Source organism: Croceibacterium mercuriale, from assembly GCF_000802385.1.
In the GTDB taxonomy this organism is placed as follows: Bacteria; Pseudomonadota; Alphaproteobacteria; order Sphingomonadales; family Sphingomonadaceae; genus Croceibacterium; species Croceibacterium mercuriale.
Genome location: NZ_JTDN01000002.1, coordinates 959,340 through 1,017,010 on the forward strand (window position 1 = coordinate 959,340; position 57,671 = coordinate 1,017,010).

The 57,671-nt window shown below is 67.9% G+C and carries 45 protein-coding genes and 1 pseudogene (1 of these 46 only partly in view); 29 read left to right on the forward strand and 17 right to left on the reverse strand.

All coding sequences use genetic code 11. The features are described from left to right. From PK98_RS13940 to PK98_RS13950, 3 genes are all read right to left on the reverse strand, one after another. Positions 1–381 carry the 5' portion of a carbonic anhydrase gene (locus PK98_RS13940; RefSeq protein WP_039097745.1) on the reverse strand. The gene continues 303 nt to the left of window position 1, outside the view, so the window shows 381 of its 684 coding nt (coding positions 1–381); the start codon lies at positions 379–381; its stop codon lies beyond the left edge, outside the window. A 122-nt stretch (positions 382–503) separates the two neighbouring features. Then, a complete protein-coding gene (locus tag PK98_RS13945; RefSeq protein WP_039097418.1) occupies positions 504–1,853 on the reverse strand; it encodes an ATP-binding protein in 1,350 nt (449 codons plus the stop codon). A gap of 36 nt (positions 1,854–1,889) precedes the next feature. Further along, positions 1,890–2,594, reverse strand: a complete 705-nt coding sequence (locus PK98_RS13950) for a response regulator (RefSeq protein ID WP_039097419.1) — start codon at positions 2,592–2,594, stop codon at positions 1,890–1,892. 208 nt (positions 2,595–2,802) lie between these two features. Here PK98_RS13950 and PK98_RS13955 point away from each other — a divergent pair, with 208 nt between their 5' ends. Both PK98_RS13955 and PK98_RS13960 read left to right on the forward strand, forming a co-directional pair. Next, entirely contained in the window at positions 2,803–5,202 is a 2,400-nt protein-coding gene (locus PK98_RS13955) for a TonB-dependent receptor (protein WP_039097420.1), read from the forward strand. A 59-nt stretch (positions 5,203–5,261) separates the two neighbouring features. Further along, positions 5,262–6,941: a GH35 family beta-galactosidase gene (locus PK98_RS13960; RefSeq protein ID WP_039097421.1), complete on the forward strand. Its 1,680-nt coding sequence runs from the start codon at positions 5,262–5,264 to the stop codon at positions 6,939–6,941. Positions 6,942–7,024: 83 nt separating this feature from the next. Here the strand turns inward: PK98_RS13960 and PK98_RS13965 are convergent, their stop codons facing one another. From PK98_RS13965 to PK98_RS13985, 5 genes are read right to left on the reverse strand one after another with little or no spacing between them, the layout of a single operon-like run. Further along, entirely contained in the window at positions 7,025–7,897 is an 873-nt protein-coding gene (locus tag PK98_RS13965; RefSeq protein WP_039097422.1) for an NAD(P)-dependent oxidoreductase, read from the reverse strand. After that, positions 7,894–9,072: an L-rhamnonate dehydratase gene (locus PK98_RS13970; RefSeq protein ID WP_039097423.1), complete on the reverse strand. Its 1,179-nt coding sequence runs from the start codon at positions 9,070–9,072 to the stop codon at positions 7,894–7,896. The genes PK98_RS13965 and PK98_RS13970 overlap by 4 nt, the downstream gene beginning before the upstream one ends. Continuing rightward, entirely contained in the window at positions 9,069–10,331 is a 1,263-nt protein-coding gene (locus PK98_RS13975) for an MFS transporter (protein ID WP_052208724.1), read from the reverse strand. The genes PK98_RS13970 and PK98_RS13975 overlap by 4 nt, the downstream gene beginning before the upstream one ends. Next, a complete protein-coding gene (locus PK98_RS13980) occupies positions 10,321–12,030 on the reverse strand; it encodes a GH39 family glycosyl hydrolase (RefSeq protein WP_039097424.1) in 1,710 nt (569 codons plus the stop codon). Before PK98_RS13980 ends, PK98_RS13975 begins: the two co-directional genes overlap by 11 nt. Before the next feature lie 26 nt (positions 12,031–12,056). Next, complete coding sequence (locus PK98_RS13985; protein ID WP_235425521.1) at positions 12,057–14,783, reverse strand: TonB-dependent receptor; 2,727 nt, start codon at positions 14,781–14,783, stop codon at positions 12,057–12,059. 90 nt (positions 14,784–14,873) lie between these two features. On the opposite strand from PK98_RS13985, the gene PK98_RS13990 reads away from it, so the two are divergent. The 6 genes from PK98_RS13990 to PK98_RS14015 all read left to right on the forward strand — a co-directional run bounded on the left by PK98_RS13990 (position 14,874) and on the right by PK98_RS14015 (position 24,821). Beyond that, entirely contained in the window at positions 14,874–15,704 is an 831-nt protein-coding gene (locus PK98_RS13990) for a FadR/GntR family transcriptional regulator (RefSeq protein WP_326998668.1), read from the forward strand. Between the two features lie 156 nt (positions 15,705–15,860). Continuing rightward, entirely contained in the window at positions 15,861–18,710 is a 2,850-nt protein-coding gene (locus PK98_RS13995) for a TonB-dependent receptor (RefSeq protein ID WP_052208728.1), read from the forward strand. Beyond that, entirely contained in the window at positions 18,710–20,155 is a 1,446-nt protein-coding gene (locus tag PK98_RS14000; protein ID WP_052208730.1) for a glycoside hydrolase family 28 protein, read from the forward strand. Before PK98_RS13995 ends, PK98_RS14000 begins: the two co-directional genes overlap by 1 nt. An 11-nt stretch (positions 20,156–20,166) precedes the next feature. Further along, positions 20,167–22,209 carry an alpha/beta hydrolase gene (locus PK98_RS14005; RefSeq protein WP_052208732.1) on the forward strand — a complete coding sequence of 681 codons (2,043 nt, stop codon included), beginning with the start codon at positions 20,167–20,169 and terminating at the stop codon, positions 22,207–22,209. Between the two features lie 6 nt (positions 22,210–22,215). Continuing rightward, positions 22,216–23,637 carry a glycoside hydrolase family 28 protein gene (locus PK98_RS14010; RefSeq protein ID WP_052208734.1) on the forward strand — a complete coding sequence of 474 codons (1,422 nt, stop codon included), beginning with the start codon at positions 22,216–22,218 and terminating at the stop codon, positions 23,635–23,637. 125 nt (positions 23,638–23,762) lie between these two features. Then, positions 23,763–24,821, forward strand: a complete 1,059-nt coding sequence (locus PK98_RS14015; protein ID WP_039097427.1) for a LacI family DNA-binding transcriptional regulator — start codon at positions 23,763–23,765, stop codon at positions 24,819–24,821. A 47-nt stretch (positions 24,822–24,868) separates the two neighbouring features. On the opposite strand, the gene PK98_RS14020 is transcribed toward PK98_RS14015, so the two are convergent. The 5 genes from PK98_RS14020 to PK98_RS14040 all read right to left on the reverse strand — a co-directional run bounded on the left by PK98_RS14020 (position 24,869) and on the right by PK98_RS14040 (position 31,288). Beyond that, on the reverse strand, positions 24,869–26,017 hold the full coding sequence (locus PK98_RS14020) for a DUF1501 domain-containing protein (RefSeq protein WP_039097429.1): 1,149 nt from the start codon (positions 26,015–26,017) through the stop codon (positions 24,869–24,871). A 3-nt stretch (positions 26,018–26,020) separates the two neighbouring features. Further along, positions 26,021–27,472, reverse strand: coding sequence for a DUF1800 domain-containing protein (locus PK98_RS14025; RefSeq protein WP_039097430.1), 1,452 nt, complete (start codon positions 27,470–27,472; stop codon positions 26,021–26,023). A gap of 258 nt (positions 27,473–27,730) precedes the next feature. Next, the gene (locus PK98_RS14030; protein ID WP_052208736.1) at positions 27,731–28,102 is read right to left on the reverse strand and encodes a DUF4168 domain-containing protein; all 372 of its coding nucleotides are present in this window, start codon (positions 28,100–28,102) and stop codon (positions 27,731–27,733) included. 163 nt (positions 28,103–28,265) lie between these two features. After that, positions 28,266–30,677, reverse strand: coding sequence for a DNA translocase FtsK (locus PK98_RS14035; protein ID WP_039097431.1), 2,412 nt, complete (start codon positions 30,675–30,677; stop codon positions 28,266–28,268). A 65-nt stretch (positions 30,678–30,742) separates the two neighbouring features. After that, positions 30,743–31,288: a thiamine phosphate synthase gene (locus tag PK98_RS14040; protein ID WP_039097432.1), complete on the reverse strand. Its 546-nt coding sequence runs from the start codon at positions 31,286–31,288 to the stop codon at positions 30,743–30,745. Between PK98_RS14040 and PK98_RS14045 the strand changes: the two genes are divergently transcribed. Next, a complete protein-coding gene (locus PK98_RS14045; RefSeq protein WP_039097433.1) occupies positions 31,287–31,949 on the forward strand; it encodes a YggS family pyridoxal phosphate-dependent enzyme in 663 nt (220 codons plus the stop codon). The two genes, PK98_RS14040 and PK98_RS14045, sit on opposite strands and share 2 nt — an antisense overlap. On the opposite strand, the gene PK98_RS14050 is transcribed toward PK98_RS14045, so the two are convergent. Next, positions 31,946–34,690 carry a [protein-PII] uridylyltransferase gene (locus PK98_RS14050; protein ID WP_039097434.1) on the reverse strand — a complete coding sequence of 915 codons (2,745 nt, stop codon included), beginning with the start codon at positions 34,688–34,690 and terminating at the stop codon, positions 31,946–31,948. The genes PK98_RS14045 and PK98_RS14050 overlap by 4 nt on opposite strands. A 118-nt stretch (positions 34,691–34,808) precedes the next feature. On the opposite strand from PK98_RS14050, the gene lgt reads away from it, so the two are divergent. The 7 genes from lgt (at position 34,809) to PK98_RS14085 (ending at position 44,663) form a co-directional block, all read left to right on the forward strand. Next, positions 34,809–35,693: a prolipoprotein diacylglyceryl transferase gene (gene lgt / locus PK98_RS14055; RefSeq protein ID WP_200885040.1), complete on the forward strand. Its 885-nt coding sequence runs from the start codon at positions 34,809–34,811 to the stop codon at positions 35,691–35,693. Continuing rightward, complete coding sequence (locus tag PK98_RS14060; protein WP_039097435.1) at positions 35,690–36,745, forward strand: class I SAM-dependent methyltransferase; 1,056 nt, start codon at positions 35,690–35,692, stop codon at positions 36,743–36,745. Before lgt ends, PK98_RS14060 begins: the two co-directional genes overlap by 4 nt. A gap of 87 nt (positions 36,746–36,832) precedes the next feature. After that, on the forward strand, positions 36,833–37,468 hold the full coding sequence (locus PK98_RS14065) for a hypothetical protein (protein ID WP_039097436.1): 636 nt from the start codon (positions 36,833–36,835) through the stop codon (positions 37,466–37,468). Between the two features lie 26 nt (positions 37,469–37,494). After that, positions 37,495–37,764, forward strand: a complete 270-nt coding sequence (locus PK98_RS14070) for a DUF2171 domain-containing protein (RefSeq protein ID WP_039097437.1) — start codon at positions 37,495–37,497, stop codon at positions 37,762–37,764. A gap of 285 nt (positions 37,765–38,049) precedes the next feature. Then, a complete protein-coding gene (locus tag PK98_RS14075) occupies positions 38,050–38,799 on the forward strand; it encodes an ImuA family protein (protein ID WP_039097438.1) in 750 nt (249 codons plus the stop codon). Beyond that, a complete protein-coding gene (locus tag PK98_RS17415) occupies positions 38,714–41,320 on the forward strand; it encodes a DNA polymerase Y family protein (RefSeq protein WP_235425522.1) in 2,607 nt (868 codons plus the stop codon). The genes PK98_RS14075 and PK98_RS17415 overlap by 86 nt, the downstream gene beginning before the upstream one ends. A 4-nt stretch (positions 41,321–41,324) precedes the next feature. Then, positions 41,325–44,663: an error-prone DNA polymerase gene (locus PK98_RS14085; protein WP_039097439.1), complete on the forward strand. Its 3,339-nt coding sequence runs from the start codon at positions 41,325–41,327 to the stop codon at positions 44,661–44,663. 2 nt (positions 44,664–44,665) lie between these two features. On the opposite strand, the gene PK98_RS14090 is transcribed toward PK98_RS14085, so the two are convergent. Then, positions 44,666–46,042, reverse strand: a complete 1,377-nt coding sequence (locus PK98_RS14090; RefSeq protein WP_052208738.1) for a glycoside hydrolase family 27 protein — start codon at positions 46,040–46,042, stop codon at positions 44,666–44,668. 317 nt (positions 46,043–46,359) lie between these two features. Between PK98_RS14090 and PK98_RS14095 the strand changes: the two genes are divergently transcribed. Both PK98_RS14095 and PK98_RS14100 read left to right on the forward strand, forming a co-directional pair. Continuing rightward, on the forward strand, positions 46,360–47,919 hold the full coding sequence (locus PK98_RS14095; protein WP_235425523.1) for a SulP family inorganic anion transporter: 1,560 nt from the start codon (positions 46,360–46,362) through the stop codon (positions 47,917–47,919). Next, a complete protein-coding gene (locus PK98_RS14100; RefSeq protein WP_052208740.1) occupies positions 47,916–48,596 on the forward strand; it encodes a carbonic anhydrase in 681 nt (226 codons plus the stop codon). The genes PK98_RS14095 and PK98_RS14100 overlap by 4 nt, the downstream gene beginning before the upstream one ends. 19 nt (positions 48,597–48,615) lie before the next feature. Here PK98_RS14100 and PK98_RS14105 read toward each other — a convergent pair whose 3' ends face one another. After that, on the reverse strand, positions 48,616–49,059 hold the full coding sequence (locus tag PK98_RS14105; protein WP_039097441.1) for a c-type cytochrome: 444 nt from the start codon (positions 49,057–49,059) through the stop codon (positions 48,616–48,618). Positions 49,060–49,207: 148 nt separating this feature from the next. Between PK98_RS14105 and PK98_RS14110 the strand changes: the two genes are divergently transcribed. From PK98_RS14110 to PK98_RS14120, 3 genes are read left to right on the forward strand one after another with little or no spacing between them, the layout of a single operon-like run. Next, positions 49,208–49,528 (forward strand): DMT family transporter, encoded by a 321-nt coding sequence (locus PK98_RS14110; RefSeq protein WP_039097757.1) that lies wholly within the window; start codon positions 49,208–49,210, stop codon positions 49,526–49,528. Between the two features lie 39 nt (positions 49,529–49,567). After that, a complete protein-coding gene (locus PK98_RS14115; protein ID WP_039097442.1) occupies positions 49,568–49,924 on the forward strand; it encodes a hypothetical protein in 357 nt (118 codons plus the stop codon). 46 nt (positions 49,925–49,970) lie between these two features. Then, positions 49,971–50,723, forward strand: coding sequence for a sulfite exporter TauE/SafE family protein (locus PK98_RS14120; protein WP_039097443.1), 753 nt, complete (start codon positions 49,971–49,973; stop codon positions 50,721–50,723). A gap of 133 nt (positions 50,724–50,856) precedes the next feature. Here PK98_RS14120 and PK98_RS14125 read toward each other — a convergent pair whose 3' ends face one another. Then, entirely contained in the window at positions 50,857–51,306 is a 450-nt protein-coding gene (locus PK98_RS14125; protein ID WP_039097444.1) for a hypothetical protein, read from the reverse strand. 305 nt (positions 51,307–51,611) lie between these two features. Between PK98_RS14125 and PK98_RS14130 the strand changes: the two genes are divergently transcribed. The 8 genes and pseudogenes from PK98_RS14130 to PK98_RS14155 all read left to right on the forward strand — a co-directional run bounded on the left by PK98_RS14130 (position 51,612) and on the right by PK98_RS14155 (position 57,475). Continuing rightward, positions 51,612–52,859 carry a tyrosine-type recombinase/integrase gene (locus PK98_RS14130; protein WP_039097446.1) on the forward strand — a complete coding sequence of 416 codons (1,248 nt, stop codon included), beginning with the start codon at positions 51,612–51,614 and terminating at the stop codon, positions 52,857–52,859. Positions 52,860–52,918: 59 nt separating this feature from the next. Next, a pseudogene (locus tag PK98_RS17560) lies at positions 52,919–53,080 on the forward strand (J domain-containing protein); the annotation flags it as partial. Positions 53,081–53,272: 192 nt separating this feature from the next. Then, on the forward strand, positions 53,273–53,821 hold the full coding sequence (locus tag PK98_RS17420; RefSeq protein ID WP_235425524.1) for a hypothetical protein: 549 nt from the start codon (positions 53,273–53,275) through the stop codon (positions 53,819–53,821). A 169-nt stretch (positions 53,822–53,990) separates the two neighbouring features. Continuing rightward, positions 53,991–54,515, forward strand: a complete 525-nt coding sequence (locus PK98_RS16780; RefSeq protein WP_152608674.1) for a hypothetical protein — start codon at positions 53,991–53,993, stop codon at positions 54,513–54,515. Between the two features lie 55 nt (positions 54,516–54,570). After that, positions 54,571–54,759, forward strand: coding sequence for a helix-turn-helix domain-containing protein (locus PK98_RS17565; RefSeq protein ID WP_407637634.1), 189 nt, complete (start codon positions 54,571–54,573; stop codon positions 54,757–54,759). A gap of 184 nt (positions 54,760–54,943) precedes the next feature. Then, on the forward strand, positions 54,944–55,255 hold the full coding sequence (locus PK98_RS14145; RefSeq protein ID WP_039097449.1) for a hypothetical protein: 312 nt from the start codon (positions 54,944–54,946) through the stop codon (positions 55,253–55,255). Then, positions 55,252–56,187 (forward strand): toprim domain-containing protein, encoded by a 936-nt coding sequence (locus PK98_RS16110; RefSeq protein WP_152608675.1) that lies wholly within the window; start codon positions 55,252–55,254, stop codon positions 56,185–56,187. The genes PK98_RS14145 and PK98_RS16110 overlap by 4 nt, the downstream gene beginning before the upstream one ends. A gap of 1 nt (position 56,188) precedes the next feature. After that, a complete protein-coding gene (locus PK98_RS14155) occupies positions 56,189–57,475 on the forward strand; it encodes an AAA family ATPase (protein WP_081996254.1) in 1,287 nt (428 codons plus the stop codon). The last annotated feature ends 196 nt before the right edge of the window (positions 57,476–57,671 follow it).

The window sequence follows — 57,671 nt, forward strand, 5'->3', positions numbered from 1 at the left end:
TTCCGCATGGGCGAGCCAAGCCTTCACGTTGGGCATGGCCTCCAGCGCGGCCGGATTGAACATGCCCTTCATGGCGCCGCAGTCGGAGTGGCCGCACACGATGATCTCGGTCACGCCCAGCGCCATTACGCCGAATTCCACAGTCGAGGACACGCCGCCATTCTTCACCGCGAAGGGCGGCACGATGTTGCCGGCATTGCGGCACACGAACAGGTCGCCCGGGTCGGCCTGCGTGATCAGTTCGGGCACCACGCGCGAATCCGCGCAGCTGATCATCAGATATTTGGGGCTCTGCCCGTCCCGCGCCAGGGTGCGGAAAAGTTCCTGCTGCTGCTTGTGGACCTGGTCCTGAAAGCGCGCGACGCCACTGCCGATTTCCATGCGATCTGCTCCGTTCATGCGGTTGCCGCCGTTGCGGTCCATTCGACGCGTGCAAATGGATGGCCGCCATTGCTGCCGTGCATCGCCGTTGTAACAAAATATTGCGTGCTGTGCGCAGGCATTCAATGCCCCAGCGGCAGGATCAGCTCCGCCAGCAATCCCGGTTCGGCGTTGGCCAGGTGCAGCCGGCCGCCATGCTGCTGCGCCACCCGCTCCACGACCGCCAAGCCCATGCCCATGCCGCTGGTGTCGCGCGCGCGCGCAACGTCGCCGCGGAAGAACGGCACGGTGACCTGCGCCAGCTGGTCGTCCGCAATGCCCGGACCGTGATCACGCACGGCAATGATCGCCTGATCGCCGGTGACCGCCAGTGACACGGCCGCGTCGCCGGCATGGCGCAGCGCGTTCTCGACCAGATTGGTCACCGCCCGGCGGATCGCGCCGGCATCCACCACGGCGTGCAGCTGCGGCCGATCCAGCTCCAGCGTGACCTCCTCCGCCCCCACGGCCCGCGCATTGTGAACCACGGAGCGGACCAGTTCGGCCAGATCGGTGCGCACCCGCTCGCCGCCTTCCGCCCCGTCCGCCAGATAGGCGAGCAGCGAATCGAGCATTGCCTGCATTTCCGCGACGTCGGCCTGCAGTTCCTGCTGGTCGCCCTCGCGCAGGCGCCCGTGCAGCCGCAGCTTCAGCCGTGACAGCGGCGTGCGCAGATCGTGGCTGACAGCCAGCAGGGCCTCCGTACGGCTGTCGATCAGCTCGCCGATGCGCGCCTGCATGGCGTTGAACGCTTCGGCCAGCTGGCGCATTTCCTGCGGGCCGCCCGGCTCGATCAGGATCGGCTGCCGCCCCACCCCGATCCGGTCGGCCGCATCGGCCAGCGCGCGCAAGGGCGCGGCCATGGTCCGCACCAGCAGCACGGCGGCCAGCAGCACGGCGCCGGCCAGGAACACCAGCGATGCCAGCCATTGCAGCGAAGCATGCCAGTGGCTGACCGGTTCGCGCAGGCGGAACAGGATCCATCCGCCATCGGCCGTGCGGATGCCGCCCTGCAGTCGCTGCGCGCCGAAGCTGCGGCCGGCCAGACCCACGCGCAGCGCATCCTCCTCCAGCGCAGGCTCCCATTGCAGCATGGCGGCGCGCGCCGCGCGGGTGATGTCGGACTGCCGCCCGGCCGCCGGCGGATTGTCGGATGCGGCGAACACGACATGGCGGGTCGACAGGCCGGGGGCGATCCGCTGCCGCATGTCGCGCGGCAGCTGGCCCAGCACCTGCTCCGCCGCGACCGCCTGCTCGGCCACGCGCTGCGCCTGCCCGGTCCGCAGCAGCAGCCGCTCGGCTTCCCCGAACACCAGCACGGTGCCGCCGAACTCCACCAGGATGGCGACCAGCAGGACCAGCGTGACCCGCCCGGTCAGGCTGGCGGGCCAGAGATGGACGCGGCTGACCGGCCAGAGATGGACCCGGCTCATGGACGGATGCGCCCGGCCTTCATCGGCGACGGCTGCTCACTGGCGCTCGATACGGGGCGTGAACATGTAGCCGACGCCGCGCACCGTCTTGATCAGCGCGTCGCCGCCATGTTCGCCCAGCTTGGAACGAAGGCGGCTGACCAGCACGTCGATGCTGCGGTCGGAGGCGCCCGACATGCGCTTGCGCGACTGTTCCAGCAGGTAGTCACGGCTGACCACCCGCTGGGCGGAGCCGACCAGCGTGATCAGCAGATCGTATTCGGCGCCGGACAGCGGCACTTCGTGACCATCGGGCGCGTGCAGCTCCCGCCGTTCCTCCACGATGGTCCAGCCCTCGAAGGTGATCTGCCGCCGGCGATTGTCCGCCGGCGGGGCAACCGCGCCGCTGGTCCGGCGCAGCACGGCACGCACGCGGGCCACCAGCTCGTCCGCGCCGAAGGGCTTGGACAGGTAGTCGTCCGCGCCCAGCTCCAGCCCCACGATCCGGTCGGTCTGTTGCCCGCGGGCACTGATGATGATGATGGGGATCGCGCTGGTCGCGCGCACCCGCCGGCAGATGTCGAGCCCGTTGGTGCCGGGCAGCATGATGTCCAGCACCAGCAGGTCGAAACCGTCGCTGTCCAGCAGCGGCTGCATCTCCGCCGCGGAACCCACGCCCACCGTCTCGAACCCGTAATCACGCAACGTCCGGCCAATCAGCAGGCGCAAGGGGCCGTCATCTTCAACAATCAGGATCTTCATCGCGCGCGCTGCTGCTGGCCTTTCCCGGTCCTGCCACCGGGCAGGGTGTGGCCGCCTTGTGCCTGTCCGGGACGAAGGCGGCAAGGGCGGCAGATACCGGCATCTGCCGCCTCATTGTTATTGTGCATACCCATCCACCGTTATATGATCTTCATCAAGCCGTCCCCCGCCATTGCGGCAGGTATGGGGTGGCATCAGGGAGAGAACAATGATGCACCCGACAGGATACGTGTATCTTCGCCACGCGCTGCTGCTGGCCGCTGCCCCGCTTGCGCTGGTCGCGTCGCCGTCCGGGGCGCAGGACGTGCCCCGTCCGGAGAGCGCGACCGGACCTGCGCCCGCCACTGCCGAGATCCTGGTGACCGCCCGCCGGCGGGAGGAGACGCTGCAGGAAACCCCAATCGCTATCTCCGCCTTCAATGCGGAACAGCTGCAGGCGCGGCAGATCACCCAGACGCAGGATCTGGAGCGGATCACGCCCAGCCTGCAGTTCAAGCCCGCCGGGCAGCTGTCGGGCAACAGCGCGGCCAGCGTGGTGTTCATCCGCGGCATCGGCCAGGTGGATCCGGGCGCGGCGGTCGACCCCGGCGTCGGCATCTATATCGACGAGGTCTATGTCGGGCGTTCCGTCGGCGGCACGATCGAGTTCGGCGACATCGCATCGGTGGAGGTGCTGCGCGGACCGCAGGGCACGCTGTTCGGGCGCAACACGATCGGCGGCGCGATCCTGGTCCGCACGCGGATGCCGGAACTTGGCGAGACCAGCCTGAGCGGGCGGCTGCGCGTGGGATCGTACGATCTGCGCGAAGGCTTTGCCGTGGCCAACGTGCCGCTGGGCGACAATGCCGCGATGCGCGTGTCGGGCGGCTTCCGCGATCGCGACGGCTATGTGCTGCGGCTGGTGGACGGCCTCGACCTGGGCAATGACAATGTCCATACCTTCAGCGGATCGCTGCGCTGGGACGTGGCGCCCGGCCTCGATCTGGCGATCCGCGCCGACTACACCAAGCGGGAGGAGAACGGCGCACCGTTCACCTTTGCCGGCATCAACGAGAACGCGCCCGTGCCCGCCATCGCCAGCGTGGTGGCAGGTTGCCCCGGCGCGACCATCCCGTTTGCTCCGCTGGTGCCTGGCGACCGGCGGTTCGGTGCGCCCTTCGTGCCCAACATCGACGATCCGCGTTGCGCCAACGACTTCCAGGCAACGGAGCCATACCGCAATGGCGGCACTGCCGACGTCAGCAGCATGTCGGAGGTATGGGGCGTCTCGGGCACGGCCAGCTACGACCTGACCGACCAGCTGACGCTGAAGAGCATCACAGCGTTCCGGTCCACGCAGTCGCGCGGCATCCGCGATGCGGACAACACGCCGTTCCTGATCCTGACCACCGATGTTGGCGGCCGGGCCGAACAGTTCAGCCAGGAACTGCAGCTGCAATATGCCGGCGACGGGATCAGCGGCATCGTCGGCGGCTACTATTTCGACGAGGACACCAACGAGCGGTCGTCCATCCCGCTGTCCTTCCCGCCATCGCCGCCGGTGATCGCGCGGCTGCTGGCGGGCGGGCCGGGCACGCGCGACCTGCAGGTGGCGGAGCTGGAAACCCGCTCCCTCGCTGCCTTCGGCGAGGTGTCGGTCGAGGTGACGGACAGCGTGGAGCTGACCGGCGGGCTGCGCTACACCTCCGACCGCAAGAGCTTCACCGGCGTGGCCCTGTCGATCAACCCGCTGACCCTGCCCGACCCCGATCCGCTGCCGACCCTGTCGATCCCCGAAGGCGGCCCGTCGCTGATCTACACCGATCTGAACCGGCAGACCTTCTCCGCCCTGACCGGCTCCGCCACCGCGGCGTGGGAGGCGACGGACTGGCTCAACCTGTATGCCTCCTACGCCCGCTCCTTCAAGTCGGGCGGCTTCAACACCCGCTACAATGCGGCGCCTCCTGGCAACCGGCCGATCCCGTTCGACGAGGAAACGGTCGACAGCTACGAACTGGGCGCGAAGGCGGACTGGGGCGACCTCAGGCTGAACCTCGCCGCGTTCCAAGCCAGCTATACCGACATACAGCTGGTGTTCCGCCAGGGACCGGTGCCGCTGCTGTTCAATGCCGGCGAGGCGCGCATCCGCGGCTTCGAGGCGGAGGCGAACTGGCGGCACGACAGCGGGCTGACGGTGGATGCGGGGATGAGCCTGCTGGATGACGACATCCTGTCCGTAACCGCGATCCCGGGCGCCACCGCCACCGTGCAGCCGGGTGACGACCTGCCGCTGACCCCGTCCTTCCAGGGCAACGTCTCGGTCGCCTACGAATTCCCGCTAGGGCCGAACTACGCGCTGACACCCCGGTTCGACGGCAGCTACACGGCCAAGACCGTGTTCATCACCGGCAGCGTGCCGGAGATCGAGGAGAACGGATATTTCGTCGGCAGCGCGTCCCTGCGGCTGGTGAACGAGGACATGGGCTGGAACGTCACCGCCGGTGTCTCCAACCTGTTCGACGAACGCTATCTGATCCAGGGCAATGCCTCGCTGGCGACGCTGGGCTATGCCGAGCGGATCTTTGCCCGGCCGCGGGAATGGTTCGTGCAGCTGGGTTTCGCCTTCTGACGATTGCGTAACCCGCGCGGGCACGGCAGACTGTTACCGATAACAAAGGACGGAACAGGATGCGGAACCGGATCGGCATGGCGTTGGCGGGGCTTGCGCTCGCGCTGGGCATCAGCGGCACGGGCAGGGCGCAGGACCTGCCCCGGCTGGAGCAGCGCGGCGCGGCGACGCAGCTGATCGTCGATGGCGCGCCGTTCCTGATCCTGGGCGGGGAGACCGCCAATTCCAGCACCAGCGATGCCGCCTACATGGAACCGGTCTGGCCGCGGCTGAAGGCGATGCACCTCAACACCGTGCTGGTGCCGGTCGCGTGGGAGACGGTCGAGCCGGAGGAGAGCCGGTTCGACTGGCGCAACCTGGACGGCATGCTGGAACAGGCGCGGGCGCATGACATGCGGCTGGTGCTGCTATGGTTCGGATCGTGGAAGAACACCTTCTCCAGCTATGTGCCCAGTTGGGTCAAGCGGGACCAGGAGCGGTTTGCCCGGGTCGAGCTGAGCGACGGACGCGGGACGGAACGGCTGACCCCGTTCAGCACCGCGGCGCGCGATGCCGATGCGCGCACCTTTGCCGAGCTGATGCGCCATCTGCGCTCAGTGGATGGCGAGCGGCAGACCGTGCTGATGGTGCAGGTGGAGAACGAGGTCGGCACCATCCCGCAGTCGCGTGACCATTCGCCCGCGGCGGAGGCGGCCTTCGCCGGCCCGGTCCCGTCCGCACTGATGCAGCACCTGGCGGCCAACCGCCCCCGGCTGAACCGCGACCTGCGCGCCGCGTGGGAGGATGCCGGCGGCCTGACGGAAGGAAGCTGGCAACAGGTGTTCGGCAGCGGATCGATGACCGACAGCCTGTTCATGGCCTGGCATTATGCCACCTTCCTGGAAGGGGTGACTGCGGCGGGGAAGGCACAATATGCGCTGCCGATGTTCACCAATGCCGCGCTGATCCGGCCGAACTACGAACCCGGGCAGTACAATTCCGGCGGGCCCCTGCCGCACGCGCTGGACATCTGGCGCGCAGGGGCGCCGAGCCTCGATTTCTTCTCGCCCGACATCTACTTCGACGATTTCGGCGGATGGGCGGCGCAATATGCGGTGCCGGGCAACCCGCTGTTCGTGCCGGAGGCGCGCGGCGGGCCGGAAGGTGCGGCCAATGCGCTGTATGCCTATGGCTCGTTGCGGGCGATCGGCTTCTCGCCCTTCGGCATCGATGGCGCCGCCGCACCGCCGGCGGCGGGCGATGCGAGCATCGGGGTGGGCACCGGCAGTGCGGACGATACAGCGATCGCCGGCCTCTATGCGCGGCTGGCACCCCTGGCACCCCTGCTGCTGCAGAAGCAGGCAGAGGGTCAGGCCAGCACGATCATCATGGAAGGCGCCGCGCAGCGCGCCGGGCGCTTGCGGGTCGGCGAATACACCGTGAACATGGTGCGGGCCGAAGGGCCGGACGGTCGCGTCGACACGAGCAGCCGGGTGGCGGCCATGTTCCTGCAGACCGCCCCGGATGCCTTCACGGTGGTGGGCAGCGGCGATGCCGTCATCACCTTCACCGCCGATACGCCGGGCCCCGGGATCGTGGGGCTGGACAGTATCGACGAACTGGTGCTGCGCGATGGCCGGCTGGTGCGCGGGCGCCGGCTGAACGGCGACGAGAACGGGCAGGGGCAGGTGCTGCGCCTCCATACCAAGGACGCCGCCGAGGGACGGGTGCACGAGGTCAAGCTGTACCGCTACCGGTGAGCAGGCCGGCTCACGCCGAGCGAGGTGGACCGGCCTTTGTGCCAGCGAGCCCGCGAGCCCAGGCAGCAGTCTTGTGAGGCTTATCAGGAGGACCGGACGGGTTCGATGACGGCGGCCATGTCGTCGTCCTGCCAGCCTGCCGCCGCGGCCGTTTCGAACCGGCGTCGCGCCACGCCGGCACTGGCAAGTTCGATACCCTCGGCGGCGAAGGCTTCCTGGGCGTAGGCCAGATCCTTGGCCATCAGCGGCAGGAAGAAGTTGGGGGTGTAGTCCCGTTCCAGCATGCGCCGCGACACCATCTTCAGCAACGGACTGCCCGGCGCGCCATCCGCCAGCAGCGCCACGGCGCGGCCGGCATCCAGGCCGCTGCGCTCCAGCATCGTCACCGCTTCTGCCAGGCTCGCCACCTGGACGCCGCAGAGGAAGTTGTTCACCAGCTTGAACAGGGCGCCGCTGCCGGCCGGTCCCAGATGCGCCGTATCCGTCCCCATCGCGGCGAGTACCGGGCCGGCGCGTTCCAGCACGGCAGCCTCTCCGCCGACCAGGAATCGCAGGCTGCCCTCCTGTGCCTGCAAGCGGCTGCCGGTCACCGGCGCGTCCAGCCAGGCAAGGCCGCGCGTTGCCGCCTCTGCCGCCAGCGTCTTCACCCATGCATGTGTAAGCGTGCTGCATTCGATGGCGATCGCGCCCGGCTGCATCGCCGACAGCGCACCGTCCGCACCCAGCCAGGCGCTGCGGGACGCGTCATCATCGGCCAGCATGGCGATCACCACCTCGGCAGTGCCGGCGGCCTCCGCCGGGCTCGCGGCGCGGCGCGCACCGGCAGCGACCAGCGGCTCCGCCCGGTCGGGCGAGCGGTTCCACACCGTCACATCGAAGCCGGCAGCGATCAGTTGCGCTGCCATGCCGGCGCCCATCGTGCCCAGACCCAGCACAGTCACCCGGAGAACCGTCATTCCGTCACCTCGAATTGCGTGATCGCCGCCTCGTCGATCTCCAGCCCCAGCCCCGGCACATCGTCGGACAGGCTGACATGGCCGTCCTCTGCCACCGGCTCGCCCTTGAAGATGTACCAGAACAGCTCGTTGCCGACCTCGACGGCCACCTTGGGGAAGTATTCCGCCATTGGCGAGTTCAGGCTGGCCATCACCACATGGTAATTGTGCATCTGACCGGCATGCGGGACCACCGGGATGGAATATGCCTCTGCCAGCGCCTGGATCTTGCGGGCCGCGGTGATCCCGCCGACACGGTTGGTATCGAACTGGATGTAGTCCAGCGCGCGCGCCTCGATCAGCTGGCGGAAGCCGTAGCTGGTGAACTCGTGCTCGCCCGCCGCGATCGGCGTGGTCCCGAACCGCCGCAGCTCGTGATAGCCATGGATGTCGTCGGGGACGATGGCCTCTTCCAGCCAGCGCAGGTTGAACGGCTCGATCAGCCGCATCATCCGCTTCGCGTAATCGAGGGTCCAGCCCATGTAGGCGTCGGCCATCACGTCGATCTCGTCACCCACCGCCGCGCGGACCGTGCGGAGCAGTTCGACATTGCGGGCCATGCCGGCGGCGCCGTCATCCGGGCCCCAGCCGAAGCGCAGCTTCACCGCCCGGAAGCCTTCCGCCTTGTAGCGGGACGCTTCGGCCGCAAGCTCCTCCAGCGGAACCGAATAAAGCCGGCTGGCATAGACCGGGATGCGCGGGCGGGTGCGACCGCCCAGCAGGCGGAAACATGGCTGCCGCGCATCCTTGCCCATCGCGTCCCACAGGGCGATGTCGATCGCGGAGATGGCCGCCATCGCCAGTCCCTTGCGCCCGAACGCCATCGTCTTGCGGTACATGTGCTGCCACAGGAACTCGGTATCCCATGGATCCTGCCCGATCAGCAGCGGCGCCAGGTGATGGTCGATCAGGTGCTTCACGGTGAGCGGGGCCAGCGCGGCATTGCCGATGCCGACGATCCCCTTGTCCGTGAACACCTCCACGATCAGCCAGCCATGGAAGGCGAAGCTGCCCATCGTCTCGGGCGACAGCATCGGTGACACCAGGTCCATCGGATTGGTGCAGAAATGCGGCGGCAGCGGCTGGGTGGCACCCTTCCACTGGACGACGCGCGTACGGACTTCGGTGATCTTCAAGGTCGGCCTCCGCTGAGATCGAGTTGCTGTATTCTTGGAACCGCGATGCAGATCAGCCCGAAGGCGAGGACGTGGAGCGAGGCGGCCACCACCAGCACCGGGCTGTAGCCATATCCCGCATCCAGCGCCCAGCCGGCGGCCTGGCCCATCAGGATGCCGCCAAACGCGCCACCCATCCCCACCAGGCCGGCGAGGCGGCCCAGCGCCGCGCGCGGGATCATGTCGGTGGGCAAGGTCATCACCAGCGTCGACCAGCCCTGCTGGCCGAAGAAGGCGAGGCTGAACAGGGCGAGCACCAGGCCGACGGACTGCGCCTGCGGCACGAACATCACCCACGGCATGCATGCCGCGCAGGCACCCAGCGCGATCTTGCGCGCGGCGTTCACGCTCATCCCCCGCGCCAGCAGCCGGCCGGATAGCCAGCCCGCCGCAACGCTGCCGACCCCGGCCGCGGCATAGGGGATCCAGCCCAGCGTGGCCGCCTGCTTCAGGTCGAAGGAATGTGCCTCGAACAGATACTTGGGCAGCCAGAACAGGTAGAAGTACCATGCCCCGTCGCTCAGGAACTTGGCGCCCACGATGCCCTGCACCTCACGCCGTGCCAGCAGCGCGCGCAATGTCGCGCCACCGCCGTCCGCCGTCACCGTGTCTGCGGGGGGCGGATCGCGGTACAGCAGCGCCCACCAGACGGCCCAGGCCAGCCCTACCGCACCGGTGACGAAGAACACCCAGCGCCAGCTCGCCAGACCGAACCAGTCGGCGTGCGTCAGGAGCAGCGCGATCAGCGGCGGCGCGATCACCGCACCGACGGAGGTGCCGGCATTGACGATCCCCATCGCCGTGGCACGGCTGGCGGGGGCGAACCGTTCGGCGATGGCGCGGGTGGCGGCCGGGAAGCCGCCGCCCTCGCCGACGCCCAGCAGCAGGCGGCTGACGATCAGGGCCGCCACGCCGCCGGCCAGACCATGGCTGGCACAGGCGAGCGACCAGAAGGCCATGATCGCGACAAACCCGCGGCGGGTGCCGATCCGGTCCAGCAGCCAGCCGCCACCCAGATACATCAGGCCGTATGTCGCCAGGAACGCCGAATCGAGCAGCGCCTTGGTCTGGTTGCCGATCGGTATGTCCTGCTGGATATTGGCGATCGCCCAGGGCAATGTCTGCCGGTCGAGATAGCTGATCGCGATCGCCACCGCGACGATGAAGGCGATGCCCCAGCCGCGGCCCGCGCCACCAGCAGGGACGGCGTCAGCGCGCATCCAGCACGACCAGCGCCACGCCCTGCCGCGGCAGGTCCAGCGTTGCCGTTGCCGTGCCGCCGGCGCCGGGCACGACCGCCAGGGTGCCAGGCTGCATCACGGATGCCTGTTCCATCTGGGCGTACTGTTCGGAGTCGGGCGCCTGCGGCGAACCCATCTTCTGCCAGGCGGTGAAGGCGTTGGCATTGTCCCCGTCCACCCGCCACAGCGCCGCGCTGGTCGGGGCCGGGCCGGTCAGGCCGTCGAAGGTGACGCTGACCCGTGCATGGGGGCCGGGCACGTCGTCATCATGGTAATGCCACACCAGCATGGCCAGCTTGCCGTCGGCAGTGCGGGTGGCGATCGTCCCCACATCCGCCTGCCCGCGCACACCATCGGCGATGATCGTGTCGAGCGGCACCTGCGCGTCACTGGTGGCGGCAAGCCGTTCCGTCCCCAGCTGCGCGAACAGGCGGAAGACGTTCAGCACCGGCAGGTCGACGCCGTTGGTGGACAGCTGGCGATAGCCGGCGAACCAGGGCTGGTCCTCGAACTCGAATGACCAGGACAGCACGCCTTCCAGGTTCACGTTGCGGCGCCTGGCGAGGTCCCAGATGCGCGCGAAGCTGGCAGCCGTGTAGCTGGAGTACATGGTGCCGTTGCGATACGCGTTCTGCGGCCCGGGGCATGCGGCGCAGCCTTCCGGATCGCTTTCACCGATGATCACGGGCTTGTCGGCCAGCGCCGGAATGGAGGTCGTCTTGACGAAGCCGCGGTCGACTTCGCGCAGATGCGTGTTGATCCCCATCCGCACATGACCGTCGACGAAGGTCGGTTGCCCCTTGGCATGGAAGGCCAGGAAATCCGTGGGCGTGCCGGTCTCTCCGGTGGCGTAGTTCGTCCCCGTCGTCACATGGCGCAGGAACCCGTCCATGAACGCGCCGCCGGCACCCGCGGAATCCGGACCGCCGACCCTGGCACTGGGCAGAGCCCGGCGTACACCGTCGATGGCGTAGTCATGCGTCTTGTAGAATTCTTCAGGCGTGGCTTCCCAATAGGCGCCGTTCGCCTCGTTCCAGACCTCGAAGTACCAGCGCTCGACCTCCTCGCGGCCGTAGCGTTCGATGTTGTGGCGGGTCCACTGGTAGTTCAGTTCGCGCCACTTGTCGTAATCCTTGGGCGGGTAGGCCCAGCCGGTGATGATGTGGTCGTAGTCGAAGCCTGGTCGCCAGCTGTGCTGGTAGGGGGTGCCCGCGGGCGCGCTCGACATCGCTTCCGGCATAAAGCCAAGTTGCAGGTAAGGGCGCACACCGCGTGCCAGATAGGTGTCGATGATCCGGTCCACGACGGTCCAGTCGTAGACCGGCTGCCCATCCGGCGTCTCCGTGTAGATGTTGGTGCTGCCCCACTTGAATGAGGCGGTGCCGTCGCCGGTGTTGAGCAGGTTGTGCGCGCGGAAGAACACCTCGCCCGGCTTCAGTTCGCCAAGTTCGGTCAGCAGCTTGCGCCCGTCCTTCATGGTTGCGTAGTTCGGCTCGTCCGCGCCGAAGAAGCGCCAGACCGGCGGCAGCGCGCCGTCGCTGCGATCGGCGTGCACCTCGATCGATACCGGGCGCGGGGCTGCCTGCGCGGCGGCCGGATCGACTTGCTGCGCCAAGCTGGCGCCAGCTGTGCCGATCGCAAGGCTTGCCGCGGCGAATATGGCCGGAAAGCGGTTCATGGGCAGGTCCTTTTCTGCGGGAAGTGTCAAAGCCGGGCGCGGAAGCCGAGGGCGAAGGTACGCGTGAAAAGCAGGGTGTCACGCGGGTACAGGTACTCGTCGCCGAAGTAGGTCCGGATGATGCTGTTGGTGAGGTTGGCGGCGTCGAACACCACGGTGAGGTCGGGATTGATGTCGTAGGCGATCGACAGGTCCAGGTTCTGCACCGCGCTCCGGCGGAAATCGTTCGGATTGACCCCGGTGAAATGCAGCCCCGTGCTGTAGCCGTCGCGCCAGACATACGAGGCTCGCGCCGACAGCCCGTCCTTTTCGTAGATGAGCGTGCCGCTGGCCGAGTATTTCGAAACGTTGGCGAAGGGCAGCGTGAGGTATCCGGTGACGCCCGGCAGCGGCGCAAGGGCCCGGTTCTCGCCATCTATGAAGGTGCCGTTGGCGCTGACCCCGAACCCATCCAGGAACTCCGGGAAGTAGGTGAAGCCGCCTTCGATGCCCGTCAGCTTGCCGGTGCCCGAATTTTCCGGGCGCGAGATCTGGTAGGTGCCGTTGTCGGGCCCGAGATAGTCGATCTGGAAATTGCTGGTGACCGACTGGATGAAGCCGGTCACATCCCGGTGGAAGACGGTCGCCGTGATCGAGCTGGACGCATCGATGTACCATTCCAGTGCCAGATCGTAATTGGTGGATTCGACCGGCTGCAGCTCGGCATTGCCGCTCGATCCGCGGCCGAATGGCTGCTGGCCGGGCACCGGCGGCGTCAGCGTCAGGGCAGGGTTCAGTTGCGCAAAGCTGGGCCGCGTGATCGTCTTGCTGGCAGCTGCCCGCAGGAACAGCCCGTCGGCCAGGCGATAGCGCAGGGCGATGTTGGGCAGCACATCCGTGCTGCTGCTGGCGATCCGCACCGGTTCGACCGCGGTTCCCAGCGCCCTGAACGCGTTGGAAACCGTGTCGACCTGCACGATCCGGATACCGGCCTGCCCGTCCAGGGCGCCCAGTTCGTAACTCGCCTGGGCGTAGCCGGCATAGCTTTTCTCCGTGATGTCGAAGAAGCGGCGATCCTCGAATTGCGGGTCGCCGGATGGCAGGCCGAAGCGTTCGCGCAGCACATCGATGTTGTCGAGCAGGTAGTCGGTCGACGGGGACACCCACGACTGGATGAACGGGCGCCGGTCTTCGAAGAAGCCGCCCGGTTTGCGCAGCAGCAGGCCGGGAATGCTGTCGGCCCGGACGGTCAGGCAAGGGACGGCCCCGGTGGCCGAGCAGTTCACGTTCTGCACGAAGGAACGCGACGTTGCGTCCCGCTGGTTCACGCGGGCGCCGATCGCCAGTTCGGTGAAGATCCACAGCGGGTCGCTGTAGGTCACGTCCCCGCGCCAGGTATATTCCTGACCCAGCGCCTCCGTCTCCGTCAGGTTCAGGCGTGCAAGATTGTACCTAGAGAAATCCGCCGGATCGTCGAACGGCAGCACGAATGTCGGGGTGCCGTTCGAACGGTCGAAGACGCCGTCGGTCCGCCGGGCGAGGAAATCGATGTCGAGGATGTAGTCGCGGTCGGCCGCTTCGGAGCGGGTGTACGAGACCTCCGACGCGATCGACAGGCCGCCATCCTCCCACGCTCCGCCCAGCGCGCCCTGCAGCCGGTCGGCATGATTGTGGTAGGTGATGCCATAGTTCGCCACCCGGTTGTTGAGCAGGCTGATCCGCTCCACCAGCTTCGTGTCGTCCACGAAGGTCAGCGGCTCGGCCAGCCGGCCGTTCATCGACGTGAAGTTCTGGTCGCCGTTCCCCTTGTCCCGGAACCCGTAGAACAGGCCATCGAAGAACAGGGTCAGGCGGTCGTCGGGGGCCCATTGCAACGATGTGTTCACGGCCGGCCGCTCGCGCCGGCCGATCGCATCCACGCCGCCGATCACGTCGCTGTGGAAGACCCGCGGTTCGGCGGCACTGGTACCGCGCGGGTCCAGCGGAACGCCGGGCGTATAGGGTGCCCGGCTGTTGTCGGGATTGTACCCGAAATAGCCACCATTGAAGATCGTCTGGTCGCGATAGTCGGTCCGCTGGTACGACAGCGCCACCAGTGCGCCAATGTCGCCGATGCCCGTTGACCAGCGGTCCGACAGCAGCGCGCTGACGTAGGGATTGAACGAATCCGACTGCTCCGCATAGACGCCGCGCGCGGACACGGCGAAGCGCGCGCCTTCGAAGTCGAAGGGGCGGCGGGTGCGAACGTTGATGAGCCCGGCGATGCCGCCTTCGATCTGGTCGGCCGAGCGCGACTTGTAGACGTCCACCCCGGCGACGAGATCGGCCGGCACGTCGGCCAGCGACAGCGAGCGGCCGGTGGTGCTGAAGATGTTGCGGCCGTTGATGACCGTCAGCACATCGGGCAGGCCGCGGACCAGCACCGTGCTGGATTCTCCGCGGAACCTTGGTGCCACCTGCACGCCGGGTACGCGCTGCAGCGCCTCCACCACATTGTTGTCCGGCAGCTTGCCGATGTCCTCAGCCACCACCGAGTCCACGATCTGCCGCGCGTTGCGCTTGATGGCCTGGGCGGAAGAAAGGCTGGCCCGGACGCCGGTCACGACGATCTCGGCAGCAGCGGAGGCCGACGTCGCGCCTGGACTCTCCGGCGCAGCCGGAGTGCCGGCAGCAACCGTGCCATCGCCCGCCCGCTGCGCCATCGTGGCTGGTGCCAGGGAAAAGCCGATGGCTAGTGCAGACACGCTGCCCAGCGTTCGATGAAGCCTGCTCATCTTCCTGTCCTCTCCTGTCCACGGCTTTGCCGCATGTTGTTGCAGTCTGCTAATCTGGTAGGACCAGAATGGCAAGAGCCTGTCTGCGAGATGAGCTTTACCTGTTCATTAGCCAGCATCTGGTACGACAGGATCATGCTGCGCCCGCATGGCCGCTTGACCTTTGCCGAGCTTGTCGAGCATTGTGCGGCGATGACGGCGGACGAAGCCCATCCCAGCAGCAAGCGGCCGGCCGACATCCGCGGCAGGGTCACGCATGACCTGGGTGTGGCGATCGTGACGGGTCGGCTGGCGCCGGGCGCCGCGCTGATGAGCGAGGAGCGGTTCAGCGCGGAGAATGGCATCTCCCGCGGCGCCTATCGCGAGGCACTGAAGATCCTTGCCGCGAAGGGCCTGGTGCATCAGCGGGTCAAGAGCGCCACGCGCGTGAACGAGCGCATCAGGTGGAGCATGCTTGACCTGGATGTACTGGGATGGATGTTCGAGGGCGGTGCCAGCCGGGACTTCATCAACGGCATCTTCGAACTGCGCCGGATCGTCGAGCCATCCGCGGCCGCGCTGGCCGCGCGGCGACGCGACGATCGCCAGCTTGCCCGTATGGGGCATGCGCTGGAAGAGATGGAGCGCAACGGCCTTCACGCCAGCGCCGGGCGGCAGGCCGACCAGGCCTTCCACCTCGCCATTCTGGAAGCGACGCGCAACGAGCCGCTGATGACGCTGTCGAACTCGATCGCGGCCGCAGTGGAGTGGACCACCCGCTTCGCCCGTGACCAGCGCGGGCAGAAACGCGACCCCATGCCCGATCATCACGCGGTCTATTCCGCGATCGTCGCGGGCGATCACCAGGGCGCGCGCGCAGCGATGGAGACGCTGATCGACAACGCCTTGCACGATGCCGACATGGTCCTCGCCAGCGGCTAGTCCGCCGACAGGTTCTTCTGTTTGACAGGACGATCCGGCGGAGTCACAACCATTGACGGGACACCGGTGTCCGGATGCATCCGGACTCAGAAGCCGGGACCATGGGAGGTTGTTGAAATGCGCATTGCTCGTTCGCGGCTGCGGGCCGCGTCTGCCTTGCTGTCCGGAACCCTGACAGCCGCGCTGCCCCTTGCTGCCGCCGCGCAGGTGGCACCCGGGGCCGATCCGGCGGTACAGCTCCCCGATCCGGTGGAGCCGTCGATCGCGGACGAGGGCGCTGGCGAGATCGTCGTGACCGGTTTTCGTGGAAGCCTGGCGCGTGCGCTGGAGATCAAGCGCGAAAGCAACGCCGTGGTCGACTCCATCGTGGCGGAGGACATCGCCAAGTTCCCGGACAACAACCTGGCCGAATCCATCCAGCGCGTGCCCGGCGTGACCATTACCCGCGACGGCGGGGAAGGGCGCAACATCTCCGTCCGCGGGCTTGGCCCGGATTTCACCCGCGTGCGGATCAACGGGATCGAGGCGCAGGCGACCACCGGCTCCAATCGCGGCCGCGGCTTCGACTTCAACGTTTTCGCCTCGGAGCTGTTCAACCAGATCGACGTACGCAAGACGCCCTCCGCCAATGTGGAGGAAGGATCCCTGGGCGCGACGGTCGACCTGCATACCGGCCGGCCGTTCGACACCGCCGGTTCGGTGCTCGCCGCATCGGCGCAGGCCGGGTACAACGATCTGGCGGAAGCGGCCGATCCGCGCTTCGCCGTCCTGGGCAGCACGCGGTGGGATACCGGCATCGGCGAGCTCGGTGTCTCCGCCTCCGTCGCCTATTCCGAGAAGACGACGCTGCAGAACGGCGTGTCCACGGTGGGCTGGCAGCAGGGCAATGCCGATGGCGGGTTCTGCAATCCGGCAACCAACGCCGCACTGTGCGCCGGCACGAACCCGAGCGCCTACCAGCTCGCCAGCCAGCCGACGACCCGGTACCCGCGCTTCCTGCGATACCAGGACTACAATCTGGAAACACAGCGCATCGGCGTCACCGGCTCGCTGCAATGGCGTCCCCAGCCCGAAACCACCATCACCCTCGACGCGCTGTTCTCGCGTTTCGAAGGCGAGCGCAACGAACGGCAGCTGGAAGCGATCTCGCTCAGCCGTCCGGCATCGACCGGCGGCAAGCCGGAGGTGGTCGTCCGCGATATCGAGGTCGATGAGAACGGTACCGCGCTGTACATGCTGCTCGACAACATGGACATCCGGTCCGAAAACTACTTGGACCGGTACGACACCACGTTCCAGCAATATACGCTGGGCGTGGAGCACGAGTTCAGCGACCGGTTCCGGGCCAGCGTGCTTGCCGGATATGTGAACAACGATTTCAACAACGCGTACGACTACATCGCGCAAATGGATCGGCAGAACGTCGACGGCTACTCCTACGACATGCGCGAGACCGGGCAGAACTTCCCGGTGATCGACTACAATTTCGACGTCACCGACCCGAACCAGTGGTATATCGGCCCGACCCGCATCGCACCCGGCGGCGGCACCGGCCGCAGTGGGCCGGATATCCGCCTGCGCCCGAACTGGAACGAGAACACCTACAAGACCGCGCAGTTCGACGTGTCCTACGAGTTGAGCGACGCGCTGACGCTGACGGGCGGGCTGCAGTACAAGACCTACGAATTCGTCGGCGAGGGGCAGCGCTTCGCCCTGGGCGAGGGCAACATTCCCGCGCTGCCCGCCGGCACCGGCGTGGCCGACGTGACCGAGCTGTATTGCGGGTTCGAAGGGCTGGACGTGCCGGCCGGCACCGACACCTGCTGGCTGACGCCAAACCTGCAGGCGATCGCCGATGCGTATGGCGTGTTCGGCGGCAATGACCGCTTCGCCCTGTCCGGCACCACCGCCAGCGCACGGGGCGACAACCGCACGGTGGAGGAGAAGGATTTCGGCGGCTACATCCAGCTGCAGTTCAATTTCGATGCCTGGGGCGTGCCGGTCCGCGGTGATGTGGGCTACCGGCGGGTTCGCACCAGGCAGGAATCGGGCTTCTTCACCACGGTGCCCACCACGGTGAATCCGTCCGGGTTCGAATGGACGGTGGTCGGCCGGTCCTACAATGACGATCTGCCATCGCTGAACCTGGTGGTGGAGCCGGTCGATGACGTGCTGGTGCGGTTCGGCGCCGCCAAGGTGATGGCGCGCCCCGGACTGGGCAGCATCTCCGCGGCGACGAATGTGTCGGTGGCGGGTGCGTCCCGCTCCGTCTCCACCGGCAACCCGTTCCTGGAACCGTTCCGCGCCAAGACCTTCGACTTCGCGGTCGAATGGTACCCTTCGGCCGGTTCGATCCTGTCGGCCGGGTTCTTCTACAAGGACGTGTCGACTTATGTGCAGAGCGTGACGCGGGCGGCACCGTTCTCGTCCACCGGTCTGCCGGACTCGCTGCTGGCCGGCACAGGCGTGACCGCGGCGGACGAGTTCCAGATATCCAACGTGATCAACACGCCGGGCGGCCCGCTCAAGGGGCTGGAACTGAACTTCCAGCAGGCGCTGACCTTCCTGCCGGGCTTCCTGTCCAACCTGGGGCTGCTGGCGAACTACACCTATGTCGATTCCGACATCGACTACTTCGTGACCGCGCCGAACGGAACGCAGATCACCGTCAGCCAGCCGCTGCTGAACCTGTCCAAGAACGCCTTCAACGCGACGATCTACTACGAAAGCGGGCCGTTCCAGGCGCGTGTATCGGGCACTTATCGTGACGGATACCTGACGGCGGTGCCGGCGGCGTACAACACCGATGTCTCCGGCGTGGAGTCGACAACCTTTGTCGATTTCTCGCTGTCGTACCGCATCATCGAGAACCTGACGCTGAGCCTGGAAGGAATCAACCTGACCAACGAGCCGACGGTGTCGTACAACGACTCGGTGGCCCAGCGGGTCGGTGACTATCTGCAGAGCGGGCGTCAGTTCTACGCCGGCGTCCGCTACAGCTTCTGATGCGCCACTCTGCCTCCCCGACACGCCGCCAGCTGCTGGGCGGCGGCTGCGCGGCCATGATAGTCACGGCCACCGCCGGACGGGCGCAGACGCCCGATCCGGCAGACCCCTGGGCAGAGGCGGCGCAGATCCGCCAGCGGATCGTGCCACCGCGCTTCCCCCATGCGAACAGCTTCACCCCGCAGCAGTTCGGCGGCGTGCCCGATGGCAGCACGCTGGCGACCGATGCCATCGCGCAGGCGATTGCGGCGGCGTCGGCCGCGCCCGGCGGCGGGCGCGTGGTGGTGGGTGGCGGCATCTGGCTGACCGGGCCGATCCGTCTGCTGTCCGGCGTGGAGCTGCATGTGGACCGGGACAGCACCTTGCGTTTCTCGCAGGATCCCGCGCTCTACTTCCCGCCGATCCTGACGCGGATGGAGGGGAACGAGCTGATGGGCATAGCGCCCTTCATCCACGCGCTGGAGGCGGAGAACATCGCCATCACCGGCGGCGGCGTGCTGGACGGGCAGGCCGACGAACAGCATTGGTGGGACCGGGCGCGCCGGCCGGCAGATAACGGGGAAAGCGACGGGCGGCGGCTGCGCCGGCTGGCGGAGGAAGGCGTGCCGGTGGCCGAGCGGGTGTTCGGGCCAGATACCACCATCCGCCCGCAATTCATCCAGCCCTATCGCTGCCGCAACGTGCTGATCGAAGGGGTGACCATCATCCGTTCGCCCATGTGGGAGATCCACCCGGTGGAGTGCGAGAACGTGACCGTGCGGCGCGTCACCATCTCCAGCCACGGGCCGAACAATGATGGCTGCGATCCGGAAAGCTGCCGCGACGTGCTGATCGAGGATTGCCTGTTCGATACGGGCGACGATTGCATCGCCATCAAGTCGGGTCGCAACGCCGACGGGCGCCGCCTGAACCGCCCGACGGAAAACGTGATCGTGTCCGGCTGCACCATGCTGGACGGGCATGGCGGCGTGACGCTGGGGAGCGAGATCAGTGGCGGGGTGCGCAACGTCTTTGTCGAGAACTGCCGCATGGACAGCCCGCAGCTGAACACCGCGATCCGGTTCAAGAACAATGCGGTGCGCGGCGGCACGCTGGAAAACATCCATGTGCGCGACGTGACCGTAGGGCAGGTTGGCCGTGCGGCGATCACCGTGGACTACAATTACGAAGAAGGCGCGGACGGCCCCTATACACCGGTGTTCGACGGCCTGACGGTGCAACGGATGCTGGTCGGCCGGTGCGAGCGGGTGCTGGACCTGCAAGGCTTCGCCCACGCGCCGATCCGCAACGTGCTGCTGCAGGACGTGACCGTCGTACGCGCGGCAGAACCCGACATCGTCGAGCATGTCGAAGGGCTGCACTATGCCAATGTCAGCCGCAACGGCGTGGCGGTGCGCGGGCCGACGCCGGGTGGAATGCCCCGGCGTGCCGGCCGGTCGGGCTGAAGGAGGAATTCATGCGCCACCACGCCCTTGCCGCCAGCCTGGCATGCGCCGCCACGCTGCTGCTGGTGCAGCCCGCCACCGCGCAAGAGATGGCGCGGGACCGGCTGATCGCGCATCTGACCGCGCAGGCTCGCGAACAGGCGGCAGAGCGTCGCGCGGTGGTACAGGCGATCACCACGCCCGAGCAGGCGCGGCTGCGGCAGGTGCGGGTGCGCGCCATGCTGGCCGAGCTGATCGGGCCGGAGCGTGCGGCCGGGCCGGTGCGGGCGGAGGTGACCGGGCGTAGCGACGGGGATGGCTTCGGCGTGGAAAGCCTGTGGTACGAAAGCGTGCCCGGCTACCGCGTCACCGCAAATCTTTATCGTCCGGGTCGCGGCAACGGTCCGTTTCCGGCGATCATCATGCAGCCGGGGCATGGGGTGGACGGCAAGCTGGGCAACCATGCCTTTGCCGCGAACCTGGCGCGTGCCGGCTTTATCGTGCTGTCGATCGACATCGTCGGAGAAGGCGAGCGGATCCAGCACTACGATCCGGAGATCGGCGCCTCCAAGGTCGGGCGGCCGACCGGCGAACATTCGGTGGCGTTCGGCCAGGCGCTGCCGACCGGCGGGCATGTCTCGCGCTGGTTCATCCAGGATGCAATGCGCGGCGTCGATTACCTGATGAGCCTGCCGGAGGTGGATGACCGCCGGATCGGCGCCTTCGGCTGTTCGGGCGGCGGCACGATCACGGCCTATCTCGCCGCACTCGACCCGCGCATCGCAGCCACCGCGACCGCCTGCTACGTCAACGACTACGACCATCTGCTGGCACCGGGCGGGCCGGGTCCGCAGGATGCGGAACAGTCGATCCCGTTCTTCCTGGAACGCGGCCTGGACCTGCCCGACTGGATCGAGGCGGCGGCACCACGCCCCTACGCCGTGGTGTCCACCACCGGCGACATGTTCCCGATCGCGGGCGCCCGCGCCGCTCATGCGGAAGCGGCGCGGTTCTACGCGATCATGGGTGCGGCCGACCGGATCACGATGATCGAAGGACCGGGCGGGCATGGCAATCTGCAGCCGATCGCGCCGCACATCATCGGCTTTTTCAATCGCTGGCTGCGTGATGATCCGGCCCAGCCCGCCTTTGTGACCATCCCGACCGGCGATCCGGCGCACCTGCTGGCGACGCCTGCCGGGCAACTGACGACCGCCCCTGATGGCGGCGACACGTTGCGGCAGGTGATCGCACGCGAAGCCCCGGTCCCCGCCGTGGCCTCCGCCGATTCCGCCTCCTTGCGTCAGGCGATCCGGGATGTCGCGCGCGTGCATGTGCTGCCCGGCGATCCCGCACCTGCCATGCAGGAAGGCGCGCCGGTCGACACCGATGGTCTGCGCACCTTGCCGCTCAGCTTCGCGGCGGCGCCCGACCTGGCGGTGAACGCGCTCTACGCCCGGGCGAGCGGGCGCGGGCGAAGGCCGACGCTGCTGGTGCTGCAAGCCCGGCCACAGGCGATCATGGCCCGCTGGCATGCCGCCGGCTGGAACGTGCTGGCGCTGGAGCCGCGCGGCGCTGGCGGGACGGAGGAGGCGAAGTCGCCGCTGACCGGTGACTGGACGCTGCTGTCCCTGCGCGCACTGCTGGTGGGGCAGACGCCGGTCGGGATGCGCACCGACGATGCCGTGGCGGCGCTGAACTGGCTGGCCGGTCGGCCGGAGGTCGGCCGGATCGAAGTGCTGGGCACGGGCGCGCTGGCACCGGTCGCGCTGCATGTCGGCGTGCTGGACGACCGGGTGGACGGGGTGACAGCGGTAAACGGGATTCTGCGCTATCGTGACTTCGTGGAACGCCCGCTCAGCCGCGACATGGCGGAGGTGAACCTGCCGGGCGTGCTGGCGCGCTACGACCTGCCCGACCTGATCACCGCACTCGGCAAGCGTGTGGTGCTGGTGAACCCCGTCAGCAGCGTGGGCGAGCCGCTGCGTGCCGAGCAGGTCGCCGCGATCCTGCCTGCCGCACCGCGGGTCATCTTCCAGAGCCCGCGCGATCCGATCCTGCCCTCCGCAAGGTAATCATCCATGTCCCAGACCGACCGCCGTTCGTTCCTTGCTGCCACCGCCATCGGCACTGTCGCCGCCGCGCTTCCGGCGACGGCCTTCGCGCAGCCTTCCGCGGCACCGGCCGCCCCGCAACTGCCCCAGCCGATGCCGGCGCGCGACACCGGCCTCAGGATCGATCCGCGCGAATTCGGGGCGGTGGTGGACGGCACGACCAAGGATACCGCCGCCGTCCAGCAGGCGCTGGATCGCTGCGCGGTGCTGGGCGGGGGCGAGGTGGTGCTGGCCGGCGGCACGTGGCTGGTCGGGGCCATCCGCGTGGGATCGCACACCACCTTGCGCGTGGAGGAAGGCGCCACACTGCAGGGATCGCCTGACCTGGCCGACTATCCGGTGCTGCAGGTGCGCTGGGAAGGGCGCTGGGTGCCTGGCCATATCGGGCTGGTCTGGGCGCAGGAGGCGCAGAATGTCAGCCTGACGGGCAAGGGCCGCATCCTTGCCTCCGACGCGATCCCGGGCCGCGTGGCGCAATCGGGGCTGCGCCATCCGGCGCTGCTGGAATTCGTGGACGTGCGCGGCCTGTCCGTCACCGATCTCCATACGCAGCAGAACGACATGTGGTCGATCCACCCGGTCTATTGCGAGGATGCCGTGTTCCGCGGCCTGACCGTGCATGGCCGCGCCGACGGCATCGATGTCGACAGCTGCCGCCGGGTGGTGATCGATCGCTGCGACTTCGACACGGTGGACGATTGCATCTCCCTGAAATCAGGCCGGGGTATGGAGGGCAACACCATCGCCCGGCCGACAGAGGACGTGACCATCACCGACTGCGTGTTCCGCGACCAGCGCTGGGCCTGCATCGGCATCGGCAGCGAGACTTCCGCCGGCATCCGCCGCGTGCTGGTGGAACGGTGCCAGTGCCTGAAGGCGCACACCTTCGCCATCTACCTCAAGACCCGCCCCGGGCGCGGCGCCTTCATCCGGGACATCACCATGCGCGACCTGGATGTCTCCGGCGCGGGCTACGGCTTCCTGCGGCTCAACTTCCTCGACAGCGGCAAGCAGGACCAGTTCCCGGTGGGCGGGGCGGACGGGATTCCCGACGTGGGCGGCTTCATCTTCGAACGGATCCGCGTGAAGGATGTGCCCATCCTGGTGGAGGCGGTGAACATCCATCCCGACAAGCCGGTGGACGGCTTCGTGCTGCGCGATCTCAGCGGCACCTGCGGGCACGGCATCACCCTCGCCAACATGCGCGACGTGGTGGTGGAGAATGTCGACGTGAAGGTATTCTCCGGCCCGCTGCTGGCGGTCAACAACGTCACCGGGCGCGGGCTGGTGGACACCGCGGCGCCGCTGGTGCCGACGGTCCGTCCGCCAGATATCGTGGCGGCCGATCCCCCTTATCGCCTGGGAATGACGACCGGCCGCCCGAACTGACCACCTCACCTGCCGTACGACATGCATGGCGATCTGCATGGTGCAGCCATGGTGCCGCCGCCGCTGGATGGTAGCGTCCGGCGCCGCCAGCCGTTAGAGTCGGCGCGCGAGACAAGGGAGAAGGGATGGCGGCGCCATCAACCGACAGCACGGGGCCAGATCCCGGCGGCAGGCGGCCGACGATCAACGACGTCGCGCATGCCGCGCAGGTTTCCAAGAAGACCGTCTCGCGTGTCATCAACCAGGTCGCCACCGTGCATCCGGACATGCGCGCGCGCGTGGAGCGCGCGATCGCCGAACTGGGTTTCCGGCCCAACCCGCAGGCGCGCAGCCTGGCCTTCGGCCGCGCCTTCCTGCTGGGCCTGATCTACGACAATCCCAGCCCGACCTATGTGGTGAACATGCAGCATGGCCTGCTGGACGGCCTGCGCGGCACGGGCATGGAACTGGTGGTGCATCCGTGCCGGCATGCCGCGCCCACCCTGCTGGAGGAGATCCGCGAATTCGTGGAGCGGCAGAGGCTGGCCGGGGTCGTGCTGCTGCCACCCTTGTCGGAGGACGAGCGGGTGATCGCCCTGCTGCGTTCCATCGGCTGTTCCTATGTCCGGATTGCCGCGCTGGCGCTGGACGAGCCGGGATCGATGGTGACCACCAACGATCACCTGGGCGCGGCCGAGGCGGGCGATCACCTGGCCCGGCTCGGCCACCGGCGCATCGCTCTGCTGCGCGGGCCGCCCTCGTTCCGCTCCTGCACGGTGCGCGGGCACGGTTTCATCGGGGCGCTGGCCGCGCACGGGATCACGCTTGATCCGGCGCTGGACCGGGACGGGGCCTATACCTTCGAATCCGGCGTGGAGGCCGGGCACGCGTTGCTGGCGCTGGCCGACCCGCCCACCGCGATCTTCGCGCTGAACGACGACATGGCGATCGGCGTGATGCAGGCTGCGCGGGAACGCGGGCTGGAATTGCCGCGAGATCTTTCGGTCGTGGGCTTCGACGACCTGCCGATGGCAGCGCGGGTGTGGCCCAATCTCACATCCGTGCGGTTGCCGATCCGTGACATGGGGCAGATGGCGGCGGAGAAGCTGCTGGCCCGGGTCAACGGCGTCGACCCGGCCGCGCTCGATCAGCCCGCAGTGTGCCCGGCCCTGGTCTTGCGTCAATCCGCCATCGCGCTGCCATGAAAGCTGGTTGCTGCGGCTAGCGGGCCGCCGGCAGGTGGTCGCCGTCGTCAGACCAGCCCCTCCACCATCGGCCCTTCCTGCGCCTGCGGGAACAGGACCCGGCGCGTTTGTGCCGGATCGAGGGCGAAGTGTCCGGCAATCGCCCCGGCGATGAAGCTGTCCAGATCGGTGGTCGGCCGCAGGTCGCGCCCGTCGTGCAGCGATCCGGCGGCCAGACCCGGCCAGTCGGCGATGACCCGCCCGCCCTTGACTGCGCCACCCAGCAGCATCGCGCTCGCCGCCGTGCCATGGTCGGTTCCGCCGGTACCGTTGATGGCCACAGTGCGCCCGAACTCGGTTGCGACCAGCACCATCGTGTTGGCCCATTCGGCGCCCAAGCCGGTTCGGATCGCGCCGATCATCGCATCGAGCCCGCGCAACTGCCCGGCAAGCCGCTGCCGCTGCCCGGCATGCGTGTCCCAGCCGCCGGTCTCGATCATCGCGATGCGGGCGCCTTCGGCCGGGGCCATCAGCCGTGCACACAGATCCCCGGTGGCGGCGGCGTTGCGGCCATTGTCGGCCGCCAGGTCGCCGGTCAGCAGCCGCGTCGCCAGCGCCTGATCCCACAAGCCATGCAGCTGCGCATCGTCCTGGTACAGCATCGACACGCGTTCGATCAGATCGTCCGACGCCTGGGGCAGGTTCGACGGGGCGTAGCTTGCCACGTCGCGGGCGCCGCGCAGCGCCAGGGGGATCGCGGCGGCGATCGCCATCGCCCGCGCATCGTCCGGCGGCAACAGCGACAGCATCCGGTTCAGCCAGCCATCCTTGACGGTGTAGGGGCCGCTGCCCCCGCTTTCGAGCACGTTCTGCCCATCGAAGTGCGAGCGTTCGCGATAGGGCGAGGCGATGGCGTGGGCGAACAGCGCTTGGCCTGCGCCATACAACTGCCCGGTCTGCGCCAGCGCCGGATGCAGCGTGAATAGCGGATCGAGCTGCACGCCGCCCTCGGCCACGTCGGCCAGCATGCCGCGCTGGCCGGCAAAGGCGGGGTCACCCACGGGGACGACAATGCCCAGACCATCGGCGGCGCCGCGCTGGATGATGAACACGAACCGCTTGTCGGTCGGCACCGCGGCAAAGGCAATCCGGGGTACGAACAGCGTGGCCGCGGCCCCCAGCAGCCCGGTGCCGAGCAGGTTGCGTCGGTCGATCATCAGCTATCTCCGCATGAAATCGGGTGAAACCAGCAGCAGCGCCAGCCCCTGTGTCGGGCTTTCGGCGCGGGCGATCGCGGTGGCCGTCTGCGCCGTCAGCGTGCCGCCGAACAAGGCGGCGGCGACGGCGCTTGTATCGCCCATGCCCTGCGCGCGCGCCGCCAGCCGTTCGGCCACCTCGACCCGCCGCATCACGGCGTCGGGACCGGCCCAGCTGGCCGCGACATCATCGAACCCGGCGGGCGATCCCGGCCGCCACACCGCCTGCCCAAGCTGGGTGACGAAGCCCAGCACATTGGGCGTGGGGAAGGTCTCGGCACCCGTTGCCCGCAATGCCGACACGGCCCATTCCCATGGCGTCTTGAACTTGGCCGGCGTCGGCGACCATGCCTCCGGCGCATCGATCAGCGCACGGTAAAGCGTGGGCAAGTCTCCGTCTGCCTGCAGGAAGGCCTGTTCCAGGCGGCTGACGAGCGCCGGCGGCGGCGTGTCGGCGACGAAGTGGCGCGCTAGCTTTGTCGCGACATGGTGCGCGGTGGCCGCGTGGGCGGCCAGCATGTCCAGCACGGCCTGGCCCTGCTCCTCGCCACCTGCGTCGAATGTCCGGCCAAGGATGGTGCGGGTGCCGGGCTCATGCATCGCCGGCACAAAGGCGAACCCTCCCGGTGTTGCCGCAGCGGCCCGCCGGCGTGCGGGCCTGCGCGCCCCACCGGCCACGCTCCACCCGGTCAGGGCACGGGCAAATTCACCGATGTCCGCCTGATCGTAACCCCCACGGACCCCCAGCGTATGCAGTTCCAAGATTTCGCGCGCCAGGTTCTCGTTCAGTCCACGGGTGCGGCCGTTGGCACCGGCGCGCTGCCCGGCGGGGCTGCCGGGACCGACCGATTGCGCCTGGTCCAGATAGGTCAGCATCGCGGGATGCCGCTCAACGGCCCGCAGCATGTCGCCGAAGCTGCCCAGCACATGCGGCCGGATCGCATCGAATTCGAAGCTGCCCGCCATTGCGATCACCGGCGGCTTCTCGGCAGAGATCGCGAAATGGTTGGACCAGAAATGCACCAGCCGGTCCATGAACGGGGTCGGGGTGGTCAATGCGGAAATGCCGCGTGCGGCCACCGACTGTGCATAAAGGTCACGCAGGTTCCTGCGCTCGGTCCGGCGCGCCTGCATCGCCGGGTCGCGCATGGCGGGATCGGCATCGGCAGGCATGGAAGCGGCACCGGATGGCGCCGCGGTGGCATTGCGCTGCATCCGACCCTCTCGTGCCGCCGCAGCATAGTCAGCCAGCGCGGCTGCGGCCTCTGGCTGCGACGGAGCTTCGGCTATCGCCGGTGGGCGGGGATCATATCGGTCGAACTGGCCCAGCAGCCAGGCACGCGGATCGCCTGGCAATCCTTCGCCGGGGCGGGCACCCAGTCCAAAGCGGTTAACGGCGATTTCAGGCAGTTGCATCAGCTTGCTCCTGTTGGAAGCAATAGTGCCGGCCACCTGTATCAGGACTTTGTCAGTATTGTCGTTCGACTTGCCCCACGGCCAGCCCGTCGCAAACAGGCTGGATCAATCCGCCGGTTTGCTCCGCGTCCCACAGGATCCAGCCCTATGAACACCTGATGCGATTGTTTCAGGCCGCTACCGACTCGCCGGGTTGCGGATCGAGAGCTCTCCTCTTCCTCTGCTTCCGCACGCGTCTGGATAGCGCCGTGTACGGTCTTACCGGCCGGACTCGGGTGCCGCCGGTTGCGCCTGCTGCTGCTGCTGGGCGGCGGCGACGTGCTGTTCGGCGGCCGCCTGGATGCGCTGTTGCAGGCCGGTGTCGCTCTCGCTGGCGAGGGCGATCTGGTTGAAGCGCTGCGGGTCGATCCCGGTCTGCTGCATCACGCCCATCATCGCGGCCTGCTGCTGTTCCTTGGCCAGCGTCGTGTCGCCGGCGACCTGCTCGAGCACCAGCGCAGTCAGGGCGAAGCGGGACACCTCTTCGTCGTCGATCTCGCCGGCTGGTGGAAGCTGGGACGGGGTGCCCGGCGCTGCGGCTGGTGGCTGGGCCGCGGCATTGTCCTGCGCCAGGGCGGTGCCGGTCAGCATGGCGGGTGCGCAGAACAGCGCGAGTGCGATCTTGATGATAAATGCCTCCTGGCGTTGCGTGGCACCGGGTATGGGTGCTTTTGCCGGCAGGGTAAGCGCAGACCTGACGGTGCGTGGCGCGGACGTGGCAGGCCGTTGCCGGTCACGCCTGCACGGATAGCGGTCAGAGCGGATTGCCGTCGCTGTCGCGGAAGATCTCGCGCCGGCCCAGATGGTTCGCCGGGCCGACGAAGCCGTCCTCCTCCATGCGCTCGATCCACTTGGCGGCAGTGTTGTAGCCGACGCCCATCTGGCGCTGCAGCCACGATCCGCTGGCGCGCTGCGCCTCGAACACGACCTGGCAGGCCTGGCGGTACTTGCGCTCGTCCGGATCGTCGCTGGCGGTGAGCTCGTCGTCGAAGCCGAAGACGCCCTCCAGCGGTTCCTCCGTGACCGAATCGACATAGACCGGCTTGCCCTGCGCGCGCCAGTGGACCGCGACGCGTTCCACCTCCTCGTCCGACAGGAACGGGCCGTGCACGCGCTTCAGCGCCGCGCTGCCGGACTTGTAGAGCATGTCGCCCTTGCCCAGCAGCTGTTCGGCGCCGTGCTCGCCCAGGATGGTGCGGCTGTCGATACGGCTGGTGACGTTGAAGCTGATGCGGGTCGGCAGGTTGGCCTTGATCACGCCGGTGATGACGTCGACCGACGGGCGCTGCGTCGCCATGATCAGGTGGATGCCGGCGGCGCGACTCTTCTGGCTCAGGCGCTGGATCAGCACCTCGACTTCCTTGCCCACGGTCACCATCAGGTCGGCCAGCTCGTCCACGATCAGCACGATCTGCGACAGCACGGCGTAGTCGAGCTGCTCTTCCTCGAACAGTTCCTCGCCCGTGTCGGGGTCGAAGCCGGTCTGCACCCGGCGGCCCAGCGGCTTGCCCTTGGCGGCAGCGGCGCGGATGCGTTCGTTGAAGCCGGCCAGATTGCGCGCCCCGATGCTGGACATCATGCGGTAACGCCGCTCCATCTCCTCCACCGCCCATTTCAGCGCGCGGATCGCCTTCGGCGGATCGACCACCACCGGCGACAGCAGGTGCGGGATGTCGTTGTAGACCGACAGTTCCAGCACCTTGGGATCGATCAGGATCAGCCGGCACTCGGCCGGTGTGAAGCGGTAAAGCAGCGAGATCAGGATGCCGTTGAGGCCGACCGACTTGCCGGACCCGGTCGTGCCCGCCACCAGCAGGTGGGGCATGGCGGCAAGATCGGCCACGACCGGTTCGCCGGCAATGTCCTTGCCCAGGATGATCGGCAGGTTGCCCTTGGCATCCGCGAATGCCTCGCTGGCGACCAGTTCCTTGAAGCTGACCATCTGCCGGTCGGCATTGGGCAGTTCGATGCCCATCACCGTGCGTCCGGGAATGGAGGACACGCGCGCGCTGATCGCGCTCATGTTGCGGGCGATATCCTCCGCCAGGCCGATCACGCGCACGGCCTTGGTACCGGGCGCGGGCTCCAGCTCGTACATCGTCACCACCGGGCCGGTGCGCACCGCGGTGATCTCGCCCTTCACGTTGAAGTCGTCGAGCACGTTTTCCAGCAGGCGGGCATTCCGCTCCAGCGCCAGCTTGTCGATCTTGTGGCCGGTATCGGGCGGCGGGTCGGCCAGCAGGTCCAGGCTGGGCAGGGCCAGATTGTCGAACAGGTCCTGCTGCTTGGCCACCTGCGGCTTGGTCGCGGGCGTGGGCGGACGGCTAGGGTCGGCGATCTCCGGCGCGCGGCGCGGCGTGTCGTCGTCGATGTCGGTATCGTCGATGTCGAGCTGCACGGGGGCGGGACGTTCACGCCGTCTGGCAGGGCGCGGGGCGGCATCCTCATCGTCCTCGCCGGTCTCGAACGCGTCCTCGGATGCGCGCCGCTTCGCCCGCGCGCGGCGCAGGGCACCCGGCAGGGTCAGCAATTGCTGCCAGTCAAAGGCGAAGACCCGCCCAGCCAGATAGAGCCCGCCGACGAGGCACAGCAGCGCGGCCGCCAGCACGGCCCAGCCGCGCGCGACCAGCGGCAGCAGGCCGGCCAGCCCCTCGATCCCCTTGGCGCCCAGCAGCCCGGCCATGCCGCCGGTGCTGGCGGGCAGTCCGTCCACCTGGCCGAAGCCGAGCGCGAGCACGGTGGCGAGCAGCACGGTGGCGAGCAGCAGCAGCGCGACCGCCTGCCACCAGCGGCGGCCATGCGGCGTCTCCTCCGCCTCCGCATCGCGCCACAGCTTGGTGGCGAAGGCATACAGCAGTGGCAGCAGCAGCGCGGCGGCCAGGCCGAACAGCAGCAGCGCGCCGTCGGCGGCATAGGCACCCGGCACGCCCATCCAGTTGCCGACGCGGTCCGTGGCAGCGGCGGTGGAGAAGGAGGGGTCGGTCTGGTGATAGGAGACCAGCGCCAGCAGCAGGAAGGCCAGCGCGGCGAACAGCAGCCCGGCGCCCGCGAGCTGCCCGGCCCGCGCCACGGAGCGGCGGAAGGCCGCGCGCCAGTCCGCCGCCGGCGCGCCGCCGCGCGCCGTACGTGCCGGTGCGGCGCTTCCGCCGATCGCCCGCGATGCCATGGTCAATGTTCCCCTTTCGTGCGGACTATCCCAGCCGGGGCCAGCGCCGTCAAGCAGAGCAGGCCTCAGCTCAGCCCGTCGATCGCCGCCCAGCAGGGCCAGCGCAGGGCCAGCGCACGGCCCCGGTCCATGCCGCCCAGCGCGACCACCGGCACGGCAGACAGGCGTGCCAGCAGGCGGAAGCGCACCGGGCCCAGCGTGGCCGCGCCCGGGTGGGAGCGGGTGGGGAAGACCGGCGACAGCAGCACGGCATCGGCCCCGCGCAGGTTGGCGCGGGCGATCTCCCGCGCGGAGTGCGCCGTCGCCAGCCAGAGCCGGCCCATTATCTTGCGCCCGTAATGCCCGTCCGCCGGCCAGCGCGCCTCACCCGCCAGCACCGCGATGTGGCCGTGGGCGCGGCAAAGCCGGCGCACCTGCGCGAAGCGGGCGCGCCGCTCCGCCGGGGGCAGGTGATAATGGCGGAACACCAGCCCGCTGCCGCGCGGCAGGCGGGCGAGCGCCCGGCCCAGCACCGCATCGTTGCGTGCATCGGTGAGCAGCCACAGGCTGGGCAGAGGATCGCGGGAGAGGGTCTGGCGCGGGCGCATGGCGCGGCTATAGGCACCGATCATGCACGATCCCGCAACCCTTCTGGCCACCATCGACGCCCGCATAGAGCGCGCCTGCAGCATCGCCACCCGCGAGCGCCGCGATGTGACGCTGATCGCGATCAGCAAGACCCACCCCGCCGGGGCGATCGCGCCGTTGCTGGAAGCCGGCCAGCGCGCGTTCGGGGAGAACCGCGTGCAGGAGGCGCAGGGCAAGTGGCCCGGTCTGCGGGAGCAATGGCCGGATGTGCAGCTGCACCTGGTCGGCCAGCTGCAATCGAACAAGGCGGAGGATGCCGTGGCGCTGTTTGACGCGATCCATTCGCTTGACCGGCCCGGCCTGGTGACCGCGCTGGCCCGCGCGATGGACAAGGCCGGACGGCGGGTGCCGTGCTTCGTACAGGTCGATATCGGTGCGGAGGCCCAGAAGGGCGGTTGCCCGGTGGCCGAGCTGCCCGCGCTGGTCGCCGCCGCGCGCGATGCCGGCATCCCGCTGGCCGGGCTGATGTGCGTGCCGCCCTTCGGCATCGAGCCGACGCCGTTCTTCGCCCTGCTGGACAAGCTGGCCGGCGATCATGGACTGGATGGCCGCTCCATGGGGATGAGCGGCGATTTCGAGACCGCGATCATGCTGGGCGCCACGCATGTGCGGGTCGGCACCGCGCTGTTCGGGCAGCGCGACTAGACCGGCACCGGCTGGCTGGCGGCCGCCAGCAGCGCCTTCTCGATCTTTGCCAGCCGTTCGGGGTTGCGCAGCTTCGCGCCGGTCAGGTCCGTGACGTAGAAGGTGTCCACCGCGCGCTCGCCATAATGGGTGATGTGCGCGGAATTGACCATCAGCAGTTCCTCGAACAGCACGCGCGCCAGCCGGTTCAGCAAGGCGGGACGGTCCGCGGCGCTGACCTCCAGCACGGTGAAGCGGTCGGATGCGGCATGGTCCCAGGCGACCTGCGGATGCACATGGAAGCTGTCCGCGCGGGGGCGCGCCAACGGCCGGCGCGCCAGCTGCGGCGGCAGGTCGATCCGGCCGGCCAGGGCATCGCGGATCGCCTCTTCCAGCCGCTGCAGCTGGTACGGTTCGCGAAACGGGCTGCCCAGCGGGTCCTGCACCAGGAAATTGTCCACCGCCTTGCCCATCCGGGTGGTGTGGATGCGCGCATCGATCACATTGCCGCCCGACAGGTGGATCGCCCCGGCGATGCGGAAGAACAGGCCGGGATGGTCATCCCCGATCACCGTCACCAGCGTCGCACCGCGCGCGGCATAGTAATGCGCGTGGATCGACAGCGCATGCTGCAGGCGCTTGGCTTCCGCATAATGCGGCAGGTTCAGCGCGATGATGTCCTCCGGCTCGGCGATCCAGTAATTGTCGTCGAAGCGGTCGCCGATCTCCTCCAGCACGCCGGCCCCGTCGCCCAGCAGCTGGGCCACGCGCGCCTGCTTGGCGGCAACGCGCTGGCCGCCGGGCTTGCCGGGCGCTCCACGCATCCGTTCCTCGGCGAGGGTGTGCAGCTCCCCCAGCAGCTGGCGCTTCCAGCTGTTCCAGATGCCCGGGCCGACCGCGCGGATATCTACCACGGTCAGCACCAGCAGCTGGCGCAGGCGTTCGGCATCCTGCACCACGCCCACGAAGTCGGTGATGGTCTTGGGATCGGTCAGGTCGCGCTTGAAGGCGGTGTGGCTCATCAGCAGGTGATGCAGCACCAGCCAGCTGACCAGCTGCGTCTCCACCTCGTCCAGCCCCAGCCGCGGGCACAGCCGCAGCGCGACCTCCGCCCCCAGCACCGAATGATCGCCATCGCGACCCTTGGCGATATCGTGCAGCAAGGTGGCGACATACAGCACGCGGCGATGCGTCAGCCGCCCGATCAGCTCGCTGGCGAGCGGGTGGTCCTCCTCCAGCTCGCCACGTTCGATCCGGGACACCAGCCCGATGGCGCGAATGGTGTGCTCGTCCACCGTGTAATGGTGATACATGTCGAACTGCATCTGCGCGCCGACCCGCCCGAAATCGGGCACGAAGCGGCCGAACACGCCCGCCTCGTTCATCCAGCGCAGCACCGTCTCCGGATCGTTGTGCCCCGCCAGCACTGCCAGGAACAGCTCGTTGGCGCGGGGATCACGGCGGACCTCGCCCTTGATCAGCGCCGCATCGCGCAGGATCATGCGGGTGGTGGCCGGGTGGATCTCCAGCCCCTCGCGCTCGGCAATGGCGTAGATCTCCAGCAGGCGCACCGGGTCGCCCTGGAACCAGTCGTCGGCGGGCGCGGCGATGCGGCCGTTGACCACCGTATAGCCATCCGCCCGCTGCCGTCCGTCGCGCCGCAGCGCCGCCAGCAGGCGGGATGGCCGGCGGGGTGCGGTGCCTTCGTCGAAATGCGCCAGGAACACGCCGGTCAGGTGCCCGACCAGGCGCGCCTGCAGGAAATAGAACTGCATGAAGCGTTCCACGCTGCTCTTTCCCGGCCGCTCGGCAAAGCGCATCCGCGCCGCCACCTCGCGCTGCTGGTCGAAGGTCAGGCGGTCCTCCGCCCGGCCGGTGATCGTGTGCAGGTGGCAGCGCACCGCCAGCAGGAAGCCTTCCGCCCGGCGGAAGCTGCGATATTCGGGGGACGAGAGCAGGCCGACATCGACCAATTCGGCGGCGCGTTCCACCCGGTGCAGGTACTTGCCGATCCAGTACAGCGTCTGCAGGTCGCGCAGGCCGCCCTTGCCGTCCTTGACGTTGGGTTCCACGACGTAGCGGCTGTTGCCCATCCGCTTGTGCCGGGCGGCGCGCTCCGCCAGCTTTTCGGTCACGAAGCGTGTCTCGGACCCGGGCACCACTTCCGCCCAGAACCGCTGGCTGGCCTCGGCATACAGCGCCTCGTCACCCCACAGGTAACGTCCTTCCAGCAGCGCGGTGCGGATGGTCAGGTCGGCGCGCGCCATGCGCACCATCTCGTCCAGCGACCGGCTGGAATGGCCGACCTTCAGGCCCAGGTCCCACAGGAAGTACAGCAGCGCCTCGATCACCTGCTCGCACCAGGGCGCCTTCGATCCGGGCGTGATGCAGGCCAGGTCCACGTCCGAATGCGGCGCCATCTCCGCCCGGCCGTAGCCACCCACCGCGATCAACGTCAGCCGCTCCCCCGGTGCGCGGTCGGGCGCCGGATGGACATCCTCCACCACATGATCGTGCACCACGCGGATCAGCTGGTCGATCAGCCAGGCATGGCCGCGGGTGATCTCGTGCCCGGCGGAAGGTTTCTCCGCCAGCCGGCGCGCCAGCTCCGCCCGGCCGGTGTCCAGCGCCGCCCGCAGCAGCGCCACGATCCGGGGGCGTGCCCCGGCGGCGCCATGTTCGGCGACCAGCGCAGCCAGTGCGTCGGTCAGTTCCGCACGGTCGAGCACCTTGCGAGGGGTGGGGATCTGCAGCAGTTTCACGGGTCAGGTCGATAGGGCAAGCGGCGGCCAACGAACAGGGCGGGCAAAGCGCCATGCCCTTTTGCTGGCGAATGATCCGTGCCAAGGCGCGGAACGCGAGACACAGGATGGGCAGGTGATGATCGAATTGCTGGCAGGCGGCGCCGCGCAGGCGATCCGGTGGGAAGAGCTGGGCCTCAGGCCCGGGATCGAGCTCGGCTTCTTCACCTTGCGCTATTACTCGCTGGCCTATCTCGGCGGGATCCTGCTGGCCTACTGGCAGGTGTCGAAGATGGTGCGCGCGCCCGGCAGCCCGATGGCGCAGCGCCATGTGGACGACCTGTTCTTCTGGTGCACGCTGGGCATCATCCTGGGCGGACGGCTGGGCTATGCCGCGTTCTACCAGCCGGCCCTGTTCACCAGCTGGGACAGCACGGAGACGGTGCCCTGGGCGCTGCTGCGCCTGTGGGATGGGGGCATGAGCTTCCACGGCGGGCTGATCGGCACCACGCTGGCGATGGCCTGGGTCGCCTGTCGTGGCGGGGTCAGCTTCATCCGGGTGACCGACTACGTCTCCGTCGTGGTCGGCTTCGGCATGCTGTTCGGCCGCCTGGCCAACTTCATCAATGGCGAGCTGTGGGGCCGGCCGACCGATGGCGTGCCCTGGGCGATGATCTTCCCGCGCGATCCGCTGGGCCTGCCGCGCCATCCCAGCCAGCTGTACGAGGCGGTGCTGGAAGGGCTGGTGGTGGTCGTGATCATGCTGCCGCTGTTCTGGAAGACGCGCGCCCGCTGGCGGCCGGGCGTGCTGACCGGCTGCTTCGTGACGCTGATCTCGCTGGGGCGCTTCACCGCGGAGTTCTTCCGCGAGGCGGATGCGCAGCTGGCCTGGGTGCCGCAGACGACCGGCCTGAACATGGGCCAGTGGCTGACGATCCCGCTGATCGTGGCGGGCATCGGGCTGACCGCCTGGGCGCTGCGCCAGCCGGAGATCGGCGCTGCGCGCCAGCCCGCCACGGCGTGACCGGCGCCTCCCGCAGCGGGGCGGAGCGCTTCCGCCGGCTGATCGCCACATCGGGCCCGATCGGCGTCCACCAGTTCATGGGGGAGGCGAACGCGCTGTATTATGCCAGCCGCGATCCGCTGGGCGCCGCTGGCGATTTCGTGACGGCGCCGGAAATCAGCCAGATGTTCGGGGAGCTGCTCGGCCTGTGGCTGGCCGATGCCTGGCACCGTGCCGGCGCGCCGGACAATGCCGCCTATGTGGAGGCGGGGCCGGGGCGCGGCACGCTGGCGGCGGACGCCTTGCGGGCCATGGCGGGTGCCGGACTGCGCCCGCCGCCGCATCTGGTGGAAGGCTCCCCCGCCCTGCGTACCTTGCAGGCGCAGGCCGTGCCGGGTGCAATGTTTCATGACGATCTGGCCACCCTGCCGGAGGATCGCCCGCTGCTGATCCTGGCGAACGAGTTCCTGGACGCGCTGCCCGTGCGGCAGCTGGTGCGGATGGGCGATGGCTGGCGGGAGCGGATGGTCGGGCTGGATGGTGACGGGCAGTTCGCCTTTGTTGCGGGCGACCGGCCGATGGATGCCGCCGTGCCGGCCGGGTACGCCGATGCCGCCGAAGGCACGATTATCGAGACCTGCCCGGGTGCGGCGGCGGCGGTGGAGGAGGTCGCCCACCGGCTGGTGCGGCAGGGCGGCGTCGCGCTGTTCATCGACTACGGCCACCTGCGTCCGCGCACCGGATCGACGCTGCAGGCCGTGCGCGCGCATCGCAAGGTACCGGTGTTCGAGACGCCGGCGGAAGCGGACCTGACCGCGCATGTCGATTTTGCCACCCTGGCCGATGTCGCCCGCCGGGCCGGAGCGCGCGTCAGCTTCATGGCGGAGCAAGGCGCCTTCCTGCGGACCCTGGGACTGGACGCCCGCGCCGCGCAGCTCGCAGGCCGTACACCTGCCCGCGCCGGCGAGCTGGCGGCGGCGGTCGAGCGGCTGGCCGGACCGGATCAGATGGGCACATTGTTCAAAGTGATGGCGCTGGCCGCGCCCGGCTGGCCGGACGGCGCGGGCGGCTGATCATTTGCTCCGGAACACCGGGGCGCATCCGGCGGTTCTCCTGCCAAGTGCCGCACACGCGCTGTGCGGCAACCAAGGAGATGGACCATGGGCGAGTACGAGCCGGACGACAGCCGCGATGTAACGCTGAAGCCGAACAATGTGCCGGGCGAACCGGCGCCGACCGGCCCGCGCGAGGACGAAGCGCGCAAGCAGGCGCAGACGGACAAGGGCCAGCCAGGCAAGACCCAGCCGCACCAGCAACAGCAGGCGCAGAGCCAGTCGCAGGGCGGCATGAGTCAGTCGATGGGCGGCATGAGCCAGTCGATCGGCAAGCCCGCACCCAACACGGTGACGGACGTGGACAAGGAGGAGCAGGCCCATGCACCGGGCGCTTCCCGCGTCCAGGCCGACACCTTCGAGGAGAAGGACGTGCAGGTGGTTGATCCCGCACCCTGGGGCGCCGAGGCAACGCCCCCATCCACGCCCGATCCGAACCGCGAAAGCGACACCGGGATCGGCGAGGCCAGCTATGACAGCTATGCCGACACGCTGAGCGATCAGGCCGGGGGCGGCGACGATGCCCGGCGCCGGCAGGCGGCCGAGCAGGGCGATGCCGGCGACGTCCCGGCACCGGCAGATTCCGACGAGGATGCCGAAGCAACCGAGCAGGACAGTGCCGCGCGCGGCTACGGCGATTCCGGCGAGGACCGCCTGGCAATCCTGCGCGACGGCAAGTCCTGAACTTTTTACCAGAGGAGCGACTGACAATGGCAGATGCAAGCGCAATCCGTGAACATATGGAAGTGATCGGCGCCGACGGCGTGCACGTGGGCACCGTGGACAAGGTCGAAGGCGACCGGATCAAGCTGACCAAGAAGGATTCGGGCGCCCAGATCGAAGGGGCCGAGGGCACCCATTCGGGCCATCACCACTTCATCTCGCTGGGCCTGGTGGCCGAGGTCGAAGGCGACCAGGTGCGCCTGAGCGCCACGGCGGCGAATGCGCAGCTGTTCGAGGAAGAGGAAGGCGAGGGCTGACGGCCTGAAGGTCTTCGTAACTTAGCCGGACGGCCCGTCGCTGATGCGGCGGGCCGTTTTCGCATGTCCTGTGGCGATCGTCAGCAAGGCATCATCGATGCCAGGGCATCCGCAGCCGTTCTCCGCAGGACGCTGATCCAGGCTGGGTGCCGCTGGTGGAGCGGGGATGCGGTGGTGCAGGCCAGCCTTGGCCGCCACGCTTTGTTCGGGGACGGCGCCTGCCTGTCCCTTGACGGTTGATCGGTAGCGGAACAAACAGAGAACGTTCTTTGTTTGCGAGTCGCCGTGACCATTCCCATACCCACGATTGCCGAGCTTCGCGAAAGCTTGCAGGCCATCTCCGGCGACATCCGGGACCGGCCGGTGCTGCCATTTGGGGTGGCCGGGCTGGATGGCCGGCTGGCCGATGCGGGATTGCGGCTGAACGCGCTGCACGAGGTGTCTTCGCGCGGATCGGGCTGGGGCGACGATGCCGCTGCGGTGCTGTTCGTGGCCGGGATCGCCGCCCGCACGCAGGGCGAAGTGCTATGGGTGGTGCGATCGCGCGACCTGTTCGCCCCGGGCCTGTACCAGGCGGGGCTGGCCCCCGCCCGGGTGATCTATGCCGAGGCGCGCGACGATGCGGAACTGCTGGCGCTGCTGGAGGAAGGCCTGCGGCATCGTGGCCTGGGGGCCGTGGTGGGGGAGGCCCGGCGCATGCAGATGGCGCAGGCCCGTCGGCTGCAGCTGGCGGCGGAGGGCGGCGGCACGGTGGCATTGCTGCTGCGGCGGCCGGGGCGCAATGGCGCCGACCCGATGGCGGCGCCGTCCGCGGCGGTGACCCGCTGGCGCGTAACCCATGCGCCATCGGCGCCAGTCCCGTGGGACGGGCTGGGCCGGGCGTGCTGGCATGTCGAATGCGTCCGCCAGCGTGGCGGCGACCGGTTCGAACTGATGGTGGAGGGCTCCGATGAAGCGGGTCGCCTCGCTCTACCTGCCCAGCTGGTCGATCGACCGGCTGCGCAGGATCGGGCGCTGGCACGCGCCGTCGGCTGAGGCTGGCGGGGGTGCCCCCCCTTCGACGCCGCCCGAGGCGTCGTTCAGGACAGGCTTCGCCGCGCTGGGCGCGGATGCGGCAGCGGAGCGTGCGCAGCATTGTTCCGTGCCGAAGGAAGGTGGCTGGCGCCCCGGCGCGCGCTGGGCGCGCAGCGATCCCGATGCCGGTGATCGGGCTGGCGGCAGCGGGCTGGCCGACACGCGCAATGCGGTGGAGGCGGTGGTCGCGGCGCTGCCCGCCCACCAGCGCCCGCCCCAGCGTGAGCTGGGCCGCACCAGCCAGGCGGCCGACCATCCGTTCCGGAAAGGTCTGACCCGACCGCCGGAGGAGCGGGTCGCGGCTCCGGCTCCCCTACGCGAGCTGTCGCGCCGGACGGAGGCGGCCGAGCCCCTGTTCCGCCCGGGCACACGGGGCTGGCAGAACGAGGATCTGCAGGCGTCGGTCGACGGGCTGCCGGCGCATCGGCGGCCTTCGTTGCAGGAGCTGTCACGCAAGACGGAAGTGCTGGACAACCCGTTCCGTCCGATGCCGCCCGACGAGTTCGGCCCTGCGCGCCGCATCGCCATGCCGTCGCTGCAGTTTCCGGGCGAGGATGCGCCGGCCAAGGCAGGCCGGGGTGCCGCATTGCGGGGCGAGGAGAAGCGCGACCGCCACCGGAACGAGGCGCCGTCCCTGCGCCAGCTGGCAGCCATGCCGCCGGTGCACGGCCCGGGCGAGGATGTCGTGGTGCGCCGCGCGATGAAGGCGCCGAAGCGCAGCGCGCGCGACGGACATGGCGGGGAGGCCGGCCATGTCGCAGCGCCCAATGTGGCGCAGAGCATGAAGCAGCTGGCCGCGATGCCCGCCGTCCAGTTCCCCGGCGAAGGCCCGCACCCCGACAATCACGGACGCAGCGAACCGACCGCGCCGACCTACGGCCAGGGCCGTTTCTTCCAGACCGGCCGCACGCTCGCCAGCGTGGTGTCCCGTGTGTGCGGGGACGAGGATCCCGGCGGCCATGAACGGAGCGAGCCCGACGAGCCGCCACTGGTGACCGTGCGCAAGATCGGCCCGCGGGTCGAGGTGGCAGCCGCGAACGGTACGGCGCGTGCGCTCGGCATCGGTCCCGGCACCGCCCTCACCATGGCGCGCGCGCAGGTGCCGGGGCTGGAGGTGCGCGATGCGGATCCGGAGGGCGATGCCGCCAGCCTGGCCGCGCTGGCCGAACTGCTGGCCCGCCGCTGGGCACCGACCGTGGCGATCTCGGATGCGGACGGGCTGTTCGTGGAACTGACCGGCGTCGCCCACCTGTATGGCGGGGAGGGGCGCTTCTGCCGCCGGTTGCTGCGCCTGCTGGCCCGGCATGGCATCGCCGCGCGGGTGGCCGTGGCCGACACGGCCGGCGCGGCCTGGGCGCTCGCCCGCTTCGGTCCGCCGGACCCTGCGCAGATCCTGCCAACCGGCATGCAGGGGCAGGCGCTGGCATCACTGCCGGTCGCAGCCCTGCGGCTGGAGCCGCGCGCGCTGGAGCTGCTGGCGCGGCTGGGGGTGGACTGCATCGGGCAACTCGCGGCCATGCCCCGCGCGCCGATGGTGCGCCGTTTCGGCCGGACCGTCACCGACCGGATCGACCAGGCGCTGGGCCATGTCCCCGAACCGTTCGAGCCGGTGATCCCGCCCACCCGCGTCGCGGTGCGGCAGGGCTTTGCCGAACCGATCGCAACGCCGGAGGCGATCGAGCACTGGCTGCGCCAGCTGATGGGGCAGCTGGCCGTGGCACTGGCGCAGGCGGGGCAGGGCGCCCGCTCCGTCGAGCTGGTCGCCGAGCGGGTGGACGGGGTGCCGCAGCGGCTGCGGCTGGGCTTCGCCCGTGCCACCCGCGATCCGGCGTACATGCTGCGCCTGACATTGCGGCGGATGGAGGAGATCGAGCCCGGTTATGGCATCGATGCCATCGCCTTGCTGGTGCGGCGGGCCGATCCGCTTGGGGCAGAGGCGCTCTCGCCCGCGCTGGCGCACGAGGGAGAAGCGGATCTTGCCCCGCTGATCGATGCGCTCGCCAACCGCATCGGGCCCGATCGGCTATGGCGCGCTGTCCCGATCGAAAGCGACGTGCCCGAACGCTGCTGGACCCGCGCCGCGCCGCTGGACCTGCTGCGCGAGCGGATGCCGGTACTGCGGCTGGACGATGTCCGCCATCTGGATGCACGGACGCCCGACCATCCCTGGCACCCGCGCTGGCCGCGCCCCGTGCTGCTGCTGCGCCGGCCGGAGCGGATCGATCATGTGCTGGCGGAAATGCCCGACCAGCCGCCCAAGCGCTTCACCTGGCGCGGCACCACGCACCGCGTAATCCGGGCCGAGGGTCCGGAACGGGTGGCGGGCGAGTGGTGGCGGCGCAGCCCGGAGCGGGAGGCCGTGCGCGACTATTTCCGGGTGGAGGACGAGGCCGGGCAACGGTTCTGGCTGTTCCGGCGCGGCGACGGGATGCGCAGCGAAACGGGCGACCTCAGCTGGTTCATCCACGGGCTGGGGGACTGAGCGCGTGGCCTATTCCGAACTGCAGGTGTCCACCCATTTCTGCTTCCTGCGCGGCGTGTCGTCGTGCGAGGAGCTGTTTTCGGCCGCGTCGGAGATGGGCCTGCCGGCGCTCGGCATCACCGACCGCAACTCGGTCGCCGGGATCATCCGCGCAATGGTGAATGCGGAGGAGGTCAGCCAACAGGGCAATCCCGTCCGCATGGTCGCCGGGTGCCGGCTGGACCTCGTCTCCGGCGCCTCCTTGCTGGTGTGGCCGGAGGATTTGGCCGCGTGGAGCCGGCTGACGAGGCTGCTGACGATCGGGAAGGCGCGCGCGCGGCCGCAGCAAGGGGAGAAGGGCCAGTGCTTCCTGCACTGGGAGGATGTGGCCGAGTACGCCGCAGGCCTCGTCGCCGCGCTGGTGCCGGGCACGGATGGCGCGAACGAGGATGAACTGCGCTGGATGGCGGAGCTATTCGGGGCAGGCTGTGGCGATGCGCGGGGGCATGTCTGCCTGACGCAGCGGCGCCGGCCGGACGATGCCCGCCGCCTGCACCGGGCGGCGGCGGATGCGCAGGCCTTCGGACTGTGGCCGCTGGTGACCGGCGATGTGCTGTACCACGAGCCGGAGCGCCGCCTGTTGCAGGACGTCGTCACCGCCATTCGCGAAAAGAGCACGATCGACGCGCTTGGCCTCAGGCGGGAGCGTTCGGCCGATCGCTGCCTGCATCCGCCGGGCGAGATGGCGCGCCGCTTCGCCCGCTATCCGCAGGCGCTGGCCGCGGTGGAGGCGGTGGTGGAACGCTGCATCTTTTCCCCCCGCGATCTGCGCGACCAGTACCTCTACCCCGAAGAGGAGGTGATCGCCGGGCAGACGCCGCAGCAGTCGCTGGAGAAGCTCAGCACCGCCGCGCTGAACAAGCGCTTCGATGGCGACCCGCCGCAGGCTTACCGCGAACTGCTGGCCAAGGAGCTGGGGCTGGTCGGCAAGCTCAACTATGCGGCCTATTTCCTGACGGTCCATTCCATCGTGAAATATGCGCGCAGCCAGAACATCCTGTGTCAGGGGCGTGGCTCGGCCGCCAATTCGGTGATCTGCTTCGTGCTGGGCATCACCTCCATCGACCCGGTGCTCCACCAGCTGCTGTTCGAGCGGTTCCTGTCGGAGAACCGGGCCGAGCCGCCCGATATCGACATCGATTTCGAGCATGAGCGGCGCGAGGAGGTGATCCAGTGGATCTACGAAACCTATGGCCATGAACACGCCGCGCTGACCGCGGTGGTCAGCCGCTTCCGCGCGCGTGGCGCGGTGCGGGAAGTGGGCAAGGCGCTGGGCCTGCCGGAGGACATGACCGCCGCACTGGCGGGGCAGGTGTGGGGCTGGTCGGAGGAGGGCGTTGCCGACCGGCATGTCGATGCACTGAACCTGGATCGCGGCGATCCGCGGCTGGCGCTGACGCTGGAGCTGGCGCGCGAACTGATCGGCACGCCGCGCCATCTGTCGCAGCATCCCGGCGGTTTCGTGCTGACCCGCGACCGGCTGGACCGGCTGGTCCCGATCGAGCCCGCCTCCATGATCGACCGCCGCGTGGTCGAGTGGGAAAAGGAGGATATCGAGGAGGCGGGCATGATGAAGGTCGACATCCTCGGCCTCGGCATGCTGGGCTGCCTGCGGCGGGCGTTCGACCTGCTGGCGCGGCACAAGGGCGTGCACCTGACCATGGATCATCCCGCGTTGCAGACCGACGACGAGGCGACCTTCGCCATGATCCAGCAGGCGGACACGTTGGGCGTGTTCCAGATCGAGAGCCGCGCGCAGATGGCGATGCTGCCCCGCATGCTGCCGGAAAATTTCTACGACATCGCCATTCAGGTGGCGATCGTGCGCCCGGGGCCGATCCAGGGCGACATGGTCCACCCGTATCTGAAACGGCGCGAGCAGAAGCGGAAGAACAAGAATATCGAGTTCGACTATCCCAGCCCGGCGCTGAAGGCGGTGCTGGAGAAGACACTGGGCGTCCCGCTGTTCCAGGAACAGGCGATGAAGGTTGCCATAGAAGGCGCCGGCTTCACCCCGGCGCGGGCGGACGAGCTGCGGAAAGCGATGGCGACGTTCAAGTACACGCAGGGCGTCGGCCAGTTCAAGGAGGAGCTGATCGCCGGCATGGCGGCCAAGGGCATCGGCCCCGACTTCGCCGAGCGGCTGGTCAAGCAGATCGAAGGCTTTGGCTCCTACGGCTTCCCCGAAAGCCACGCGGCCTCCTTCGCCAAGATCGCCTATGCGTCGAGCTGGATGAAGTGCCATCATCCCGATGTCTTCTGCTGCGCGCTGCTCAATGCCCAGCCGATGGGGTTCTACGCCCCGGCCCAGATCGTGCGCGATGCACGCGAGCATGGTGTGGCGATCTGGCCGGTCTGCGTCGTCAACAGCAGCTGGGATACCTGCCTGGTCGAAGAGGACGCGGCCCTGCAGGATGATGACGGCATCGGCCTGCCGCTGCGGCTGGGCCTGCGCATCGTCCACGGCGTCTCTGCGACCGATGTGGCCCGGATCATCGTCGCCCGCGATGCCGCGCCGTTCCGTTCGGTGGAGGATCTGTGGCGCCGGTCGGGCGTCTCGCTAGCCACGCTAGAGAAGCTGGCCAAGGCGGACGCCTTCCACACGCTGGGGCTGAACCGGCGGCAGGCGCTGTGGGCGATCCGCGGGCTGGGCGAGACGCCGCTGCCGCTGCTGGAAGCGGCCGAGCGGCGGGAAGAACCGGTCAGCCTGGTGCCGCTGACCGCAGGGCGCGAGGTGGTGGAGGATTACCGCGCCACGCAGCTGACCCTGCGCCAGCATCCGCTGTTCTTCCTGCGCGAGATGCTGTCGCGCCAGCGGGTGATCCCGTGCGAAGCCTTGCGCGGCGTCAAGGACGGCCGCCGGGTGGAGGTCGCCGGCATCATCCTGGTCCGCCAGAAGCCCGGTTCCGCCAAGGGCGTGCTGTTCATCACGATCGAGGACGAGAGCGGCGTTGCCAACATCATCCTGTGGCCCGACCGGTTCGAGGCGCAGCGCACCGTGGTGATGTCCTCTGCCATGATCAGCGTGACCGGCGTGGTGCAGCGCGACGGATCCGGCGGCGATGGCGGGATCATCCATGTCATCGCGGACCGCATCCATGATCGCACCGCCATGTTGCGCGACGTGGGCGATATCGACATGCCGCGGCTGACCAGCCCCGGCGACGGCGCCACCCATCCCGGATCGCCCGATCGCGGCGACCCGGGATGGAAGTCACGCATCCGCAGCGATTACCACCCGCCGTTCCGCAACGGGTGCGATCCCGAGGACGTGATCCCGATCCGCAGCCATGACTTCCACTGATCTCAGGCCTGCGCCGCGATCGAGTAGAAGGCGCAGGCATGCGGTCGCAGCTCGACCGACAACGCGCCCCTGACGGTCGCCTCGCGTCCGGTCCAGATATCCCGCACGCGGGCCTGGTCCGGCGCGGCCAGCGCCTTCAGCGGCTGGTCGACGGGCAGCGCGCGGTCCGACAGGTTGAACAATGCGACATAGATGCGGTCTCCGGTTTCCGACTGGGCGCGCCACACCGCGCGCTGGGCATCGCGCCACAGCGGCTGGTTGGCGGTGGAGTGCTGGTTCACCGCGATTGCTTCCGCATTGGTCAGCAGCCGGTGCGTGGCATCGTTCATGGACCGGAGATCGCCGCCCATGATCAGCGGGGAGCGGGCGATGGACCACAGGGTCATCAGCGTCTGCTGCTCGTCCCGGGTGAACTTCGTGTCGCTTTCGCCCATGCGCAGGCGGCCCAGCGGCAGCATGTCGGCATCGGGCCAGGCACCGGGACGGCGGAAGGCGTTCCACTTCTCCAGCCGGCCGAACTGGTCCAGCAGCAGCTGCCATTCATCCCAGAAATCGTCGGAGATGCGCCACATCTGCGCGTGGTTCTGCGCATGGGCGCCCCACGCCAGGTTCGCCTCGCCCGGCGACAGGCTGAGGATCATAGGCCGGCCCGTGGCATCCATTGCATTGCGGATGCCTTCGACCTCCGCCCAGTTGTCCTCGTATGGCCGGCTGATATCGTCCACCTTCACGAAATCGACGCCCCACTCGGCCATCTGCGCGAAGACCGAATCGTAATAGGCCTGCCCGCCGGGATGGGTCATGTCGACGCCGTACATGTCGCTGTTCCAGGTGCAGACGGACAGCGGATTGGCCACCTGCCGCGCGGTCCAGGCCGTGCCCAGCACCGGCAGATCGCGTTCGTAGGCCAGCCGCGGAATGCCGCGCATCAGGTGGACGCCGAACCTCAGCCCCAGCCCGTGAACATGATCCGCCAGCTGCTTGAACCCGCGCCCGCCCGCGGCACTGGGGAAGCGGTTGGGGGCAGGTTGCAGCCGACCATGCCCGTCCATCGCCAGACTGGCGCCGGGCCGGTAATCGTAGCCGGTCGCGTCGGGCTCGTACCACTGGATATCCACGGTGAAGATGTCGTAGCCGGCCGGCAGCAGCCGCTCCGCCATGACCGCCGCCACCTCCCGCGCCTGCCGCTCCGTGATGGTGGTGGCGAAGGAGTTCCAGCTGTTCCAACCCATCGGCGGACGCGGCGCCAGCAACGGCCGGGTACTCGCGGTCGAAGCCGGCAGGCCGGATTGCGCCCAAGCCGGGGCAAGCCCCAGCAACGGCGCGATCCCTGCAACGGCGCTGCTGCCGATGAAGGCACGTCGGTCGATAGTCGTCATAAGCTCTGGCCCCTGAAATCCGCTCTCAGGCTCACGGCGTAGCGGGCACCGCTCCTCGCATACAGCAGGATCTGAGTGCCGCGACGGTCCGTATGCTCGTCCTCCTGGCAGACTGACGGACCTGTTTGAACGCAGGGGGCTGGTGGCGAAAAGGCTGGCACAGCCTGCCCTGCGATCACAAGCCGGGCTTTGTAATGTATGATTGCTGCGTTGCAATAATGCGAACAGTTCGGCGTCAAACGGGCTAGGTTCGCCACCGATCCACACGGCACTCCGACCGTTGCACCGACTCGAGGTCCAATTTGCAGCTAGCTCTCTTGAAAACCGTTCGTGCGGATTTCCCGGCGTCGGTCGTGGTCTTCCTCGTCGCGTTGCCACTGTGCCTTGGCGTGGCACTCGCGTCCGGCGCACCGCTGTTTTCAGGCGTGATCGCCGGCATTGTCGGCGGCATCGTCGTCGGCGGACTGTCGAAATCGCCCTTGTCGGTCAGTGGTCCGGCCGCCGGGCTGACCGTGATCGTCTTCGCTGCGATCGAGCAGTTGCCGACCTTCGAAGCGTTTCTGCTGGCGGTGATGATCGGCGGCGTGCTGCAGGTCGCGCTCGCCGCGACGCGGTCGGGTATCGCTGCCGAGTTCGTGCCGTCTTCGGTCATCACGGGCATGCTGGCGGCGATCGGCCTGATCCTGATCCTGAAGCAGGTGCCGCATGCGATCGGCTATGATGGCGAGTTCGAGGGCAGCTTCGAATTCATCCAGGCCGATGGCAGCAACACCTTCACCGCGATCATCAACGCCGTGCGGCAGCATCTGTCGGCCGGCGCCCTGCTGATCGCCTTCGCCAGCCTGGTGTTCCTGTTCTGGTGGGACAAGGCCCGGCCCAAGGAGGGCCCGTTGCGCTTCGTGCCCGGCCCGCTGGTCGTGGTGCTGATCGGCATCGGCGGCAATGCGCTGCTCGGCCTGGTGATGCCCCGGTGGCAGCTGGGCCCGAGCCATCTGGTGCAGGTGCCGATCGCAAACAGTGTCGGCGAGTTCACCTCCTTCTTCGCCACGCCGGACTTCTCGCAGATCGGCAATGGCGCGGTGTGGACCGTCGCGGTCACGCTGGCGATCGTCGCCAGCCTGGAATCGCTGCTGAGCGTGAAGGCGGTCGACGAGCTGGATCCGCAGCGCCGCACCACCCCGAAGAACTGGGAACTGATGGCCCAGGGCGGGGGCAACATCGTGTCCGGCCTGATCGGCGGCCTGCCGGTCACCTCGGTGATCGTGCGGTCGTCCGCCAATGTTGATGCCGGCGCGCAGAGCAAGCTGTCGACCATCCTGCACGGCACGTTCCTGCTGCTCAGCGTCGCGCTGATCCCGGCGCTGCTCAACCTGATCCCGCTGGCGGCGCTCGCCGCCGTGCTGATCGCGACCGGTTACAAGCTGACCAAGCCCAAGCTGTTCACCGAGCGCTACAAGCAGGGCTGGACGCAGTTCGTGCCCTTTGTCGTCACGATCACGGCGATCCTGTTCACCGATCTGCTGATCGGCATCGTGATCGGCCTGGTCGTCGGCTTTGTCTTCGTGATCGCGCGCAACTTCCGCTCCGCCATCACCTTCGTCTGCGATGATGGCGACTGCCTGGTCCGCGCGCGGCGCAACCTGTATTTCATCCACAAGTATGAATTGCAGACGAAGCTGGGCCAGGTGCCCGACGGCGTCAATCTGCTGATCGACCTGTCATCCACCAGCTATGTCGATCTCGACAATGTCGACATCATCAATGCCTTCATCAAGGGCGCCGACTACCGCCGCATCAACGTCACCGTGCGGGGCGACGTCGCGGAACGCAGCGCGCCGCTGATCAACGCCCCCACTTCCGGGATCCGCTTCGCATGAAGAACTACAAGCAATTGCTGCTCGCCAACCGGGCCTGGGCGATGGAGCTGCTGGACGAGAAGCCCGACTTCTTCGCCCGCCAGGTACAGGGGCAGAAGCCCGAATTCCTGTGGATCGGCTGTTCCGACAGCCGGGTCAGCCCGGAACAGATGACCATGACGCCGCCCGGCGGCATGTTCCTCCACCGCAACATCGCCAACCTGGTGAACGAGGACGACCTCAACCTGATGTCGGTACTGCAATATGCAGTCACCGTGCTGGGCGTGAAGCACCTGATCGTCTGTGGCCATTATGGTTGCGGCGGGATCAAGGCGGCGCTGGATGGCGGCACAACCGGGCCGGTGGATACCTGGCTGCAGACCGCGCGCAACGTGGCCGACGATCATTGGGAAGAGCTGGGCAACCAGCCCACGCCCGAGGCCAAGGTGAACCGCTTCGTAGAATTCAACGTGCGTGACCAGCTGGTCAACCTGGCGCGCACCGCCACGGTACAGGACGCCTTCGCCCGCAAACAGGAACTGTATCTGCACGGCTGGGTGTACGACATACGCGACGGGCGCATCAAGCCGCTGATGGAGATCGACCGCGACACCACGCTGGAGGCGGTGCCCCATCCCCGGCGCGTGCTGCTGACGGAAGAGGAACTTCAGGTCGCGGCCGAGACGACCGAGGGGTAAGCTGTCCGCAGGCGAGCTGTCAGGATGCCCGCAGGAAGGCGATGATGTCGGCCCGGTCCAGCGGGTCGGGGATCCCGGCGAAGCGCATGGACGTGCCGGGCACCATCCCCTGCGGGTCGGCCAGCCACGCATCCAGCGTCGCATCGTCCCACCGTCGCCCGTGCGCGCCCGCAGCCAGCAGCGCGGCGGTGTAGCCGAAGCGCGGATTGCCCTGCGCCAGGCCCTTGCCGTGAATGCCCGCCAGGTTCGGACCGGCCAGGTTCGCCCCGCCGGCAGTGATCGTGTGGCAGGCGGAGCAGCGCGCGAACTTGCCCTGTCCCACATCCGCATCGGCGACGCGCAGCAGGGCTGCGAGATCCGGCTCCGGCCCGGCGGCACGCAGGCGCTCCTCCCGACGCTCGTCCGAACAGGCGGCGAAGGCGACCATGAGCAACAGGATGGCGATCTGCCGGTGGATCTGCATCGGTTGCAGGTAGGTGATCCATCGCCCTGCCGCCAGCGGCGCGTACGTTGAACTCCGGGCAGCAGGCCGCTATCCGGCAGGCGCGGCGACCACGTTCCCGCCTGTGGATCAAGACCGGGACGGCCCGGCGGCGACGAAGGAGGCTGTCATGGCCTGGATTGCGCTGTTGTTTGCCGGATTGTTCGAGATCGTATGGGCCACCGCGATGAAGCAGTCGGACGGCTTCACCCGGCCGCTGCCGACAATCCTGATGGTGGTCGCCATGCTGTTCAGCTTCGGCCTGCTGGCCTGGTCGCTGAAGGTGCTGCCGCTCGGCACCGCCTACACGATCTGGACGGGGATCGGCGCGGTCGGTGCGTTCATCATCGGGATCGCCTGGTTCGGGGAGGCGCTGAGCCTGATGCGCGTCACCGCGGCGGTGCTGATCGTCTGCGGGCTGGTCATGATGAAGCTGTCTTCCCCCGCCTAGGCCGGGCTGCCGGGCGGAGCCAAAGGCAGCCAGGTGCATTTGGCCTTCACCCAGGCAGGCCTGTGCCTGCCGATCGATCCGGAGGTCAGAATGAACCGCATCAATCGAGTGCTCCCCGCCGCCGTCCTGCTGCTCGTCGCGGCCTGTGACGGGCCGCAGGAGCAGGCCGGCGAAACGGCCGATGTCGCCTCCGGCGCCGTGGAGTCCGAGGACAGCATGACCAGCGGCCCGGCCGAGACGCTCGGCGAGCGGGCCGACGAAGCGGCGGAGAGCGCCGCAGAAGCAGTCGATGCCCGGGCGGACGCACTGGAGGAACGTGCCGATGCCCAGCGCGACGCCGCCGACCGTCAGGCCGAGGCGCTGGAGCAGCAGGCAGAGCAGGTGCGCGGCAGGTAGCCGCCGCTCTGGCGGCGGGATGGCTTGAGCCCTAGGGGAGCCGGTCATGATCGATGACCCGTTCTTCTATGCCCTCGCCATCCCGGCCGTCGTGCTGCTCGGCCTGTCGAAGGGCGGGTTTGCCGGCATGGGCGCGCTGGCCATGCCGATGCTGGTGTTCGCGGTCGATCCGGTCCGCGCCGCCGCGATCCTGCTGCCGATCCTGATCGCGCAGGATGCGGTCGGCGTGTGGGCGTTCCGGCGTACCGTGGACTGGCGCCTGCTGGCATGGATGATGCCCGGTTCGGTCCTGGGTATCTGGCTCGGCTATGTCTTCGCGGCCAGCCTGTCGGCCCTGACGGTGATGGCCATGGTCGGTGCCATCTCGATCCTGTTCGGGCTCTACCGCCTGTGGACGGCTGGCCATGCCTTGCCGTCGCGGATGCGCCGATGGCCCGAATGGGTCGGTTCGCTGTTCGGCATCGCCTCCGGCTACACCAGCCAGATCGCCCATGCCGGCCAGCCGCCGTTCCAGGTCTGGGTCCTCCCGCGGAACCTGGAACGGGACCGGCTGGTGGGCACCACCGCGCTGTACTTCGCCGTGCTGAACTGGATCAAGGTGCCCGCCTATGTGGCGCTAGGCCAGTTCACGCCAGGCAACCTGCTCACCTCTGCGGCCCTGTTCCCGCTTGCGATCGTCGCGACCTTTGCGGGTGTCTGGCTGGTGCGCCGGGTCTCGGCGGAGCGGTTCTACACCGCGATCCACTGGCTGATGGTGCTGGTGGGCGTGGCGCTGGTGTGGGAGGCAGCGGCGGCCTAACCGTTACCGGCAGCGGCCGCCGGCCACCGATGCGGCAGCCGCCGGGCGATCGTGCCCGGGCCAGCCGCCATCCCCCGGCCGAAGCTGAGGGAATGAAACGGCCCGGCCTGCGCGCGCGTCGGAGTAGGTGGACCTATTGGCGGCAGTAGCCTTCGCCATCCTTGACCTTCAGGCAGTCGGTCTTGCCCGCAAGATATTTCAGGCCGGTCTCGTCGCCGCTGGCAGCACGCAGCACCTGGGCACCATCCGGGCGCGTGAAGGCGATGCCCTCCGCCGTGCCGACGCCTTCGTAGGAACCAGACATGTCCGCGTCCGTGCCATATTGCATCTGCAGGAGGTACATGCCCGGCTCCGCCGCCTTCGCCACGGTCAGGTTCAGCCCTTCGACCCCGATCCAGCGGCCAACCCACTCGTCACGGATCACCGGCCGGGCGCTTTCCGGCATGGTCACGGCGGCACGTGCCGGCCTGGCGGCTGAGGTCGGGGTCTCTGCAGGTTGTGCAACGGAACCCGCGTCGTCAGCTCCATCCGAACAGGCGGTCGCGCCGAGCGCGAGGACCAGCGGGAACAGCAACCATCTCATGCATGTGTCTCCTTCGACCGACCTGCCCACACGCCGTGAGCGGCTCGCCCCGCGCGTAGCGCAATTACCGGCTGGAGAAGACAGAAGATTGCCGCGGCTGCCACAACCGCAGGGCGGTCAGCGCAAGCATTGGCGGAGACGGAGTCCGCCGAACTCCTATCCAGGAGCGTCCGTCCGCAAGCGCGAGACAATGCGAAAACCGTCAATTTGCGTCGAACTTGCCGCTTATATGTTCGCCCGTGTTCGGTTGCGTTCCCATAAAACCGGGCTACTATCGGGGAACTGATAAGGGAACGGACCGGACTATGCCTCGCAAGCTGCACAATGCTCTGACCTCGCTGGCTGTGAAGGGAGCAAAGCCGGGGCGTCATGCCGATGGTGGCGGGCTGCACCTGCTGGTGAAGGAGACGGGCGCCCGTTCCTGGGTCTATCGCTTCATGTTGAACGGCAAGGCTCGCGACGTTGGCCTTGGCTCAGCGGCAGGCGCTGGCGCCATGTCACTGGCCGATGCCCGGCTGGCAGCCACCGCTCTGCGACTGAAAGTAAAAGCTGGAACCGATCCGCTTGCCGAGCGCAAACAGGCGGCTGCCGACGCGGCAGCGGCGGCGCAGGCTGCAATCGCGTCTAGCATGACGTTCCGCGATGCGGCGGAAACCTACATCGGCGCGAACGAAGCGAGCTGGCGCAACCCCAAGCATCGGCAGCAATGGCGCAATACACTAGCCAGCTACGTCTATCCGGTGATTGGCGACCTCCCGGTTGCCACCATCGAAACCGCCAACGTGCTCGCGATTCTTGAGCCGATCTGGAAGGACAAGGCGGAGACTGCCAGCCGCGTGCGCGGGCGCATTGAAACCGTGCTAGATAGCGCAAAGGCGCGCGGCTATCGGCAGGGGGAGAACCCCGCCCGCTGGCGCGGCCATCTGGCGCAAATCCTACCCGCCCGTTCGCGCCTGACGCGGGGGCACCACAAGGCGGTGCCCTATGGCGACTTGCCGGCGCTAGTGACGAACCTGCATGGGCGAAAGGCGACCGCCGCCCTGGCGCTGGAGTTCACCATTCTGACCGCCTGCCGTTCGGGCGAGGTGATCGGCGCGAGCTGGACCGAGATAGACACCGATAAGGCAGTCTGGACGATCCCCGCCAGCCGCATGAAGGCGGGCAAGGAACATCGGGTGCCCTTATCGCCTCGCGCCTTGGCGATTCTAGAGGAGGCCAATGCGTTTGGCAGCAAATGGCTGTTCCCCGGCGCCATAGGTGGCAACCTGTCCGGCATGGCAATGGCGATGCTGCTGCGCCGGATGAAGGTTGACGCCACCGTGCATGGCTTCCGATCGGCGTTCCGCGATTGGGCGGCGGAATGCACAGGGTACGCTCATGAGGTGGCGGAGATGGCTCTGGCCCATACTATCGGGGACAAGGTCGAACGGGCATATCGACGCGGCGACTTGTTCGGCAAGCGGCGGCGGATGATGGATGATTGGGCAAAATTCTGCATGAGTGGTAATACTGGTGGCGCCAGCGTGACACCATTGCGTGCATATCAGCTTTAGGTTCGAAACGAATAGCGGCCAACCAAGGGGGGAAAGTGCCAGCAATTGACCTTTACGAGGTGCTTGGCGTCTCGCCTCGATCGGACGATGTGGTCATACGCGCGGCGTACAAGGCCATGATGCTCAAGTACCATCCGGACACGAACTGTGCACCTGAGTCCGATACCCGAGCGAAGGCAATCAATGAAGCTTTCGCAATTCTGAGCAACCCGGCCGAACGCAGGAAGTACGACGCTTCTAGAGCCACTGCTAGCGATGTGCGAGCGTCGTCGCCACCCCCGCCACCGCCACCGCCACCGCCACCGCCACCGCCACCTCCCCCACCTCCGGATTTCGCTTCCACGTTAAAATCCGGTCGTGAACCAAGTCGAAGAAGTAGCGGGTATGAGCCCGGAGGTAAGGCGGTAGGCTTCATGCTCTGTCTGGCGCTCATCGGAGCACTGATCGTCATTGCAAATGGAGGCGATCAAAGCTCACAGAGTACTGAAGAAGTTCCCTCCGAAGCCAAGGGACAAACCTCACTTGCACTAGCACCTTCACCAGTTCCCTCGCCGATAACTGGTGCAACAAACTCGATCCAACCCGTGCCTACAATGGGGGAGTTTGTTTCCAAGGTCGAAGCAGCGGTGGATGACTTCGCGACAATCCTAGCCAAGGACGGTATGTCGGGTGCGGAGGTCTATAGTCGAAACTGCGAGCAAGCCGCGCGGCAGTCAAATGATATACTGGATACGGATTACTGCATCGCTTTCGATATGGCGGCCATGGCGACCGATTTGGGCTTCGCTCAATCAACAGGGATGCCCCAGAACATACATTTCAAAATGCGAGCGCAAATATTGGATTCCGATTACGCCCGCTTTGCAGAGGTAAGTTCCAATCGAACTGAGATAATCTGGACTCAGGTGAATACCGTCCTCGATACATCGATCCAAGCCGCTGCAAACCGTTCGGGATATTAGTGCCGATTGTTCGAGACGCACAAACCTTTGTTGGGGATGGCTCGCCCCCTCCCACCTGACAGTACAAGTTTCCGCCAGTAGTCATTCTGGCGGGGATAGGCCGGCCAGCCGACAAGCGCGCATCCCACGCGCTTCCCCGCACTTCCATGGGAACCGCTCGGGAGGCGGCATGCAGGATCTTGGAACCCCGCTCAGCGAGGGCCCCGACGAGAGCGAATACTATGCTGTCGCGGAAATGCATTATGGTCGCTTGGAATGGCTGGCTGAGCACATCCGACGCTCAGAAATGCAGATCGGTCGGATAGCATCAGAAAAGCTGTTGGCCTTGATAGAAGGTTCCGATCCAGACTGCTTGTTCAAGTTAGTAGCTGTTCGTAATCCTGCTTTACCCCCGGCCAAGACAGACGCGAGATTGCGCGCAATGCGCGACTTCGATCTTGCGATTGAGGTGGCGCGGAGAGGCGGCTTCCGACGTGGACAGCTAATGCACGCCTGCCATGAGGTGGGGCAAGCTACGACACCAAAAATCTCGTCAGATACACTCGCCAAGCGAGTTCGCCCGTTCCGCGATACAGCTAAGCAGGCTGTAGCCGAGGAAGCCGCCGCGGAAGCATATCGAAACGGACAAACGGATTATTTGGGCCGTCCAATTTTTCCAGAAAAGCACTTTGCCGGGGTAAGCGACGACCCTTAATTCAGCTCTCCACGTGTCCCACCGATCCCGAGCGGACATGTTGGAGAATTTTGATATGACCATTGCAAAGTCGCCGGTTCACAAGATCGGGTACTCCATCGCCGAAGCGTGCCATGCCACCAGTTTGGGCCGCACTACCATCTATGAGGCGCTGAAGAGCGGTCGCCTGCGTGCCACGCGCGTGGGAGGGCGAACGATCATCCCGGCCGAGAGCCTGCATGCGCTTGTTGCTGGGGAGGCATAGAACATGCCTGGAAAAAGCGAAGCCCGCGCGGATGAGGCGCGGGCATCGCGGAATAGCTGTGGCGGCTGGTTCCGAGATGCTTCTAACCTCACGATCATCCAATCGCAATTCCTGATCGCGGCACACCACATCCGGCCGGAGATGGCTGTGATGCTGGGGGCGGTTATCCTCGGGGGAGGCGCGCATGGCTAGCCGCTACCCCAGCATGCCGGGTGCCAAGGGGAATGACGGCACCAGTCAGGATGCGGCCGTCGCAATTGCGCCTATGGTGCCCCGGCTGCACCGCATTGCTCTGCACACGCTGGCCCGGCTGGGAGAGGCAACTCCGCTGGAGGCGATCGCCAGCGCCGGCATTGACCGCGAAGCCCTGCAACCTCGGTTCAGCGAATTGCGGACGCTGGGCTTGGTGGAGGCGACCGGCGTGCGGCGCCGCAATCCGTCCGGCAAGTACGCAGCTGTTCGGCGCCTGACTGACAAGGGGAGGGCCGTGTTGTGATCGACCCGAGGGCAATCGTCCGCCGCTACGGTGGCTATGTCTGTAAGGGCAATGCGCTGATCCCCACGCCCGGCCACTCGGCTCGAGACCGAGGAACCGCGATCAAGCCCGATATGCTGGCACCCGATGGCGTGCTGGTGACGTGCTACAATGGCGGCAGGGCCGACGCGTTGGCGGTGAAGGCCATGTTGCGCCGGGACGGCTATCTTGCAGCTAGTGACAGGCCGACGCGCGAACTGACGCCGGTCGAGCGAGCAGCGATCCGGCGCGAGGAGGAAGACCGGCAGCGGCAGCGGGAAGCAACGGAACAGGCGGCGGCACAGGAAGCGGCCGAACTGTGGGCGGCTTCCAGCCGTGCCGATTTCCGTCATGGTTATTTGCAGGCCAAGCGACTGGAGCCGTTCGGCGTTCGGCAGATGGCCCGTGAACTGCTGGTGCCGATGATGGATGCTGCATTCCGCATCTGGAACGTGCAACGCATTCAGCACGATGGCTTTAAGCTGTTTGGCCGGAACGCCCGGACTAAGGGCCTGTTTTGGCCTCACGGCGCGCATCAGCCGGACGGTGCGCCATCGGCTGGCCCGCTGGTGATCGGGGAAGGCTACGCCACTATGGCAGCTATCCACATGGAAACGGGGCACGGCGTCATCGCGGCTCTGTCTGCGAACAATCTGCTGGTCGTGGCGCGCACCATGCGCCGCCTGTTCCCCACGCGAAAGATTGTCATCGCGGCGGATGATGACGGGCACCTTGCCGAGAACCTCGGCATGGAGGCAGCAGAGAAGGCGGCTCGGGCAGTTAGCGGCCGGCTGGCTGTTCCGGTTCCAGTGAGGTTGAAAGGGGACACGCAGGCCCGCTCCATCGACTTCGCTGACGTTCCCCGCCACCGGGTCGCAGCGCAGATCGCGGCTGCCTTGGTCGGGAGGCCTTAAGATGGCCGTTCCGATTGGCGCTCTTGATCTGGCCGAAGTCGAGCCGCAAGAAGCGGCGTTGCGCATCCGGAGCTATGCTGACCTGCGGGCGACACCATACCGCTGGCCAGTTCCCGCATCCCTGCCCACTCGGCAGTGGCTCTTGGGGCATTGGCTGCTGCGAGGCGAGGTGACCGCGATCATCGCGCCGCCTGGCGTAGGCAAGAGCACGATCGGCACAGCGATGGCACTCTGCCTTGCAAGTGGCCAGCCGCTCCTGGGCAAGCCGGTGCACCGCGGGCAGCAAGGCGTGTGGATCTTCAACCTGGAGGACGGCACGGACGAACTCGAACGCCAGCTCTCGGCCTCAATCCTCTTCCATGATGTCGGGCTCGACGACTGTGGCGATCGGCTGCACCTGGACAGCGGCCTCGTTCAACCGCTGGTCACGGCTACGGAAGACCGCGACGGCTTCATGCTGGCGGAAGACGTGTTCGCCCAGCTCGCCCGCACGATCGAGGAACGGAACATATCGACGGTGATCGTCGACCCGTTCGTCTCTAGCCATGCCGTGCGAGAGAACAGCAACGAAGCGATCGATGCCATTGTCAAGCGATGGAAGCGGTTGGCGCAGGAAACGGGCTGCGCGGTCGTGCTGGTGCACCACACCAAGAAGCTGGGCGGCCGGGAGGCCACGGCAGAGGATGGGCGCGGTGCGTCGGCCCTGCAAGGTGCTGCGCGCGTCGTTCTGCCGCTCAACATGATGAGCGAGAAGGAGGCGGAGGAACTGGGCATCAGTGACCCGCTGCTGCGCCGCTCACTAGTGCGGATTGATGACGGGAAGGTGAGCCGGGCGCCAGCCGGCGGCGCGACGTGGATCAAGCTGGAGGGGCAAAGCCTGGGCAACGGGGCAAAAGGCGAGCAGCCCGACCATGTTGGCGTCGCTAGCCTGTGGCAGAAGCCCGACGTCTTCCACGGCCTCAGCCCCTGGCACCTCTACACCGTGCAGCAGCGGCTGGGTGAAGGCGAGTGGCGCGAGAACGTCCAGGCGAAGAACTGGGTCGGTCACCTCGTCGCCAGGGTCGCCGGCCTCTCTGCCGAGAACGACAAGGCCAGGATCAAGGCGCTGATCCGCACATGGAAGAAGACCGGCGCCCTTGCAGTCGAGCACCGAGCCGACAAGAACGGGGATGATCGGCCGTTCGTTGTTGTTGGGACGCCAGTGAACCCCAGCGAGATCGGCAGCCGTCCGCACTCTGCAAGGTGCGGTGCGGACGGTGCGGAAGGTGCGGGCGGTGACCCCCTGTGAACCCCATCCGCACTACCCGCACCTTCCTATAGGAAGGGCGGGTATGGTGCGGGTGCGGGTGAAGGCCGATGGGGGCTGAAAACAAGGTGCGGGTGAAGCAAGCCTGCAGGTTTGAAAAACAATCAGGCGATATCGAAGCGGGCCGCTGGTGCCCGCAAAATACGGGCGAAATACGGGATCCTCGGCGGCGGACCTC

Coding starts and splice junctions, on each gene's coding strand:
- PK98_RS13945 (WP_039097418.1), bottom strand. CDS start 1,853: ATGAGCCGGGTCCATCTCTGGCCGGTCAGCCGCGTCCATCTCTGGCCC.
- PK98_RS13950 (WP_039097419.1), bottom strand. CDS start 2,594: ATGAAGATCCTGATTGTTGAAGATGACGGCCCCTTGCGCCTGCTGATT.
- PK98_RS13955 (WP_039097420.1), top strand. CDS start 2,803: ATGATGCACCCGACAGGATACGTGTATCTTCGCCACGCGCTGCTGCTG.
- PK98_RS13960 (WP_039097421.1), top strand. CDS start 5,262: ATGCGGAACCGGATCGGCATGGCGTTGGCGGGGCTTGCGCTCGCGCTG.
- PK98_RS13965 (WP_039097422.1), bottom strand. CDS start 7,897: ATGACGGTTCTCCGGGTGACTGTGCTGGGTCTGGGCACGATGGGCGCC.
- PK98_RS13975 (WP_052208724.1), bottom strand. CDS start 10,331: ATGCGCGCTGACGCCGTCCCTGCTGGTGGCGCGGGCCGCGGCTGGGGC.
- PK98_RS13980 (WP_039097424.1), bottom strand. CDS start 12,030: ATGAACCGCTTTCCGGCCATATTCGCCGCGGCAAGCCTTGCGATCGGC.
- PK98_RS13985 (WP_235425521.1), bottom strand. CDS start 14,783: ATGAGCAGGCTTCATCGAACGCTGGGCAGCGTGTCTGCACTAGCCATC.
- PK98_RS13990 (WP_326998668.1), top strand. CDS start 14,874: ATGAGCTTTACCTGTTCATTAGCCAGCATCTGGTACGACAGGATCATG.
- PK98_RS14000 (WP_052208730.1), top strand. CDS start 18,710: ATGCGCCACTCTGCCTCCCCGACACGCCGCCAGCTGCTGGGCGGCGGC.
- PK98_RS14005 (WP_052208732.1), top strand. CDS start 20,167: ATGCGCCACCACGCCCTTGCCGCCAGCCTGGCATGCGCCGCCACGCTG.
- PK98_RS14010 (WP_052208734.1), top strand. CDS start 22,216: ATGTCCCAGACCGACCGCCGTTCGTTCCTTGCTGCCACCGCCATCGGC.
- PK98_RS14015 (WP_039097427.1), top strand. CDS start 23,763: ATGGCGGCGCCATCAACCGACAGCACGGGGCCAGATCCCGGCGGCAGG.
- PK98_RS14020 (WP_039097429.1), bottom strand. CDS start 26,017: ATGATCGACCGACGCAACCTGCTCGGCACCGGGCTGCTGGGGGCCGCG.
- PK98_RS14025 (WP_039097430.1), bottom strand. CDS start 27,472: ATGCAACTGCCTGAAATCGCCGTTAACCGCTTTGGACTGGGTGCCCGC.
- PK98_RS14030 (WP_052208736.1), bottom strand. CDS start 28,102: ATGCTGACCGGCACCGCCCTGGCGCAGGACAATGCCGCGGCCCAGCCA.
- PK98_RS14035 (WP_039097431.1), bottom strand. CDS start 30,677: ATGGCATCGCGGGCGATCGGCGGAAGCGCCGCACCGGCACGTACGGCG.
- PK98_RS14045 (WP_039097433.1), top strand. CDS start 31,287: ATGCACGATCCCGCAACCCTTCTGGCCACCATCGACGCCCGCATAGAG.
- PK98_RS14040 (WP_039097432.1), bottom strand. CDS start 31,288: ATGATCGGTGCCTATAGCCGCGCCATGCGCCCGCGCCAGACCCTCTCC.
- lgt (WP_200885040.1), top strand. CDS start 34,809: ATGATCGAATTGCTGGCAGGCGGCGCCGCGCAGGCGATCCGGTGGGAA.
- PK98_RS14065 (WP_039097436.1), top strand. CDS start 36,833: ATGGGCGAGTACGAGCCGGACGACAGCCGCGATGTAACGCTGAAGCCG.
- PK98_RS14070 (WP_039097437.1), top strand. CDS start 37,495: ATGGCAGATGCAAGCGCAATCCGTGAACATATGGAAGTGATCGGCGCC.
- PK98_RS17415 (WP_235425522.1), top strand. CDS start 38,714: ATGAAGCGGGTCGCCTCGCTCTACCTGCCCAGCTGGTCGATCGACCGG.
- PK98_RS14090 (WP_052208738.1), bottom strand. CDS start 46,042: ATGACGACTATCGACCGACGTGCCTTCATCGGCAGCAGCGCCGTTGCA.
- PK98_RS14100 (WP_052208740.1), top strand. CDS start 47,916: ATGAAGAACTACAAGCAATTGCTGCTCGCCAACCGGGCCTGGGCGATG.
- PK98_RS14105 (WP_039097441.1), bottom strand. CDS start 49,059: ATGCAGATCCACCGGCAGATCGCCATCCTGTTGCTCATGGTCGCCTTC.
- PK98_RS14110 (WP_039097757.1), top strand. CDS start 49,208: ATGGCCTGGATTGCGCTGTTGTTTGCCGGATTGTTCGAGATCGTATGG.
- PK98_RS14120 (WP_039097443.1), top strand. CDS start 49,971: ATGATCGATGACCCGTTCTTCTATGCCCTCGCCATCCCGGCCGTCGTG.
- PK98_RS14125 (WP_039097444.1), bottom strand. CDS start 51,306: ATGAGATGGTTGCTGTTCCCGCTGGTCCTCGCGCTCGGCGCGACCGCC.
- PK98_RS14130 (WP_039097446.1), top strand. CDS start 51,612: ATGCCTCGCAAGCTGCACAATGCTCTGACCTCGCTGGCTGTGAAGGGA.
- PK98_RS17420 (WP_235425524.1), top strand. CDS start 53,273: ATGCTCTGTCTGGCGCTCATCGGAGCACTGATCGTCATTGCAAATGGA.
- PK98_RS16780 (WP_152608674.1), top strand. CDS start 53,991: ATGCAGGATCTTGGAACCCCGCTCAGCGAGGGCCCCGACGAGAGCGAA.
- PK98_RS17565 (WP_407637634.1), top strand. CDS start 54,571: ATGACCATTGCAAAGTCGCCGGTTCACAAGATCGGGTACTCCATCGCC.
- PK98_RS14145 (WP_039097449.1), top strand. CDS start 54,944: ATGGCTAGCCGCTACCCCAGCATGCCGGGTGCCAAGGGGAATGACGGC.
- PK98_RS14155 (WP_081996254.1), top strand. CDS start 56,189: ATGGCCGTTCCGATTGGCGCTCTTGATCTGGCCGAAGTCGAGCCGCAA.